The following is a 45,681-nucleotide window of genomic DNA, read 5'->3' as shown; positions in this document are numbered from 1 at the left end:
GTGACGAATTGCTTCGCAATTCGTTGACGGTGTTTCACACCGTAATTCCCGTGCTTCGCACGGGAATTGGAATTACGCTTCGCTTAAATTCCTGACAGGCAGGCGTGTCCGCTTCGCTCCCCCGCCCTGGTTCCGGCAAGCCGGAACAGCTGGCTACCGGGTGAGGGTGCATCAGCGCTGGTCTGTGTAGCATCCCGAAGAACACAGCACCCCCGGACCGGTGACGTGACGTCACTTCTGATGGGAGGCCAGCCCGCCGGATGGAACACACCGGACTCCACTTCGCCTCATCCGATGCATGACGGTCCTTCACGTTATGAAGAACGCTCAGCATGTGCATGAGTCTTCCCGAAAGCCCCTCCCCCTGGACCCTGTTTTAAAGTGATGCCCGCACATCATCACGATGATGCATCAGGTGATGCGTGTGTAGCATCCCGAAGGAACCGCTACCCCCTCCGTCAGGACTTGCCGCCCCTCTCGTGAATTCTGGAGTACGGATATGACGAGCACGGAAAAGATTGCGCTTCGGCCTCATCAGATTGAAGCCGTTGACGCTGTGGTGCGCGGTCTTGATATCCCTCCAGGAAAGCGGGTTCCGCGTAATGGTCTGCGGGCCACGGTGGTGGCGGCATGCCAGGGCCGCCACGCACGCAGGCGGCCACCAGGGCAGCGAAAGCAATCCCCAAAGTGCGAACGGGCACACAAACTGCCTCCTTAGACAATCAGGTCCCCAATGCACCAGGCGCGCGTACCGTCACGATCTCGGGCCGGAGCGATGACCGGCCCGTGTGGCCCCGCCCTGTCATCCTCGTCGGGGGCTGGGCCACCAGGCCCCTGCCCCCGTGGGGGGTGGCAGGGAAAGGCGGCCGACGCTCTCCCCGGCGGCCGCCCGCCTGAACCAGTTCGCCCCCTGCGCCAAGAGGGCGAACTACAAGTGGCCTCGCGTGCCCCGTCGAGGCCACAGGCCGTGGTGTGCGGCCCGAGGTGGCCCTGCCTCTGAAGGATGATTTCAGAGGCAGGGCCGCCCACTCCACAGACTCCTGCCCACCACGGCAGGGGGCAGGAAAAAGGGCGGTCGACCATTCGGCCACCCCCTGAACCAGTTCGCCCCCAACCTCACCCGGGGGCGAACTGGAGACGGCCTCCAGGGGCAGGTCCGCCCAGGCCCGCAGAAGACAGCGCGGCCAGTCACACTGAAGCCATGACCGCCCCGCTCCTCGTCGACGTGTACACCGCCCAGGCCTTCACCAAGGCCGGAATCCTCCGCGTCCGGCTCCACCGCGGCAAACTCACACACCACGGCCACGACCGACACTCCCCCGTCGCCTAGCCAGCCGGAACCGGGCGACGGGCGACGGGGCGGGCTTGCCCAGACTTGGGCAAGCCCGGCTTGCCCACCCGGGGCGGGCTTGCCCGGTCATCGGATGGCGATGGGGATGATGCAGGCCGCGAGGACGGCCGCGCCGCCCATGGCGACCATCAGCGGTGTGGCCAGCACCGGGTGGCGGTGCGCCAGGTAGCCCAGAGCGCCCACCACCAGGACGACGACCAGGACCAGGAGCAGCAGGACGAGCAGGGCGAGCGTGGACATCAGGTGTTCTCTCTTTCGGGGTCAGGGGTGCCGGGCCGGCACACGAGCGGGGCGGATCTTCAGCGGTGCCCGTCCCTTACGTCTCGGGGAGCGCCGCAGACAGCAGCGCTCCGCGCCCCGGGCGGGACCGGGAGGGCGGAGCGGGATGCTGGGCAGCACGATGGACGAGGTGGGGGTTAGCGGCGCAACCCCGGGACCGGCAACGCCGACACTGGGCAGCCGCGGAGACGCATTCAAGGGTTTGACCTGGGGTTACAGCTTCCGGGAACTCTTGAATGAGCCCCGTAGCACTGATAGGGGCAAGGCCCGCAACCAGGCGTGAACCGATCCCCTCTCGCCTGAGTTATGTGGGGGTCGCGAGCAAATGTGACGCCGACCGACGCCGTTCCTGGTTTTTCTGGAGCGCAAGGACTTCCCCGGCAAAGCCGGCACCGCGCGAACCGACTGCGGAGCAGACATAAGGGGAGGGCCGCTACCAGTAGGTAGCGGCCCTCCCCGTACAGGTGCGGTTGTTCAGTCGGTGGTGGAGTCCTTGCCGACGAGACCGGCCAGCAGCTCGACGAGCGTCGCGTTCATGCTGCGCTGCTCGGTGCTGCGGACCCGAGCCACAGCAGGGGACCTCAGATATGGGAGAGCCTGAATCTCGACGTTGATGGGGCTCGCTGAAAACGGCCACGGACCGCCCCGAGCGAGTTACTCCGCCCAGGTGTTCCAGAGCCGAGAACTGCTTGCCTGCTTCGCCTTATGGCGATTAACAACCATGTTGGTAGGAGTGGAGGGAGTCGAACCCTCACGTCCGGGGACACCGGGACTTGAATCCGGCGCGTCTGCCTGTTCCGCCACACTCCCAGGGCCTCACCACTGTCCACCGCGCGGAGCGGGCCATGCACCGCAATCAGGGCGGCGCACGGCCCGCCGTGCTGTGAAGCGGACTGCAGCATACCTCCGGCAAAACCCGGCGCGGACACGGGCGTTGCCAACCCCATGCAAGCGCGGCGGGTGGCGGCCGACGCGTCGCTCAAGGGCCCAGCGCAGCGCCGCCCGTTTCCCGCGTCGTAGCCGGCGCATGGTCAGACAGGCGGTTTTCCGAACGGAGCACTCCCCGGTCGCGGAGCTGCTGGAGGCTCTCCAGACCGCCCGGCCGGCACAGCCGGCCGGCGGCGATGTCCGCCTCTGCCGCCAGGACCCGCCGAGCACCACCCGTGCCTGCCCGGGGAAGGGCGGGCGCCTTGTGCTGCGGGCCATGACCCAACGGTCTACGCGGTGTGCTCATAGCCGCTGATCGTACGGACCCCTGTCTCACCCAAGGCGACCGACGTGGATGACGACGACGGTGATGGTGGCATCGGCGACCTCGGACGCGGAAGCAGCCGACCTGGTCGGCGCTGCGCACCTCGGCCGTGAGGCAGTCGGGCCGGTCGGCAAGCTCCGGCCAACATCTATTGAACGAGCGAAAGGGAAGGGCGGGCGGGCGCTGTCTTTTGTTCTCCGCCCCTGAAGCTGATGGGTGCGAGACCGAAGACGTAGTGGTTGAGCTCTTCGGGGAAGATGTGCACTGCCTTTGCCAGGTCGGCCACAGGGACTCTATCGGCTCGTAGCGCTTCGAATACCTTCGAGATCAGTTTGCTGTTTTCTCGGACAAGGGACGAACCGGGTTCGCCTTTCCGGTATCCGAGTTGTGCAAGTTGCTTCATGGTCTGCTGAAAACGCCACTCGGAAAGGAGTTGCAGAGTTCGCAGGCGGTAGGAGAAGGCCATCGCGGATACTCCCCAGCGTCTTTTGGCGCTCAGGATGCGTTCCACGGAGGCGTTGTTGACCTGCTGGGCGAGGATGCCGGCCTTGGGCATGAGGAAGGCGGAGGCGAAGGCGTCGGCGGCAGCTTCGGCGGCGGGACCGCGGGGAGGCTGGTAGCCGCTGTGGAGGACGAGGTGACCCAGCTCGTGGGCGACGTCGAAGCGTCCTCGTTCGCCGGTCTTGCGGGTGTTGAGCAGGATGTACGGGGTGCCGTGACGGGTCGTGGAGAAGGCGTCGGCGTCCAGGCAGTCCGGGGCAAGGGAGAAGACACGTGCCCCGTGTGCTTCGAGAAGATGGACCATATTGGGCGCCGGTGCTTCGCCAAGGCCCCAGTCGGCACGGACCTGCTCGGCGGCGGTCTCGGGAGTCAGGTCGCCGTAGGAGGGGATGTCGGGCTTGGGGAGAGTGAAGTGGTCCTCAAGCCAGTCATTCAGGGTGGCGGCGATGGAGCCGCAGCCCAGGGCACTGTCGCGCTCGGCTGCGCTCATCTTCGACGGCGCACGGAAGCTGACGGCCCCCGGAACCATGTCCGGCGCCGGCGGCGCGTAAAAGAACGACAAGGGGAAGCGAAGAGCTGCGGCGAGTGAGGAAAGTGTTTCCTCGGACGGGATCTTGCGCGCGTTCTCGAACGCCGTGATGCTCTGGGCCGAGAAGCCCGATTCGCGGGACAGTGCCGCGAGCGTCATGCGCCGTCGCCTGCGTGCGAGTACCAGTCTTTCGGGGGTGAACACTTTCCCCAGCTCCCGCCGTGCTTAGTTGGTTTAGTTGGTTTTCCTGACCTCGAAGTCCGGGTCGTTGCCGTCGTCGGGCGCGTCCAGGAGGGCGATGTCGAGGCCCGGGTCATTACGGGTGAAGAGCGGCAGCCGCTCACTCCACTCATTCACATACTTTCCCTCCATTTTTACCGGAAGGGAGAGTTCTGCGGAGAGCTTGCCTTCATCGTTTCGTTCATAGAGCAGGAACCACAGAGGCATGGAGTCGAGCTCTCCGCCGAACTCGACTTCGTCCCGGGAGCTGAAGACCCCCTGGCCTCCGCGTTCGTACTTCACGTTGTTCTCGACCAGCTGGGCCATGACCCGGCCCTTGGGGTTCTTCGACCGGACCGAGCAGTCCAGGTCGCCCACACCGCCCGAACCGCTGACAGCCGTGATGGCGTGGCCCCCCGAATGATGGACGACGCGCAGGATGCTGTCCCGCGCGGTGTACTTCCAGACCGGATCCTGCTCCGCGGGATCGGTCAGCTGCTCCGCGAGGTAGCGGTTGGTCCTGCTCCAGAACGTGATGCCCGCCATCGCCGGCGCGTCGAACTCCGTGCACATCCTGGCCTCAGCAGCAGCCCAGTCCAATGCCTTCTCGAATAACTCCTTGCCCACGCCGAGCTGCTTGAGCCGAGCATCGACCTTATGTGCCTCACTGCCGGTCACTACATCCCCTCCCAGGGTCGGTTTCAAAGACCGTACCTGAAATGAGGGCTGTTTTTTGAAACCTTGACGATCATTGCACAGGTGTTCGAATGTGTCCATGTGAAGGCTCCAGGTCAGCGCCTGGCCGCGGTCACCGGCGGCGCGGAGCGGCGAACCGGCCGCCGGTCTCCTGGCCGGCCAAGAACCAGGAGGGAAAGCGAGGGCTTGCCCAGACACCCACAGGCTTGCCCGGTCCTCTGGAGGAGGCTTGCCCACCACGGTCAAACTCGCAGGACCTCTCCACTGGCGGTGTCCCTTTCCGTGGACACGCGGGCGAAGGGACTATGCCTGGTCGACGCAAGGGTGTCCTTCACGGGGCGAGACGCGATCACTGTCGCCCGGCACTGGTGCGGCCACGTGGGTCCGGGGCCGGGGACGGGGTTCGGTTCAAGTGGGGAAGCGATGGGGCCAGCCAGCCAAGGCGCCGCGCTGTGGGGCATGTCGTGTGGCCTGGTCCACCGAGTCGTGGAACGCGTAAGCCTTGCGCAGGTCACAGGTCCTGAAGACCTTGAGGATGTGGTCGTCAGTGCAGGTGAGATACAGGGAGCCCTCGTGGTCACGGATTCGTTTGGTGATCGCCACAATCATGCCCAGTCCCATGGAGTCCAGGAACGGTGCGGGGCGCAGGTCCAGGACGAAGTGGCGGTGGCCCTCGTCGAGGAGTGCGATGACTGCTTCGCGGATCCTGGGTGCGTTGTAGAACTCGACCTCGCCGTTGACCTCTACGACGGTCCAGCCATTCGCCGGGTAGTAGATGAGGTCCATGCGTTCGTCCTGGAGAATGCTGGTCCGCATTGCCCGCTCCTCTCCACCAGGCAGCGATGGCCGGCCCGGCCCGCGCGCGTCTGAAGCCGATCACCCCCGGCGCAGGCCCGGCCAGGCATCTCGGTGGGCGAGGGGTTCCGTTGCTGGCAGGGCTGGCAGGCGCCGGGGGTGGTCGGGCCCTGAGGGGTCATATCCACTGCATGCCGGATGCGACGATCATGCAAGCGGACGGCGATCGGATCGCCGCTGAAATTTACGGACACCCGCGGGGGGGACCAGCAGAAGATGGACCGGCCGCGCAGCCGCGCCGCAGGACGACCCAGCGAAGACGAAGGATGCCAACGGTCGCGAGCGGCCGACACGCAGAAAAGAAAAGGAAAAGGAAAGGGTCTAGGGAGCCCGCTTCCGCAAGGTGGGCGGCTGGTCGATGGGTCAGCGAGCATCCGCGTTCGGTTGACGAGGCTCGCCCACAGCCCGGCGCCTTACGAGTAGTCGAGTTCCACGTAGTCGATGTCGGTGAATTCCACCAGGAGCCCGTCGGCGCGTCGGCCGCCGTCCTTGAAGTACTGCTCCTGGAGGCCTTCGGCGACGACGGCCTGGAGCTGAGTGTCACTCGCCCCGGCCGCCTGGGCGTCGAAGAGACGGGCCGCGTAGGCAGGGGGCAGGTGCTGGGTGATGCGCCGGATCCGCCCGTCGTCGGACGTGCCGGGCGCCGCGGTGAAACCGAACCTCGCCCGGGTCTCGATGACGATCCCGGTCGACGTCGCCGCCTGCTTCTTCGCTCGCTCGCGCACCCGCGGCTGCCAGTCCCTGCGGACCTCGGCCGCGAGCTTCGCGGCGAGCTCCGAGCGCGGGTGCTTGATCTGGCCGGTGAGGTAGCGCTCCACGGTGCGCTGCGAGATGCCCAGGCGCAGGGCGACGGCGCGGGTGGAGCCCTTCTCGTGCTTGACGAGGAACCGTATCTGGGCGCCGGCCGACTTCGGGATCGGGCGGGTCGCGGTTGCTGTGGCGGCCTTGTCGAGGCTGTCGCCGATGATGCCCACGGGGATTCTCCTGTCGATGATCGTCTGTACGGGCCGCTGAGTGCCGATCTCCACCCCGGACGACCGGATGGACTCCGGGGTGGCTGATCGTCAGCGCGCGGCGCCCTCAGGGGCTTTGTGGGGCTGCTGGTCGTGTGGGGTGGGATCAGGTCTGCGCCATGTCGACGAACCGGCTGTAGTGGCCCTGGAACGCTGTCGTGATGATCGCGGTGGGTCCGTTGCGGTGCTTGCCGACGATCAGATCGGCCTCGCCTGCGCGCGCGGACTCCTTGTCGTACTGGTCCTCGCGGTGCAGCAGGATCACCACGTCGGCGTCCTGCTCCAGCGATCCCGATTCGCGAAGGTCGGATACCTGCGGCCGTTTGTCGGTGCGCTGCTCGGGCCCGCGGTTGAGCTGGGACAGCGCGATCACGGGCACCTTCAACTCCTTCGCCATCAGCTTGAGCTGGCGGGAGATATCGGAGACCTCCTGCTGCCGGCTCTCGGGACGGCGGCCGCCGCCGTACTGGAGCAGCTGCAGGTAGTCGATGACGACCAGGTCGAGCTTGCCGCGCTGCTTGAGCCGGCGGGCCTTGGTCCGGATCGTCATCGCGGTCAGCTCCGGTGAGTCGTCCAGGAGCAGGTTCCCGGCGTCGACCCTGGCCTTGGCCTTGGCCATGCGGATCCATGCCGCCTCGTCGAGCTGGCCGGAGCGGATGTGGTGCAGGCCGATCGAGCCCTCGGCGGACAACAGCCGCATGTGGAGCTCCGTGCGGCTCATCTCCAGGGAGAAGAACGCGCTGGACAGCTGGTGCTTGATGCTCGCGGCCCGGGCGATGTCCAGGCCCAGGGTGCTCTTGCCCATGGCCGGGCGCCCGGCGATCAGGATCAGCTGCCCGGACTGCAGGCCCAGGGTGAGGCTGTCGAGATCGGTGAAGCCCGTGGGCACGCCGGTCAGCTCGCCGGGTTTGCGCTTGCCCGCAGCCTCGATCGCGTCGAACGTCTCGTCCATGCCGTCCGAGGCGGGCAGCAGCGACTCGTCACCACGCTGGCGCACGATGCCGTAGAGCCGCGACTGGGCACGCTCGACAAGTTCCTCCGCGTCGCCGTCGCGGGCGTACCCGCTGGCGGCGATGGCGGTGCCGGCCTCCACCAGGCCCCGGGCGACGGATGCCTCGTAGACAATCTCGGCGTAGTACGCGGCGTTCGCCGCCGTCGGCACCGACTGCACCAGCGTGTGCAGGTACGAGGCGCCGCCAACCTTGGTGAGCTGGGCGGACTTGGTCAGCGCGGCCGCGACGGTGATCGGGTCGACCGGCTCATGGTGTCCGGTGAGCTCCAGGATCGCGCTGAAGATCGTGGCATGCGCCGGGCGGTAGAAGTCCGAGTCCTTCAGGACCTCGAGGACGTCGCCGATCGCGTCCTTGGACAGCATCATGCCGCCGAGGACGGACTGCTCGGCGTCCAGTTCCTGCGGAGGGATGCGCTCGAAGCTGCCCGGATCGAAGTCGTCGCTGCTGCGGGTGGGGGTGGGTACGCTCATGGTGGATCTCCGTTCAGGGATTCGAGCAGCGGCCGGGCCCGGCAAGGTTTCCGGCCGTTGCTGCCGTGCGGGGAAGGTCAGAACGCCCCAGCCAGCACGGGCGCCATTCGGCACTCGCACGGGCCGATCGGCATGAAGGTCTCCGGATCCTCAGCGAGACCGGACCCGTTGCACTTGTCGCACTCCGGCGCAGCAGCCGCAGGGTGCGCGCCCGTCCTGGTCGAAGCCACGGGAAGCCGCTTGAGGTGCTTGCGGTAGATCGCGGCCGCGTCATAGACGCGCTCGGGATCGCACTTGCGCGACAGATGACCGCGTAGCTGGGACAGAGTCCAGCCGACCGTGAGTGCCTCGCCAACGAGAGAAACCAGGTCGAGGGCATCGTCGCGGTGCACATTGCCGGGCAGTCCCGTGAGCATCGCTACGACCTGAGCGGTCTGCTCGGAGTCGTTCGCACCCTCGCGCGGCGCGGGCACTCCAGCAGCAGCCGAAGCGGGCTTGTCGTCCGGCGCAGCCGTCTCTCTCGTCTGTCCCGTCCCGGCATCCGCCCCAGCGACCGGTGCCGGTGGAGCGGATGAGGAAGGAGAGAGAGAAAGACTTCTTTGGGGGGCTTCTTTGGGGACCGTGTTTTTGCTGGTCAGCGGCTTGCGCGCGTTTTTTTTCCGACCAGTCTGGTCGGATTTCCGACCGGGCTCGTCGGAAATCCGACCATCGAAACCACCTGGGGTTTTAGTGGTCCGGTCCTGGTCACTTCGATGGTCGGATTTCCGACCGACGCTCTGCTGGACCCCATCGCCGGTACGCGTGTGCACCGGCGGCTGCGCCGGGTTCTGCCGCCAGTCAGGGGTGTAGGCGTCGAGCTTGTCCCACACGTTTCGCCAGCCCTCGTACGTGTCCGGCGGCAGGTCATTGACCTGGTACTTGCGGAACGTGTTCTGGATGCCGCCCTTGCCGGTCGAGGTAACGAGCCGGCCCCCGTCGGGATTCACGACCAGGCCGTGCTCGTCGAGCAGGCGCAGGGCGTCCTTGACCATGGTCGGACTGGCGGGCTTGTCGTTGATGCCCGGCAACAGGTAGCAGAGCTGATCCACGGACATCCGACGCAGGCCGCCACCGGTCCGGCGGGCGGACTCGGAGACCATCGCCCGCAGCAGGAGGTAGAGGTGCAGGGCGGTCCGCGACATGCCGGGTTTGAGCAACACCCAGTCGCGAACCTGCGTGTACGACCAGTAGTCAGTGATGTCGCCGACGAACTCCAGCTCGTCGGTCTCATCCATGCCGGGAGATGTCATTGGGCCGCCCCCTGAGGGCGGAGGCGGTCGCCTCGCAAGGCGTTCGGCGCCGCGGCGGGGGGCCGGCGGCGGCGGGGGTGGATCTGGCGGTGCATGTGGTGGGTCTCCCCTGATAGGGGAGCCGTGACCAGCGGATGTGACCTGACCGGGGCCCCAGGTGGTGGCGTTCCGCGAGACGGGACGCTTATTCTGGGTACAGGTGACCACGCGGACCGGAAGGTCCACGGGCATCACCCCCGGCGAGGTCACCTCACCGGACACGACTCAGAGCTTGGAAGGCCTGCGAGTCGACTTGAGGAGCCGCCTTGTCCTTGCCGGGACGGGGCGGCTTCGCCCTTTCTACGGGGCGCGAGCCAAGTTCTTCATGGGTTCATCCTGTCACTGAGGCCGAGATGCCATACGACTGAAGGTCAGGTGCGCCACGTTGTGCTACTACCTTCGCGCTGCGGTCGTGCTGCCGAGCCACTGAGAAACCAGGCGTATGCCATCGGCGTCCAACGGCCGTGCCACCGTGGCGATCTCAACGGGCGTCACGCTTAGGTTCGCGCGCCCCAGGGCTGCGGACAGGGTCTGAATCCGGCGGTCGAACTCTCGCTCCTCGCGCGCGCTCAGAGTGGGCGCTATCCCGTCGTCGGCGGCCGGTGCGGCGGCTGCCTCGCTGCTGTACTCCTTGCGTCCGTAGTGCTGCCAGGAGGCCGGGAAACCTTCTGCGGGCCCCCACAGCTCGGTGATCAGGTCACCGCCCCGTGCGGTGACTGTCTGCGCCATCGCACCGATGGCGAGATCGACAGCCGATCGCGCAGGTGATTCGGCGGCCACGGTCCAATTGCCGTCGGCACGGCGACTCATCGCGACGAATCGTGGAGCTCCGGTAGGCGGCTATTGCATCTCAAGGGTGCTACTCATGTGCACTCCTTCTACTGCGGCGGACATGCGTACGACCGAGCCTGAGCGAGACCTGACGGTCCGTCAACTGTGAGGATCGAGAAGGGCAGCGAGAGCCAGGGCACGGGCCTCGATGATGTCCATGCGTGCGGCCCACTCCTCTCCCTCACGGTGGTCAGGATGGGCGGCTGGCGGTTCGGTTCACGCGCGAGACTGCCAGGGAACGGCAGGCGTTCGTGGATGTGGCCGCGCACGCGGACACCGGCCGAGTCAGTCTCTGGATCTACCCGGACAAGGAAGACACGGCGCGGGCTGCAGTTGCGCTGCAGAAGCGCGACTTGTCGCTCTTTGGCGCCTTGGGCATCGGCGTCGAAAGCGACCTCCACTGCCGGACCTTGCACCGGCTCAGCCGGGCCCCCCGCCGAACCACCTGATCTTCCGGGTGGCCGCTCGCCTGCTCAGTGGCTGTCGGCTGCCTGCTTGGCCTGGTTTGAGGCGCAGGCACCGGGCGGAGCCCAGGCCATCGCCCCTCGGATTCCTGAGTTCTGGCAACTTTCCTAAAAAGCGGAAACTTTGAGGAGATCTCTCTAATCTGTGAGATGAGTCGAAGGGAGGCGTCCATGACGGACGGCGAGGAGACGGGCACACCAAGGGCCCTGCGCATCAGCTTCGAGTTCGAGGTGCCACGCAATTTGAAGCGGAACATCCACGGAACGAAGATCGAGAAGGCCCTGGACACAATCACCGAGCGGGTCCTGGGCCTGGCCGAGGGAGTTTTCCCCTGGGCCAGCAAGGCCGTGGTCCGTCGGCAGTGGGTCTACAACTGGACTGACGAGCCGCTGGAGTACGACTTGCCCGCGAACGAATACAACAGCCCGAAGTAGCAGCCCAGCGCACGCCAGGGGCCCCGCCGGGGCGGTGGCCCTTCGCGCTGTTCAGAGGGGATTTGGTGAGCGAGAGTCACACTGTTCCGGCGGTGCTGCACGACGACGAGAACCGCGCGGTGCTGGAGCGGATGCTGCCTGTCTGGACCGCAGGTGCCGTCCCGCAGAACCGGCCCGTCGTCGTTATCGTTGGTGGCCAGCCCGGCGCAGGAAAGACCCAGGTTGCGGATCTGGTCCAGGCGGTGCTGAACCGCCGTGGTGGCGCCGTCCGGGTCGGCCGTGACCTGTACAAGCCCGCGCACCGCCAGTACGCCGCGCTTCTGGACTCTGACGTCCGCACCGCCGGCGCGAGGGTCCGTCCGGACACGAGCCGTTGGCAGGCCGCGGTCGAGGAGCACGTCCGGGCGCATGGGTTCGACGCGGTGGTCGAGTCAGCCCTCGCCGACGAGGACGAGTTCCGTGCGGTGTCGGCCGCGTACCGGCGGTGCGGTCACCGGATCGAGGTGGTGGCGGTCGCGACGGCCGAGGCGTTGGCCCAGCTGGGGGTCCTGGACCGTTATCTCGCCGGCGGCTTCCGGTATGTGTCGTGGGAGAACCAGGACTCGTGCGTGAAGGGGATGCTGCGGACGCTCGCGGTGATCGAGGCGGAGCAGTTGGCGGACCGGGTGTCCGTGGTCCGGCGGGGCCTGGAACCGCTGTACGACAACGAGCTGACGAGCGGCGCCTGGGCACGGCCGGCGGCCGCGGCCGCGGTAGCGAGGGCGGATCAGGTGCGTCCGTGGAGCGCACCGCAGACCCGCGTCTTCCGCCGGGAGTTGACGCGTGCGGAGGTGGTGGTTCACGACGAGCGGCTGCCGGCGGACCGGCGGCTCGCGGTCAGCCGGGATGCGGAACGGGCCTCGGCGGCCGCCGAGGCGGTGCGCCGGATCGCGCAGCCGCTGCCCGGACCGCCCGGGACGGATTACCACCGGCTCAACGCGGAGGAGCACCGGTGGGTCTTCGACGAGCTGATCGCGCCCTCCTATCTGCGTCGGGCCGCCTTCCGCCCGGACCCGATCGTCGTCTATCTGATCGGCGAGCCGGGTGCGAGGAAGTTGGAAGCGTCCCGGATGCTGCGGCGCGCCATGCGTCCGGGAACGGTCCACCTGGAGCCGCGCAGCCTGCGCGGTTCGCACCCGGACTACTTCCAGCTCGTCACCGACAGCCCCCGCTGCGCGGACGAGGCGGTCCGTGCCGACGCAGAAATCTGGCAAGCCGAGGCCGAGGCGTACGTGCGCGAGCGGCGCGGCGACCTCATCATCGAGGCCGACTTCACCAGCGCGGCCGACTTCGCCCTTAGCGCGGGCCGGTTCGCCCGGGCCGAGTACCGCGTCGAGGTCGTGGCCCTCGCCGGACGGGCCGCGGACAGTCGGCAGCGGACCCTGGTCAACCACGCCCGTGCCCTTCAGCTCGACGTGATCACCGCGCTGCCGACTCCGGCCGCCCATGCGCGGGCCCGCCGAGCGGCCGCCGACATCGTGGCGGCCGCGGCCGCCAACCCGGACATCAGCGCGGTCACGGTGATCGATGGCGACCACCAGGCGCTGGGGCAGGATGCGTGGGCGGCTTGGGCCATGGCCGCCGAGCAGCGCCGCCCCTATACCGATCAGGAAGCCGCCCGCTTCCACGCCGTACAGCGGGCCCTGTACCAGGCGCTGCCGCGACTGCGGGAGGAGGTCGCCGGCCTGACGGCCCAGGCGCGGCCGCTGATGCCGGCCCCCTGGCAGCCACGTCCGGTGGAGCACCACCCCGGGCCGTGCCGGCTGCCGCTGCCGACAGGGTGGCTCAGGTCGCTTTCAGTTCCTTGAGCCGGGCGGCGTAGGCGAGGGCGATCTGCACGGTCTGGTCCTCGTCGGCGGTGTGCAGCCGGTCCAGGTCGTCCACGGCCTGGGCCCGGGCCGTGCGCCACCCGGCCACCACGTCCGGGGCATAGCGGCCGGGGTCCCTGCGGGCGGCAAGCAGGCGGGCGTTGTACTCGTCGATCACCCGCTCCACCATTTCCCTGGCCTGCTCGGCGTCCCCGCCAGGCTGGTGGAGCGGCGGCTGGTCGGTGGGGCCTTCGGGGGTGAGGGGGTTTGACATGACGGGTGCCACCTTCGGATCGTGCTGACGTGCTTGACCGGTCATTGTCCGTGACGCGGCTTCACCGGCTCGTGGCCGGGCATAGGTTGGGCGAAAGGCGATCACCAGGGGGTTTTCAATGGCGGGGCGGGATCTGCGGGCGCTGTTCAGCACCAACGACCGGCAGTTGGAGGCCGGCGCAGCGTTCACCAACCGGCAGGGCCAGTGGCAGATCGTCCAGGCCGCGATCGGCGAACACCTGGCCCGGATCACCGGCCCCGGCTTCACCGTCGAGGACCTTGAGGCACCCCGCACCAATGTGCTGGTGGTTCACGGCGTCGGCGGGATCGGCAAGACCACTCTGTCGCGCACCCTGGAGGCCGCGCTCGCCGAAGCCGGGGGCCGACCCGCACGGTGGGGCGAGCCGTCCTGGCCCGCCCGCCCCGCGCTGCTGCCCGTACGGATCGACCTCGCCCGCTCCGCCGGCACCGACTTCGAGCGAGTCCTCCTCACCATCCGCCTCGCCCTGGCCGCGCACGTGGGCCGGCCGCTGCCCGCCTTCGATATCGCCCTGCGCCGCTACTGGGAGCACCAGCACCCCGGCGAGAGTCTGGAGGAGTACCTGAGCCGCGGCGGGCTCGCCGGCCGCTTCGGCAAGGCCCTGCCGCAGCAGGTCCAGTCCGCGCTCGGCGACGTCGCCCAGGCGCTCATGCTGCCCGGCTCCATCGGCGGCGCCGTCGGCCAGCTCACCGGCGCCCTGGCCACCGCGCTGCGCGAACGCCGCCAGACCGTACGTGCCCTGGCTGACTGCTCCCTGCTCGCGGATCTTCTGGACGCCGAGCCGGACGTCGATGCCCTGTCGTACTACCCGTACCTGCTCGCCTGGGAGCTCACCCGGATCCCGGCCGAGAAGGCCGTGGTGCCCGTGGTGCTGCTGGACACCTTCGAGGACACCGGCGACCGGACCCACCGCGACCTGGAACGGCTGCTGCAGCGAATCGTGTGGCTGATGCCCAACGCGTTCTTCATCGTCACCGGCCGCAGCCGCCTCCAGTGGGCCGACCCCGCCCTGCAGGGCCAGCTCGACTACACCGGCCCCACCGCCTGGCCCGGCCTGGTCCAGCAGGCGGTTCCCGGCCCGCGCCTCGCCGGCGCCCCCGGGAACGGACGGCAGGTCCTCATCGGCGACTTCAGCCCGCAGGACTGCGACGACTACCTCGTCCGCCGCCTGGTCCGCGACGGGCAGCCCCTCATCAGCGCCGAGCTCCGCGCCGTCATCACCGCCCGCTCCCACGGCCTGCCCCTCTACCTCGACCTCGCCGTGCTCCGCTTTCTGGAACTGCGGCGGGCCGGACACACCCCGGCGCCGGCGGACTTCGACGCCGACTTCCCCGCGCTGATCACCCGCACCCTGGCCGACCTCACCCCCGACGAGCGCCACATTCTGCGGTCGGTGTCACTGCTGGACGCCTTCGATCTCCAGCTGGCCACCGCAGCAGCCGGTCTCCCCCACCAGGCGGCGGCCGCCCGTCTCGCCGAGCGGCCCTTCGTCCGCGAGAACCCGTACGCGCTGTGGCCGTACCACCTGCACGCCCTGATCCGCTCCACCCTGCGTACCGCGGACGACGCCACCGACGACCGCTGGACCGACGCCGACTGGACGGCCGCCGCCACCCGCGCCCTGGCCGCACTCGGCGAGCAGTGGCGCGCAGCCCCCGGGCCGGGCCGGCGCCTCCTCGTCGGATGCCTGCGCCAGGGACTCGCCCTGGCCCGCGACCACCGGCTCGACCTCGGCTGGCTCACTGACGCCGCGTACGCATACACCGACGACTACGTCTGGGAACCCCTTCCCCTCCCTGCCCGCGCCGAGACCGACGACGAGCTCGCCACCCCCGCGGACGCCTTGGTCGAACTCCTCAGCACCCTGGCCCGGCGCCAGCACGAACACCGTGCCCGGACCGCCGACCGGCTCACCGCCATCCTCGACACCGGCCTGCTGCCCGCCGAACTGACGGAGATGGCCCTGTACTACCGGGCCAAGGCCCACCGCGACCTCGGCCAGGCCGCCGCCTCCCGCGACGGCATGCGCCAGGTCGCCGGCGGCGGCGGCCGCCTCGCCCCCGACGCCGCCCGCGGGCTCGCACACCTTGCCCGTGCCGCCGGAGACTTCCCCACCGCCCTCGCCGCCGCCCAAGCCCTCGGCTGGCCGGGCCGCGGCCAGCGGGTCCTCGGCGACATCCACTTCGCCCACGGCAACATGGACCAGGCCGCCACCGCCTACGCCGCCGCCCGCACCGAAGCCGAGCAATACGGCAACACCGGCGAACAGGCCATCGCCCAGGCCCACCTCGCCCTCACGTACGCCTTCACCGACCCCACCTGCGCGGACCGGGAGATCACCCTCGCCGGGCAGCTCCTGGCTGGACTCGACCAGCGCGCCACTACCCTGACCGCCCAGATCGCCGCCCTCGCCCACGATGCCGGCACCCCGGGGCCGGACGTCGACGACCGCGCAGCCCTGCTGCGGACAGAGATCACCACCGCCGGAATCACCGCGGCCGCGCTGCTGCTGGAACTCGCCCTCACCCTGCACCACACCCTGCGCGGGGACGACGCCGCAGCCCGAAACGACACCGCCCGGCTTGACGAACTCACCCGCAGCGGCGACTACGCCTACTACACCGACATCGCCCACTTCATGACCGGGTTCCCCCTCAACAACCCCTCGCCCGCGCGGTGGATCGACGGACAACAAGCCACATGCAACCGGTGGCGAAACCTGGTCATCGCTCGCCGTGGGCATACCCGGCGCACCGCCTAGCCCGGCGCCGCCGGACACCACCACCCTCGACGGCCACATGCGGCGCCAGTTCCAAGGGGGTAACCGATGTCTTTCAATCCACTACCTCGGTTGTGCCTTGACGGGATGTGAGGCCTACATTGCTCCTGGTGATCAAGCGCGGGGGCGAACATGACGGACAGCACTGACTCAAACGTCGGCGGTACGGATCCGCGCGTAGTCAGCCAGCCACTGCCGCCGGAGGTGCCTGCCCCGCGCTCCGAACCGTCGCTGCCCCCCGAATCCACCGGCCTTGATGCGCCCGGTATCCCGCCGCCGGCTGCCGAGCCGGATCCCGAGTGGTGGCGTGCGCCAGCAACCGGCGTGCCGGAATGGGCCGTCGACGCCGACTCGGCACCCCCTCCCGGGGCCGGGGTGCCCGGCGTGCCGGAACAGGGCCACTGGCCCGGAGCGGATAGCGATGCCGGGGCCGTGCACGGCATGGAGGGCATCGTGGCCGCGCACGAGATCGGGGCTCAGATCGGGGAGGCGATCTCCTCCCACCTGCCGGGAGCACAGGAGCAGTCCCGGAAATTGGATCTGCGGTGGCTGCTGCTGAAGTACAACGTCCCGGGCGTCCTGCTGTCGTTGCTGGTGACGTGGGGCGGGCGCAGCAGCGTGGACCGCATGGCGGCCTCGGTCTCCGAGGACGGGATTTTCGCCCCGGTCGGGGTCGTCCTGTGTTTCGTGCTGGTCGGGCTGGTGCTGATGGTCCTGCCGGTCGGCAGCTGGCTCGGTGCCGCGCTCGGTCACATGGTCTCGGCCGTGGCCGTCGGACTGGTCCGGCTGTCCAAGCGGGCGTGGGCGACCCCGTACATCGGGTACCTGATGCGTCTGGCCGTGGCCGTCGTGGTCTGGAGTTTCGTCATCGCCGTTGTCCGCGTCATCTGGCGCGCGGCGGTCCACTTCCTGACAGGAGCGTGAGCATGAACGACACGGGAGCCGCTGCCGGCGGGATAGGGGCGGTCGCCCTGGGGCTGGTGATCCTGATGTATCAGATCGGGCGGTGGCGGGGCGGTGACCCGACTCCGAAGGTCCACTTTTTCGCTGGCGTCGCCCTGGCCGCGCTGTTGTTCCTCGGTGGCGGGCTTTTCGGGGTGATGGGTGGTGCCGCTGCGGCTTTCGGTGACGGGGTCGGTACCTACGCTCTGGAGGGCGCTACCGGGGCCATCGCGAAGGCTGGGGCGGCCGGGCCGACCGGCGGGGAAAGGGTCGCCGTGGGCGGGGCGATCGCTGGGCTGTGCCTGCTCGCCCTGTACGCGGGCCTGATCAAGTCCGGGCGCGCCGACCTCAGGGAGCCGCTTATACGTGGGGCGGCGGTCGGGGTGTTCCTGGGTGCATCGGCCGGGCTGATCGGGATGGCGCTCGGTCTGATCCGGACGTCGGGCAACACGATCGGCAACATTTTGATCCACACCATCTGAGGGCGGCGCGATGTCTGGGGGTTTCGGGGTCGGGGTGCGGCATCTGCGTGCCGAGTGGGGCCGCTGGTGGCGGGTGGAGGATCTCACCGAGACGCACCTCGCCCACCGTGCCCTCAACGAGCAATGGCGCATGTGGGAGGGGATACGCCGAAGGTACGCCGGCGAGATCAAGGCGAACATGACGCTGCTCAAGCAGCAGCAGCGGCAGGCCACCAACATGCAGATGCAGCGGCTTCAGGCACAGCGCCGCGGCGGATACCAACAAGGCCGGTACGGCGGCGGGTTCGGCATGTTCGGGGGCGGTGGCGCCAGCCCGATGATCTCTTACCAGATGATGCGCTGGGCCCAGTTGCAGATCAAAGCGGGCCAGGAGCACTTCATGCCGCAGCCGGTCACCCCGCCGATCCTGGCCGCCGCGCGCGACCAGGTCCGCACGGTCCGGCACCGCACCACGTTCATCCTCGCGGTGCTGCTGCCCGCAGCCTGGGTCGGTCTGTGGGCGCTGTCCGCGCTCGCGGCCCTGACGGTCACCGCCCTGGCCGCCGTGTGGCTTATGGCTCTCGCCCATGTCCGGGGCCGCAATCCGCGTAAGCGTCGTCCGCCGATCCCCAGGCTTCTGTTCGTTCCGCCGCAGGAGATCAAGGGCGTGGAGCTGGCCGAGGAGGCCGAGGAGCCGTTCCCGCTCGCGGAGGCCGGCCGCGACCCGGCACGGGTCCGGGAGGCTGTTCGCCTCGCGGTGCTCAGGCACAAGCGCAGGGTGGAGATCGAGGAGATCCGAACCCCGGTCGAGACGCAGTACGGATGGGAGCTCCCTATCGTCCTGAAGGTCGGGAGCCTCGCCGACTTCCCCGCCATCCTCAAGGACCTGGCCACACCGCTACGGGTCGGCGCGGGCCGCATCATGGCCGCTGCGGCATCTCCCGACGACGCAGCCGAGATCAAGCTCCGGATCCTCACCAAGGACCCGTTCGAACACCCGCTGCCGATCCCCATGCGGCCGCCGGGCTCCTGCTCGATCCGCAACCCCTTTGACCTCGGGCTGTCCATCGAGGGCCAGACAACACCGGTCCTGCTCGCGGGGCAGCACGCCATCGTGGTCGCGGACACAGGCGGCGGGAAGACGGCGCTGATCCAGCGCATCGCCGACTTCGTGACCGCCTGCTTCGACGCGGTGATCGTCGACATCGACCCCGTCAAAAGGGGGTTGAAGGTCTTCTCGCCGCTGGCCGCAATGACCGCGCGCAGTCCCGAGGAGGCCGAGCTCGTCCTGGAGCGGCTGGTCGCGGAGGCCAAGCGGCGTATCGCGTCGATGCCGCCGACCCAGAACATGTGGGAGCCCACGCCCGAAGACCCCGCCATCGTCGCGGTCCTGGATGAGTTCATCAAGCTGTCCCCCAGGGGCAAGGAGCTGGCGATCGAGCTCCTGCGGAACCTCGGCCGCGAAGCCCTGGTCTCCGTCGTCATCGTCACGCAGGACGCCACCAAGGACGTCATGGGCGACGCCATCGCGGACGTGCCCGGCCTGAGAATCATGCTGCCCTGCCGCGCCGGCGACGTGCCCCTCGTCGTCGGCCGCCAGGACGCGGTCTCCCTGGGCTGGTGGCCGCACCTGCTCGTCCCCTCACCCGACCCGGAAGAACCGGCCGACGCCGGACGCTTCTACGTGATCGCCCCGCGCCACCGCGAGCCGATCCTGCGCTACGCCTCCCTGCTGCCCCCCGATGAAGCCGCCCGCCGGGTCGAGGAGCGCCTCAAGGCCCCACGGCCGCAGCTCACCCTCGGCGGCCACCGCACGGCCGTCAAAGAAGTGCCGGTGGCGGTGCGGCTGTTGCTGAACGCGTTCGCCGCGCACCGTGACCCCGAGGCGCTCACCATCACCGAGCTCGGCGACTATCTCGCGGTCGCCGCGCCGGACGTCTACGGACGTTGGGAGGGCAAGGCGAACCGGAACCTGATGGTCGGGCGGACCATCAAGTCCGAACTGAGGGACGTCGGCATCGACATCGCCACGATCCGGCTGGCGGGGCGGACGGGTAAGCCCGCCGCCTACCGGCTGACCGACATCAAGGCGACCCTGTCGTGATGCGTCCCGGTCGCGTCCGCGATGCGTACCGGCGTCCCTGTGGTGCGTCCTGGCGCGTCCACGATGCCCTCCGAGGGCCCCTGAGCGTCCAGGTGATGCGTCCATGCGTCCGCCCCAGACACATCACATCCACATGCTGACCTGCATGGACGCATCGAACACATCAGAAAGACACCCCCCGGTGGAGGCCCTATGACCCCGCAGAATCCCGCTCAGCACGCCCGCGTCGCCGCCGATGCCCTGGAGCGGCTCGTCCGCGACGTCCAGACGGGCCACGCCGCCTGGGCCCACCCGCACACCGTCCGCCAGGCCGTCGACGACCTGACCCGGATCACCACCGCGGCCTCCACCGCCCTGCTACAGCTCGCCGCCGCCCACAGCCAGCACACGCAGCCGGGCCCGCGGACCACCCAGTCCGTGACCGCGCTTCACCAGGCCGGCCATTACACGACCACAGCGGCAACTCAACTCCGCACGGCCCGCCACACTATGAACTGAACGTCACCGACAGCGAGGGGGAACTCCCGTGCCGCGCGACCGGCTTCACGACCAGGAGCGAGGGATCGATGCTGCCCGCTGACGACCCGTGCGACGCCATCACCGGCGCCGCCGGAAACTACTGCCGAGGAGGCGGGGGAAGCAGCGGCAAAAGCGGCGGCGGGGCGCTCGACAGTCTCGACCCGCTGCACCAGCTGGCACAGGAAGTGGCAACCGCAGCGGACTGGACGGCCGGCCAACTGGGCAAGATCGTGGCCGACCGCAATTCCGTCGATTTCACGAACGGCAACTTCCTCAAGCAATACGCGGTCGTCTTCGCCGCATCCTCGGTCCTGGTCCTGGTCCTGTGGCTGCTCGCCGTCGCCAAACGCGCGATCCGCGGCGTGCCGATGGGCACCGCGATGGGGGAAGCGATCGGGCTGCTGTGGCTCGCGGTCGGCGCCGTCGCGTTCACCCCGCTGATCCTCTACACCGTCGTCGGCGCGGTCAGCGCGGTCACCGATGCCCTGGTGGCCGGCCTCGGGAACGGCAGCAGCGACCTATTCGCCACGCTGGGCGACAACCTGAAACAGGGCAAGACCGGCGGAGGCCCGATCATCCAGATCATCACCTCCCTGGCGACGATCCTGCTGTGCGGAGCCCTGTGGCTGCTCCTGGTCCTGCGGACGCTCAGCCTGTACGTCGGCGCGGTCCTCGGCGTCGTCATCTACTCCGGCCTGGTCGACAAGGACCTGTGGGGCCACATCCGCCGCTGGGCCGCGGTCATGATCGGACTGATCCTGATCGAACCGATAGTCGTGATCGTGCTCGGACTCGCATCCGCACTGGAGAGCACCGGCGAGCACGGACCGGTCGTCACCGGCCTTGCCGTGTCCGTCTGCGCACTCGGCGCCGCCCTCTACCTGGTCATGAAGTTCCCCGCGTTCGGCGACTCGATCAAGGTCGCCCGTGGGGTGGGCCGGGCCGCCGGGGGCGCGGCCCGGATGGTCACCGGAGGCGCGGGGGCCGCGGGGGCCGCGGTGGGTGTCCAGCGGGGCATCTCCACCCATGGCACGCGCAGCGACGACCGCCAGGCCAACAGCACGTCCCGCAGCACCCCGAAGCCCGCGAATCCCATCTCCGGCGGGATGGGCGCGCACGGGTCACGCACCCCGAAACCGGCCCCGAAGCCGAAGAACGACGAGTAGCCAGGCACAGCAGAACGGGCCGCAGCCGAACACCGGCTGCGGCCCGTTTCCACGTCCGGGCCTCTCAGACAGGAGGACCCTGGGTATGTGGCAAGGAAGAGCTTTCGGACCTGTAGCCAGTGCGGCAGCCCGTTGCCCGAGGACAGTCGACGGTCTCGCCGGTACTGCTCAGCGGCCTGCCGCACGAAAGCGTGGCGGTGGAAGCAGGAGCGCGAGGAGTGGTGGCGGAGCAACGTAGAGTTCGCCGCCGCCCTGCGTGAAGGCCGTCCCTACCGCCGGCCGAAGAAGCGGTGCCCGGTCTGCACGGGCTGGTGGTACGTCGGCGAGGCCACGGGCGGCAACCGCAAACGGGTGGATGCCCTGTACTGCTCACCGAGGTGTCGCACGCGGGCCTATCGCCAGAGGCGTTTGCGTTCAGAAGGCGTCACCCCGTGACGCCTTCACGTGACGCTATGGGGTTCCAGAAGCAGGCGCTCAGGTACGCAGGTCCACCAGGAGCGGGGACGTGCGCTCCCCCTCCACGTTCGACAGTGAGACCACCGCATGCCCCGGCGGCACCGCGTGCGCGAGCTCGGAGGCCGACCAGCGCTCCCGCTCGACCTGCCGCACCGTCACCGCACGGGCAGTGACGGCTTTTCCGGTGATCGCCTTCCGCAGCGTGTGCCACGCCCGGCCGCCGGTCGTCTCCGCGTAGATCTGCCGGTCGGTGATGTCCCGCGTCTCGATCCACTCGGTGCCCCATGCCTGGGCGAACTGCTGCCCGTCCCACTGGGTGATCCCGGCCAGTGCCATCCGGCACCCGACCGCGCCCAGCAGCGGGCCTCGCAGCGGGTCTGCCACGTCATCCAGGGTCCGCAGGGCGAGCACGATCCCCGCGTGTGCGGACCGCAGCCGCTGCATCCCCCGCACCGCTTCCGCGGTGACCGTGTCGGCCGCGTCGTCGAGGATCAGGCAGGCGAACAGCGACCGGTCGTGGCGCTGGGCCGCGCTCGCGGTGAACTGGGCGAGCACGAGCCGCGCCAGGACGCGGGCGGCGTCGGGGTGTCCCCGGTCGGGCAGGTCGATACGCACGCGCACGGGATGGTCCAGGGCCCGCAGCGAGAACGCCCGCCCCTTGCCTGTGGGGTCGAAGAACGCGGCGAACGCGGGCCGGTCCAGCAGGGCGACACGGTCAGCGAGCACCGCACCGGGGCCACCCGGCACCCCCAACTGACGCCCGCACGCGTCGAGATCGCGCAGCAGCCCCTGCTGCCCCGACGTCTCGAGGTCCAGCCGCAGCGCCTCCAGCATCCCCGGTGCGCCGTCCAGGAGCTGACGGAGCTCTGGCACGGACGGGAACCGGCCGTGGACCGCCCGGAACGGGCCCAGCAGCCGCCCCAGCACGACCGCCGCGCGGCGGCTGTCCCCGCCGTGTTCCCCGGCAAGATCACCGGTCAGGGCCTCGGCCAGCACGGCGGCTGCTTCATCGGGGTCGGTGGTCCCGCCGTACAGGTCGAAATCGTGCGTCGAGTCCGGGTGACCGATACGAACGACGACGTCGTACTGCCCGGCCGGTCCCAGGTCCGTGCCGGCCGCGCCCACGACGACCACCGCGGCCCGCCCGGCGAGCGCCTGGAGACACAGCGCCTCGGCCAGCGGCCGGACCACACGTGTGGTCTTGCCGGTCCCGGACGGGCCGACGGCCAGCAGCGACGTGCCCAGCAGTTCCAGGCCGATACCGAGGCCGGCGCCCCGGTACGCATAAGGGTTCTTCGGGGTGTCGGCCGCCGTGCCCAGCCGCACCTGGTGGGTGAGCAGATCGTGCTGTGCCACCCGTTCCGGCACGTCCCGCGCCCCGGACGGGTGCGCACAGGCGGCGGCCCCGCGCTCGCGAACGGCATCGGCGAACGCCTCGACGCGGCGCCCGGACCGGGCGGCGTGCCAGGCCCGCGTGATCCGGGCGTGGTCGGTATCGCGCATCAGCCCGGTGCCGGCGTCCGAGGCCAGCCGGTCAGCCGCAGCGCCCGCACCCGCAGCCCGCAGGTGCGGCCACTGGGCCGGATCGTCCTCGGGGGCCGGCGCCGGGCCCGGCGCCTCGGGCCGCAGGCTCGAGGCGCGGGAGGCACCGTAGCGGCGCCATACCTCCGCCCACCGCCCCATCCGCCCGGCGGCAAACAGCAGTCCACCGCCGATCAGGGCGTAGTAGCCGTAGTACACCAGGACCGTGGTCGTCTCCCCCGCCTGCCCGTACCGCCAGGAATCCGGCGTCACCAGCTCCAGCGGGAGCAGCCACCACAGGCCGACGTAGCCGTTGTAGAGCAGCGACCACGCGAACCACGCTGCCAGCAGGGCGACCAGAGCCCCCGCCACCAGCTGGCGGCCCGGCACCAGTTCCGGTTCCTGCTCCGGGCGCGTGCGGTGCCCCAGCCGCCATATCCCCACGGCCACCTCCGGCCGCGGAGCGCGCAACCACGCCAGGAACGCCGTCCCGTCAGGGCGTGGCGGGGCCGGTGCGTGCCCGGGTACCGGCGGCACGGGCCCCGGCACGGATCCGAACGCATCACGCGTGCCATCGGCACCCATATATCTCCCCCGACCAGCCAATTGCCCGTACCGGCCCAATCTAGCCCCGCCAGAACGGAGTTCAGCCGCCCGCAACCCGCCCAGCCCCACAATGGCCTGCGAGAGCACCGCCGTCCCCCGGCCCCCGATGCCAGGAGGGCTTGCCCGGCGTCAGTGCGGTCGCCCGGGGGGAATCTCTCTCCCCCCGGGCGACAGAGGGGTCCGTGCGCGGGGGCAGGAACGGCCCACACGACAACCCGCACGACAAGCGCACCGGCGTTCAGGTCCCGGAGCCGCGGGCCTGTCACAGGGGTGGCGTCACCCCTCCGCTGTCACTAAAGCCGCTGACGGACCGTGAGCCGCTGTACGGCGATCTGCGGGCCGCCCTTCAGCCCTTTTGGGCTGGGGGGGCAGGACGGCTGGCAGGCGCTCAGGCGCCCACTGAGACGCGTTCAGGGTGGCAGTCAGGGCACAGCTCTCCGGTGCCTCCGTTGCCGAGGGTCCGCCACCTCACCACAATCCGTGCCGCCTGGTTCAGCCCACCGTCCCCGCACTTCCCGCACCACGGCGGCAGGCCCTTGCGCTGCTCCGGCGTTGACTTGGCTTCCGCTTGCTGCTGGCCGGGGATCGGCACCGTGGACCGCTCGACGTGCCGTGCCAGGTCCACCCAGCCGCGGGCGGGCATCTCCGCCGCCCGGTCGGCCAGCCAGCCCGCAGGCAGTCCGGCCGCCAGCAGCTCCACCGCCGCCTGCCACAGCCGGGCACGCGTGCCGTTGATCACCGGACGGCCCGCAGCCGCCGCGTACGCCTCCACCACACGCTCCGCCTCTTGATGCTGCTCATCCACCGCGACGGCGGCAGGCGCAGCCGGTGCTTGCGTCTTGTCGTCCGTCGGCGCAGCCTCGCGCTCTCTCTCTCCACCACCCTCCGACCCGTTACCCGAGGGACCGCCGGAACCAGAGAGAGAGAGATCTTCTCCTGCGGAGCAGGAGGAATTGGTCTTCTTATGCTGCGGCTGAGCCTGCGCAGGCTCAGCCTGCGCAGGGAAATCCGACTTAGGTTCTGACCTGCGCTTTTGTGTCTCGTCTACCTGACGCGGATTTTCCGACTTAGGTTCTGACCTGGGCTTTTGTTCAGAGGGGGGCTCGCTCTCCCATGGCGCTTCAGCGCCGATCAGCAGCCCTTCGGGCATGTCCGTGATCCTGAAAATTGTGTCCCCGAGCTGCCCCAGCTCGTTACGCTCGCGTTCCCGGTGCAGGTAGCCGTACTGCTCCAGTTCCTTCAAAGCACTGGTCAGCGCGTCTCTGCCCTCCGGACCGGACGCAAGCAGCGACGCCATCGAAATCCCGAATCCGTCCCGGTGACTCAAGATCTCTACCAGCAGCCCACGCGCCCGGCGCGAGAGCCGTGCGTCCCGTACCGCCGCGTTGTGGACCATGGCGAAGTTCCGGCCGATCACGTCGGCCGCCATCGGACCGCGCTTGATCTGACCGCTGAACCCCCGGCGGGTTGGCGCGCTCACCGGATCACCTCCGCCAGGTAGCCAGCAGCCGCCAACTCGTCCAGCGCAGCCCGGATCGTGGCCGCGCTGTCCGGCGTGCCCTCCGCCAGCGACTCCGGGCTGAACACCTGGCCCTCGGGCAGGAGCACCAGCTCTCCGAACAGACCACGGGCCTCATACGAGAGCTCGGTATGCCGGAACGCTGGGTGGTCGAGCAGCTGACGTTCCGGCAACCGGCACCCGCCCCCCCGCGTCCACTCGCGCCGTTTCTGCAGCGCGCCTGGCAGGCCCACTGGCCTGCTGTCCTGCTGTCCACGTACGCTCATAGGTGAGCGCACCTCCGTCCTGGTAGATCGAGAGTGCTTCTCCATCCGGGTCGTGACCCCGGGTGGACCTGCGGGCCCCGCCATTGGCGGGGCCTGTTGCGTTGTGCGGGCCATGCTTGCGTACGGCCGCTGGTGTTGGTGCTGAACAGGGGCGACAGGCCCTAGTCCGTTGGTTCAGAGGCCCGGTAGTAATCGCTGCTCGCGGGTGCGACCGGCCATTTAGCTGACGAGCCCCGGGAGAGTGGATAACCAACCGCGAACAGTGCCGCGGACATCCTGATGTCCTGTACTTCTACGATGCGTTCGGATTTATGTCCGCGCCCAGCAAAATACGTAATTCGAATTGCGCGCAGCAATGGGACGCCGATCTGTGGCATTAGGAGAGATTCCGCCTCATCCGGAGACGGCATTCGAGCGGATACCTCCTCGCGCCATTGGAGGGGTTTCTTCTCCCACTCTTCCAGCCGGTCGTACATGCCTCCGTTCCCGGTACTTCCGGTGAGCGTTGGCAACTCCTCAGTGACCCACTCCGCAATCCATGAGTCGGCGAGCTGCCGATGCTCCGGAACCTCCGGGTCTCCCACGATCCGCCGGCGCACGGTCAGTTCGGTTCCGGGCTCTACGCCCAGCGCGTCGGCCACATCGGCCGGGACGGGAGCGCAGGTCACGCGCGTTTCCTCCCCGTCGGGGTGCGGTAGTGCCCGCCAGTGCTGTGACTCCGGGCCGCTGTAATACCCCAGCTCATCCCGTTCCATCTGACGGTTCCGGACGGTGAGCCGGACGCGGTCCGGGTGCTCCCGGACGAACATGCCCGCCCGTCGTCGGCTCTCGATCAGTCCCTCGCGTGTCAGCATCTGCCACGCCCGCCGCACGGTGATGTCGCTGACCTCGTACTGAGCCGCGACGTCCCGCATGAGTGGCAGCGCCGTGCCCGGTGGGTACTCCCCCGATGCGATGCGTTCGCGCAGGTCGCGGGCGATTTCCTCGTACCTAGAGCTCATCGTCCAGTCCCTCCGTTGATCAACACCCAGGAGACTAGCGTATACGTCAACCTTGCCTGAGTCGCTTCTGACGTATACGTTATCTCACGGCAGTCAGAGCGGCCCCCGGTTGGAGCCAGGGACCGCTCTGTGCCCGGACGTTGGAGCGCCCGGGCGGTGCCTGGCCTGGGCTCATGCCCAGGCCAGGGCCTCGGCATTGGAGTGCCGAGGCGGCTGTCGGACCGATCCATTGAGAGATGGGGAACCGACGTGTCGATTGTGGCTGAGCGGTTGCTGAAAACGCAGGTGGCCCGCGTGTTACGAGCGGGGCTGGCGGAGGAGGTGGAGCGGCAGACGTGGGAGGACGACGCGCGGGGGCCGGAGCCTGAGCAGTCCGTGGTGGTGACGCGGACGGTGTTGCCGGTGGGCCCGGGGTGGGAGGCGCCGGAACTGGTGGTGCTCCCGTCGCTGCCGCCGCTGCCGGTGGGGTTCGTCGCGGCGGCCGGCTCGGCGGCGGTCAGCTCGGTGCCGGCCGGGTTGGGGAGTGACGAACTTCGTGTGCGGGGTCTGATGATCGCGGCGATCACCCGGTGGGGGTGGACGCGGTGAAGCTCTCGTTGAATGCGCGCCAGCTTGCCCGGGAGGCCGGCCCCGTGGGGGACATGGCGTGCCGGGGTGTGGACCCGGACCTGTTTTACCCGGAGGCATCGGACGCAAGCGCGGCACGCCCATCGGCGGAGGAGCGCCAGGCGCTCGCGGTCTGTGCCGGGTGTCCGGTCCGTGACTGGTGCCTGGCCCGGGAGATGGCGGAGTGCACCGTCACGTCCCGCGTCGTTGGTGTGCGGGGCGGGTTGCGTCAGGCGGACCGCCGGGCGCTGCTTCTGGCCCTGAAGAAGCGGGGGCGGAAGTGAACGCCTCCTTCAAGTTCAGGAAGAAGTCGGCTCCGGAGCCGGTGGTTGTTCAGCTCGATCTGCCGGAGGAGCCCGAGGAGTTCACCGGGCCCGACGTGGCTGACGGGGAGTCCGGGGAGGCGTCTGCCGAAGAGGCGGGCGTTCCGGTCGGGGGGACGGCCAGGCTGCGGAGCAGGGCGCGGAGGCGTACGGCGCGGAAGGCGGCCACCACCGCCGCTGTTCCGGTGGTGCGTGAGCCCAATCCGCGTCTGCAGTGGGCGTTCTACAACGCCACGGCGGCCGGGGCGGGTCACCTCGCGGTGTGGTCGGTGACCGCTGACCCGATGGCCGGGGTGGACCTGATGGCCCGGATGACGGTGTCCGTTCCGCAGCTCGCCGCCGCCGGGCTCACCCTCGTTGCCGCGTACGGCGGGTGGCGCGCGGGCGCTCTCCTGAAGGGCCTGCCCGGTCTGTTCGGGATGGCGATGCGCCCGCTGGGGGCGCTGGGTGCCGCGCTGTGGGGCCAGGGCACCACCCCGCTCGTCCGTGACGCCCTGGACGCCGTCGAGCCGTGGGGGACTCTGCTGTCCCCGCTGCTGGCTGCTGGTCCGGTCGCCGCCGCGTGCTGGTACGGCCTGGACCGCCGCGCCGCCGCCGCTCAACTGATCTGGCCCGTGCGGTGGGTCCTGCGTATCCCCCTGGCGACCGTCGTCGTCTCCTCCCTCCTCTACACGCCTGGAGCTGTCCTGTGAACGTGATCCTCGCTGCCGACGTCGTGATGGCGGCCGGCCCCGTGCTCGGCGGAGCCGGTACGTCCGGCCTCGCTCTCACCAACGGCATCGTGCTGCTGGCCGGTCTGCGCGGCTCGGACCGTGTGAAGTTGAACCGCGACAAGGCCGGGGTGCTGGGTATCGGGCTGGGCATTCTGTCCTCCACCGCCGACACCGTGCTCTCCCAGCTCAGCGACGGTGCCGCGCAGGTCCCGACCTCACTGGTCCAGGGCGGCGCCTTCGGCAACATCGGCATGGGGGGAGTCGCCCTCTCCCTCACCGCGACGATCTTCCTGTTCAAGTGGACAAAGCTGATCATCCCCGCGTTCCTCGGGACCGGCGCCGGAGTCGTTTACTCGCAGGCCGGAGGGATCTGGGGGATCGGCCAGAACCTCATCCTCATGACGGCCGGGGCGGTCGGTGCCCTGTGACCGGTCTCGGTACAGCGCTGACCGCGCTGGTCAACGGCTCGATGGTCCTGACGGGCAAGCTCTGCGGATGCGTCGCGCACGCCGGACGCCTCGCGTGGGACGCCGCGTCGACCGACCCGGAAGCCACCGCGACGCGGCAGGCCAAGGCCGACTGCGCCGCGCAGCAGAAGGAGCTCAAGGCCCGCCAGGAGAAGCGCGACGACCAGGACGACGGCGCGGAGGGAGACCTGTCCGAGGTCACCGCGCCGCCGGTCGCCCCGGTCCGGCGTCCGGCCCTGGAAGCCCTGGGCGTGCTCGCGCTCGGCGGCGTCCTGGCGGTCGGAGCGCTCAGCGCCGCATGGCGCCTGGTGTCCCCGGCGGCCGGTCAGTGGTGGGCCGGTATGGAGCCCTACCACTACCTGATCATCACGGGCGCGGGACTGGCCTGGATGGCAGCAGCCTGGATGGTCGCCGCTCCCCTGACCGCCAAGGATGACCAGGACGTCAAGGACGAGTGGGACGACCACGACCAGGACGACGTCCAGGAGGACGCGGTCGACGCGGCGGAGCCGGAGGACCGTGGCACGGCGCTGCTGTGGCACGTACTGCGGGCCCTGGCCGACGCGGAGTCAGCAGGGCGCGCCGGACTGCACCTCGACGTTGTCCTCGACTCCGCGACGGCCGCCGGACTGGTCCCTGAGGACACCGAACAGCCGGTGTTCCGTGGGTGGGTGGAGTCCTGCGGGCTCCCCACCGCCGACAAGGTCGGCATGCGCATCGGCGGGAAGCCCGTCACCCGCGTCGGACTGCGTATCGACGCGGCCACGGAGGCACTGGGGATGACCCCCCTGGCACTCCTTCGGGCCCGTGCCGCCACCCCCGCCGGGGGAGCCGCCGGCACCCCCGCCCAGCCGGTCGGGGAGACCCCCGCCGGCGCCCCCACCGGGGCCCCTGTCGGGGTGCCCGTACCGGCCGCTCTGCGGCTCATCCCCGGGGGCCGGCTGGACCCCGACCAGACCCCTTCCCCGCCCCTCTCCCAGGAGAAGGCTGGGGAAGCCCGATAGACCGCCCTATCACCGCTGTGACCTGCGGCTCTATCACCCGCCTAACGCCCCCTGACGGCCCCTCTATCGGCCGCTCTGACACCCAAAATCGCCGGAACCGAGAAGGGGCCGGGACATCCACGGAGGAGAGATCCCGTGACCAGCAGACACCAGCAGCAGAGCTTCGATTACCGGGCTGAGGTCGCCCACGTCGAGGCCTCTGGCATGACGGAGATCGTCACGGGAATCGTGATCGCCGCCACCCGGCGGGAGGCACTTCAGCGGGTCGGTAGCGCGCTGCGCGCCCGTGGCCTGGAACCACTCGACGTGACCCTGTCCGACGCGCCCTGACCGTTGCCCGATCCGCCCGGCACGACCGGGCGGTGAGGGGAGCCGGTCAGACACACGGCCCCACAAAATGCGGAGCGACCGCCCAACTGCCAAGAAAGCCGGTCGCTCCGCTCCATCCCGAACACGAGACGGAGCCACATCATGGCATTCCTCCGCAAGACGATCTCCCAGGACGAGCTGCGCGAGAAGCTGCCCAAGAGCGAGCAGGACAGCGGGCCGACGTACCAGTCGAGCCGCGGCGGCTGGTTCGCCAAGCCCGAGAAGCCCGTTCCCGGTACGCCGAAGGACGGCAAGTGATGACGCGCCTCGCCCGTCTTGCCGCCGCCTTACGCCACCTCTGGCAGTGCCCGGGATGCGGCGCGTACACCACCCGTCCGCTCAACCCGGGTGAGACCTGCGGGGAGTGCTGAGCATGGCCGCGCAGCCGCTACCGATCCGGCGGACGCCTCACGAGCGTGACGGACGCTCCGGAAGCTCTGGCCAGTCCGAGACCGCCCGGCCGCATCCCTCCACTCCCCACTAGTCAGCCCTGTCCCTGACATCGCGTCACCGCGCCCCGGGCGGACTCTCCGCCCGGGGCGCTTCTCAGTCCTACGCAATTGGAGGTACTGGTGACTTACTCGCCCGCGCTCGACGTCGATCCGCTGATGACTGCTCCGGCTCGACCGGTTCCCGCTCCGGATGGGCGGGCCGGTGCTCCGGTCGTACCGGGGAGGGGGGAGACTGCCGGGATGACTGACACGCTGACGGGTGACCAGCACGCGGCCTACCGGGGGGCCATGGCCGGGGCCGCTCCGGAGACGGCCGGGGCGGCTCCGGCCGCACGGGCGGCCATTCCGGCCGCCACGGTCCCCGCTCCGCCCGCTCCCCGCAATGGCGGCCGGGGTCGGCCGGGGGAGGGTGACGCCCCCCTGTCCACGGCCCCGGCCGCCGACGGCGCGGCCCCGGCCACCGTGGCCACCCCGGGGGCCGGCCGCGGTGCTGTCTGGGTCGGCCGGCTCCTCATGGCGGTAGCCGTCGTGGGCATGCCGCTGGTCGGCATCATCGGGTTCGCGTCGTCGTACTCGACGCTGCGCGGGTTCGCGGCCGATCACGGGTTCAGCGACAACGGGGTTTGGAGCCTGGCTCCGTGGTTCCCGATCGGGATCGACGCGAGCATCGTGGCGCTGCTGGCCATGGACCTGGTGATGGTTCGCCGGGGTACTCCCTGGCCGGTGCTCAGGTTCGCCGCGCACGGGATGACGCTGGCCACGGTCGTGTTCAACGCCTCCACCGGCATCGGCCCCGACACGGGCGTAAGTGTCTGGGACGGCCTGGGGGCGGACCCGCTGCGCGCCCTGTCGCACGCGGTCATGCCTGTGTTGTTCGTCCTGGGCATCGAGGGGTCTCGCAAGATCCTGATGCACGCGGCGCGGATCGCGGAGGGCACCGCCAGCGACCGCATCCCGCTGCACCGCTGGGTGCTCGCCCCGATCGCGACCGGCCGCCTGTACCGGCGTATGCGCCTCGCGGCGGTGCGGTCCTACCCGGAGATGGTCGAACGCGAGCAGGAGCTGCGCGGGTATGAGGTGTGGCTGAAGCAGAAGCACGGCGGCGACCTCTCCGCAGCGTCCGAGATCGAGCGGCTGCCCATGACGATGGCCCCCCGCGGCTACACCGTGGCCCAGGCGCTGCGCCTCCCGGCGAAGTGGGAAGCGGATGCGGCGGAGCGCCAGAAGGAGGAGGCGGAGCGCCAGCGGCTGGAAGCGGAGCGCCAGCGCGAGCAAGCGAAGGCGGACCGGATCGCAGCCATTGAGGACCAGGGTGACATCGCGGAGGCGGAGCACCAGGTGGCCGCCCGGACCGGCACGGCGGCGGCACAGGCAACAGCGGCCACGGCGACGGCTCAGGCGGAGGCGGAGGCTGCCCGGGTCCGGGCGGAGCTCCAGCGGACAGCGGCGGAGCGCCAGGCCCGTGCGGAGGCGGAGGCGCTGGAGTCGGCGGACGCCGCCGCCGCCCGCCGCCGCGCGGCGGAAGACGATCAGAAGGCCGCCGAGGCGGAGCTGAAGGCCGCCGAAGCACGGCGGACAGCCGCCCACGCCGCCCTGAACGCGGAGCGCCAGGAAGCGGAGAAGGACCGCGTTGCGGAACTGCGGGCAGCCCAGCGGAAGCGGACGGCGGAGGACGAGAAGGCGGCTGCTGAGGCGGAGCTGACGGCCGCCCGGATCCGCGAAGAGGCGGCCCGCCTCGAGGCCGCCGCGCAGGAAGCCGAGGACCTGGCCCGGCTCTCCCCCCGCGAGCGGAACGAACGCCGCGTCGCGCGGATGCTCCTGGCCGTCAGCGGCGACCCGGAGGCGGTTCCCCTCGCCACCATCCAGGAGGAACTGTCTGTCGGCCGGACTACCGCGAGCGAGCTCCGTGCAGCCGCGGTGACCCTGATCCAGGACGGCTACCGCCCCTGACCCACCGGCACACCACACAACGGAGGGCGGCACCCACACAGGGGGCCGCCCTCCGCCATGCCCGCCCACAAGGTCAGGCTCGCCGCCACCACCGCCGCTGCTCCCCGCGCGCCGGCTCTTTCTCCTTGGGCACGGAGCCGGCCGGGGGCTCGGTCTGCGTCTGGCCGGGCACGGACGGCCGGTCGAGTACCGGCTGTTCCGGCGCGGGCATCAGCGCCTTGAGCGTCCGTTGGAGATCCGCGATGTGTTCGCCCCGGATCGCGAGCTGAGCGCGCAGGTGGTCCGCCTCGGTCTGGGCGAGCTGTCGTCCGTGCTCGGCCTGGGCGAGCGCCAGGGCGTGTTCCTGGCGTACGCGTTCCAGCTCGGCGCGTACCGCGGCCACGTCCTGGCCGCCGCCGACATCGCTGTTCTGCCCGGTCGGAGACGACGGGGCCGGCTCGTCCGGTGCGTCCGGCGGTGCCGGGGCGTTCAGCCGGAATCCGGCCGCCAGCAGGTCATCCACCGGGATCAGCCACCCGCGTGCCGGGTCCTGGACTGCGCCGGGCAGGTCTCCGGCCTCGCGGCGGCGTCGGATGGTCGTGCGGCTGACGCCGCACGCGTCGGCGGCCTCTCGCTGGTTCAGCATCGGGCGCGTGCTCATGTGCTCATCCTCCCCGTACCCGCGCCCGGCACCAGACCACCGGCCCGTCCGTGTGAGTGTCGCCTGCTGTCGCGTGTGGGTCGGCAGTCGGCGCGACAGCGGGGGCGTTGTCCCTCTTCAGTACGGGCCTACGGGCCTACGGGCCTACGGGCCCAATCCCCGCCTGAGGTTCGAGACGCGACAGGGCAACCGCACTTGATGCGGCACTTGTGATGGGGATCCCGCGACTGAGGGCCGTTCCAAAATTTTGGAATGACGGCCCCGGGCCGGGATGTACGGCGTGTTCTACGCCTGCCGGGCGTGATCCGCCCACGGGCGGAGCGGCGCCGTATCGCCCGTGAGCGCGTCCAGCAGCAGGTCCGCGGCCTTGCCGGGGTCCAGCCCGGACCGGGCGGCCTCGGAGACGATCCACGCGCTCAGGCGGCTGACCTGTTCGTCGGTCATCACCCAGCCATTCCAAATTTTTGGAATGACCGCCGTCGGTTCCACCACCTCGCCTGTTTCGGCGGCCTTCCTGGAACGGCCGGACTTGCTCCGCCTCGGCGCCGGGAGCTGCCGGGGTGTGAACAGCCCGTCCAGCTCTGGTTGTTCCTTTGCCGGCTCTTCCAGTGCGCGGCCCGTGGACAGGTACTCGGCCAGGTTCTCCACCACCGCTGCGGTCACCCGCCGCCCGGCGTCGGCGCCGTACCGGCGCAGCTGCGCGTAGTACTCGGCGACCGTCTCGGACCCGTGCGCTTCGGCAACGTCGATCAGGGCGCGCACGTGGGAGTCGGCTGCCGGCCGCCCGTACACCTCGGCGATTCGCTCGGCCAGACGCCATTCCCGGATCTCCAGGTAGGCGGCGGACTCGCTGATGCCGTCCCATTCCTCGTCCAGGTACTCCTGCCGGGTGCGCTCCCCGTCGTCGCCCCGGTACAGCCGCCGCCGGAAGGCGGCTTCCAGCGCCTTGCCTCGCATCCACTTGGCGTGGCCGTAGTTGTCCCGGGCCGCGTGGACGCGCTCCAGGTCTCGTTCCTCGCGTGCGTCGAGCGGCCCGGTGCGGTCCAGGTCGACCGGATCGGGGATCAGCTCGGGCACGAACGCCTTGGCCCGGTCACGGCGGCCCACCGCGTCGGCGCTCACCGGGAGCCCCTGGGCGCGGGCAGGTGCCCTAGACGCGTCAGCTCGGTCACCAACGCGTCGTAGGGGGCCTTCCGTTCCGGCTTGTTGCACGGGAAGCCCACGGCCGACGCGATGGCCTCCCGTCGGGGGATCCGGGTCGCCAGGACGTTCCACCGTGGCAGCGTCCCGTCCTGGCCACCGCCTGCTAGCAGGTCCGTGAACCGTTTCGGGCTGTTCGAGCCCGCCTGGCAGCGGTTCAGCAGCACGACCGTTGCTGGAGGCTCCCCGCTGTCGCGGAGCGCCGCCGACCGGCGGATCACCTTTGCCAGCGGCGTGCCTCGCTCGGGTCGGGTCAGCCGGTCGTAGTCGGGATTGGTTGGCGACACCGTCACGATCACGAGGTCTGCCACCTCCAGGACCGAGTCCACGATGTCCGGGTGGTTCTCCGCGTGGCCGGCATCCACCAGGTTGATGCGGCTGTGGTCCATGGCTGGGTAGACCGTCTCGGCGAAGGACGGGGTGTCCGCCTCGCGGACTTCGCCCGGGAAGTCGTCGACGTCCCGGGCCCACGCGGCCAGTTGCAGCGACTCGTCCGCATCGTGGCAGGTGACCTGATGCCCGGCCCGGGACAGGGCATAGGCCAGAAGCCCAGTGTTCGTCGTGCCGCCCATCGTCCTGGGCTTGAGGCTGGCGATAAGCATGCGTGCCACCCTAGTGCGGGCGCGAAAAGACTCCCAGGCGAGTGTGAGTGGGTGTGGTGGTGGCCCCGCCCACGAGTTCAGTGCCGCTTGACCGTCCGGGCCGGCGGCAGCGGCCGGGCAGGGTGGGCCCTACCCGGCCGCGGTGGCTACTCCCAGGGCCGTGGTAGCACGTGCCACAGGGCTCTGAGCCAGTCGGGCGGGTTGGTGAGGACCTTGTCCACTAGCCGGGCCGTGATGGATCGAGCCGCCCCCTGGGCTATCGCGGCGGTCAGGCCGGCACCGACAGCGGGCTGCTGCGGGACGGGCGCCGGGGTGGGCGACTGGACGGGCGCGGGAACGTTGTCCCGGGTCATGATGCTGCTCCCTTGAGCAGAGGGATCAAGGACGGCGGACACCTGTGGTGGTGTCGTCCGCGTGGGGGTGGTGAGCACCTCGCGGTCGGCGGTCCTGCGGCTCTCTGCTTGAGAGCGTCCCTGTGGGGCTTCGGCCCTTGCCCAGGGTGGTGTGTCCACCGTAGCGGCGATCGGCGCGGATGTTGCCCCGGGTGTCTGGCGGGTGGTCATCGGTACTGCCTCCGGCGTGAGTTTGGCTGGGCGAGCGGGACAGTGACAGGACTCAGGTGCTTGCGTCTCGTCCTGGCGGGCACGGCTTCTTCACCCCCTACGGCCGGAAGCCGGGGCACAGACAGCAGCGACGGGGAGGAAAGATTCCGGGCCACTCGTCGGCAGTGTCGCGCTTCTGCTGGGGGTGGGCCCGGCCGACGCCGCGTCGTTCGGGACGAACACCACCACCACGCTCCTGAGCGTGTGGGCGCTTCCCCCGGGCCGCCGGAAGAACGTCATGAAGCCCCCAGCAGCCGAGCAGATCGTGCCCTTCATCCCTCGTCAGGCCAGTTCGCTGCGCACGAGCGATCAGCGCCGCTTGGCCCGTGGTGCTCACCGCTTCCAGGAGCGTTGCCACGCAGAGAGCCGACTTGCGGCCGCTGCCGACCGGGCGGGGGTGTAACTCGTGGCCCGGCCCGAAAGCCCGATCTATCCGGGTGCGACCGCAGAGCTGACCATGCTCGTCACACGCATGCGACAGCGTCGAGCCGCTCAGGGAGTCCCGTACAGCGAGCTTGCCGAGCGCGGACACTTTTCGACGGCGACCCTGTCGACCGCGGCTTCAGGACGCAGGGTGCCCGCCTGGGATGTCGTTGAGGCGTACGTCTCGGCGTGCGATCCGGAGTCCCCCCTATCCGACGCCGAACTGGGGGAGTGGAAGGCACTCTGGGAAGCGGCCGTGCGCTCCCAGGCAAGGCCGAAGGCCGAGATACTCGACGCCGCCGTCCCCCGCAGGGGCGGCCGGATCACGGTGCGGAACGCCGCGGCCGCAGAGATGCCCTCCGAGACGCTGGCCGACCTGGTCGAGCAGGCCACCAAGAACCTGTCCGACCCGGCACAGCAGGCGTTTCTGAGCGATCCCATGCGTACCGCACTCGCGTTGTGCACGACCCCGGCCGACTTCTCCGCGCTGCTTGACCAGCTTCGTGAGCGCGCTGATCTGTCCCTCCGTGAGGTCGCGGAGCGGTCGCTGAAGTACGGAGGGATCTCCAAGTCGGCAGCGCACGAGATGGTTTCGGGTGCGAAGCTCCCCAGCACCGAGGCGCTTCACGTGTACCTGCTGTCGTGCGGAGTCAGCCGGGAGAACACCACGTCGTGGCATCACACCGCGACCCGGCTGAAGATCTCGCAGATCCGTGAGGTCGAGCGGGCCGAGCACAAGCGCCCCTTCGTTGTCACGTTCACGCATTGGGATTTCCGTTACGTCATGGTTCTCATCACCTTGATCCTGTCGCTCATGCAGGTACGGGATCTGCTCCGCTAGAAGGTGAGGTCCCGCTCGCTTGGGCTCTCATACGCCGCTTGTGGCCCCGACCCAGGTCGGGGCGTCCGTTTCGGTGCCCGGGTGAAGGCGCGTTGGGGTGCCGGCGACAAGTGGCTCAGTCTGTGGTCTGGTTCCGCGGCGTCGGCTGCGCGGCCGGTCCGACCGCCGATGGGGTGGCCGTCACGAATGGGTTTCCTCGTCGGTGTCCCGCGCCTTCTCGGCATTCGGCCTGGAACGGACGAGCGATGAGAACAGGCCAATGGCACATGCCAAACGCACTAAACACTTCCCTTGCGTAGTCCATCAGATGTGGTGAAACCTGCAGGTCAAAAGAGTGATACGCCCGGATTGCCCTCCATGATGACGTCGTCTCACCCGCCCCTTTCGCAAGGAGTACGACCATGTCCGAGACGACCGAGCCGAATGTTGGTTCGTTCACTCTCGGCGGTCCGCTGACCGCCGAACCCGCCGGAACGATCCAGGTACCGGAGCACGAGGAGTGGACCCTGCCCAACGGCTTCGCCTGGGTGTTCCCCGGCGAGGGCAACCACAGCGGTCTCGTCCGGCCCGTGATCATGGCCGACGGCTTCAACCTCGGCCGGAGCAAACTCGACGTGCTCTACCACGGGCTGGAGAGCGGCTACGCGTTCATCAGCGAGCTGCGCCGGCGCGGCAGGGACGTGATCCTGCTCGGCTTCAATGAGCGCAGCGCCTCGATCCTGGACAACGCGCAGACGGCCCAGGCCGCCATCATGCGGGCCATCTCCGAGCAGCTGGGCGACGCCCGCCTGGTCGTGGGCGGCTTCAGCATGGGCGGCATCGTCACCCGCTACGCACTCGCCAAACTGGAGACGCAGCGGATGGACCACCGGACCGGGCTGTACTTCTCCTACGACAGCCCGCACCGCGGCGCTTCCATCCCGGTCGGTGTGCAGGCGTTCTCCCACTTCATCCCGTTCCCGAACGACTTCGCGAAGCAGATGAACAGCCCGGCCGCACGCCAGATGCTGTGGCAGCACTACGACAAGGACACCGGCAAGATCGGCACTGCCCCGGAGCGCACGGAGTTCCTGGCCGCCCTGGACCGGGTCGGCGGGTGGCCACAGATCCCGATGAAGATCGCCGTGGCGAACGGCCGCGCCGACGGGGTCGGCCTGCCGGACGTGAAGCCCGGCGAGGTCGCGCTGCGGATCGACCGGATCTACCCGGGCACCACCTTCTACACCCAGGCCCAGGGCAACGACGTGACGGCCGCATACCTGAACCGGAGGTTCCCCAAGGCTGAGAAGACCATCACGACCAGCGGCTTCCCGGAAGTGGACGGCGCGCCGGGCGGAACGCTGCACACCTACAAGATCCTCGCCGACACGATGGAGAAGCTTGGCGGCAAGGCGGACCTGCGGCACGAGGACGTGTGCTTCGTCCCCTCGGTCAGTGCGGTCGCGGTCCGCGACATCGAGAAGCAGGACGATTTGTACGTGAACATCGATGAAGTCAGCCCGGAAGAGAGCGAGCTGGACGACTTCCGCTGTTCGTCCACGACTACCGCGCACACAGCCATCACCGAAGAGCTGTGCACCTGGCTCATCGAGCGGCTCGTCGACTAATCCGCGTCACGCGCCGACCGGGGCTGCCGTCCTCGCACCAGCGGACTGCAGCCCCTTCATCGATCCGCGCTCTGATCAGCCCGCCCGGCAAGAACCCCGTCGACCGGTTCCGGCTGACGAGGCGACGGGAGCCGGCCGTGTCTTGACGTGCACCAAAAATCGAACATGTGCTCTAATTTGGATATGGAGCCCATCACCTTCCCCCAGGACCTGGTGCAGGCCCAGCACGACTGGATCCGCACCTACGAAGCACTCGCCCAACCTCACCCCCGCCGCCTCACTGGACTGCGCCGGCGACTGCTCCACCTGTCGGACTACATCTGGCGGCATCCCTTCTTCGTGACATTTGAGGGCAGCGCCGCGGCCGCTCGGGTCGAGCTGCGGCGGCAGGCGCGCGAGCATGAGCACGGGGTGCGAGCGGCGTGAGCGCGGAGCGGCTCACTGTTCGGCAGGAGTCCGTCCTCCGGGCCATCAGGGACGCCATAGCGGACACCGGCGACGCGCCTACGATTCGCGAGATCGGCCACCGCGTTGGGCTGTCCAGCACTGGCTCGGTGGCCTACCAGCTCGGCCGCCTGGAGAAGCTCGGCCTGATCAGCCGCAATGGACGGCACTGGCGCTCCTGCCGACTCACCGGATAGCGACGTGTGAGCTTGATGCAGCCGTTGGACTTGTAGTCGAAGCCGCCGTTCCCAGCGCCAGAAGTCGTCTTCCTGGAGGGGGCTACGCGTCTTGCTGTGAGCCCGAAACAAGCCGGGTGCCAGCACTGTGTGGGAGAGGATGGCCGCACCGGGCACAGGCACGGTACGGACCTTGAAAGGGGCGAGGGCATGTCTGACTACCAGGTGACCTTCGAGGAGACGCGCCAGATCGTAGAGGCGTTCCTGGAGATGAACCCGTCCCTGAAGCCCCGGTGGGGCAACAGGATTGGCGACTGGCATTACGTCGCTTTCGACGACGACCCGGAGTTTGAGAAGTTCCGTGACGCGGACACCTCGATGTGGGTCGTGCAGTTCGAGGACCCGATGGGCGGCACGCATGACGTGGACCACACGGTGGTCCTCAAGGGTTTGAGCGCATCCGTGTACGAGGACGACGCGATGGAGTCGACCTTCATCTCCACGTGGGTGATGCGGCAGACGGTCGAGGAACGAAAGCTGAGGCCGCTCCCCACGTGGGGGCCTTCTCGGATCGTGCAGCTCGGACTGTTCTCAGGGGCCGTTGTCCGATTTCCGTACCGGGGGCATTCGCTGCTCGACGGGGGGCCGGAAGAGCGTCTGAAGTTCCTGGAGCCGTCCGAGGACACCGGTACCGAGACGGCCGTCTGAGAGTCCGGCGTCAGGAGCGACGCCACCACCGGCGCCGCTCCCCACCCGCCGGCCCAGCTCGCGCAGGTGGTCCGCCTCGGCCTGGGCGAGCTGACGGCCGCAAAACCGATGGCGCCCATCAGCTGATGGGCGCCATCGGTTTTGCGGCCGTCCTCGCGGCCTGCATCGTCCCCATCGGCATCCGATGGGCAAGCCCGTTCTCGCTTGGGCAAGCCGGGCTTGCCCGGCGAAGCACCGCCGTTGAGCTGCTCGCCAAGGGCTACCGGCCGGCCGCCACCTCGTACATGTAGAAGCCCCCGGAGCGGTCGGCTCCGGGGGCTTCTTGTGTGGTGGGGCGTGCGTCAACACGGCTCCCGCCGGCATGCCCTTAGTTCTTGGTTGCACCCAGTGGACCAGGGCTTTCACCTCGCCTCACGTGAGGCGAGTGCTTTGCCAGTGTTGCTTGTACCTGTAGTACAGCGTGATGATCTGTAAGTTTTTGTCAGTAGTCGTTCGGCATCGTGATGTCAGTGTGGTTGGTATCGGGTTTGTGCTGTTCAGCAGGTTGTGGGCCGGATTTCTGGTGGTGACACGGATGCCGATTCGGCGCTGACGTTTTTGGTGATGGTGCACGTCAATTGGTTGGCGGTCGGTATGGCGTGGAGTGCGTTGTCGCTGGTCAGGAGTGTGCGGACCGCTGGCATCTGAAGGTGTCCGGCCTGGGCGGCTGTGGTGAGCCGTTCGGTGGCGACGGTGGTCAGTTCATCGAGGCGGCCGTGGACGTCACGCAGGGCCCGCTGCGGCAGCCTCATGTTCACCAGCCCGGCTGTGAGTGCCCGGCAAGCCCGCCCCTGGCGCCTCATGCCCGGTCGTCGTATCCGAGTTCGGCGAGGGCCGCGAGCTGCTGCTCAGTGAGCCGGTCGGGGTGGTTCTTCTGGTTGCCCGGAAAGGCGCCCAGATGTCCAGGCGTACGGATGCGCCGTCGGGGATGGCTTTGACGTGTTGCCTTGCCTGGGGTCGACCTGCGGGTGCCGGGGTGTGTCCGTCGGCTTGCAGCGTCTCGCGCTGGTTTCGCGTTGGTCGGGTTGTGCGACCGGTGGCTTCTCTTGGGCGGGTGATGCTTCGTGGTTGCTGGTCAGCGCGGGTGGGGCGGTGTGGACGTGCCGCGATATCTCTTCCTCCTCCGGGAGGATAGAGAGTCTTTTCTAAAAATGTGGCGCTGTGGGGCGTTACCGGCCGAACGGGGGCCACCCGAAGGTGGCGGCCGTTGCGGGTAAGGGCAGCAGGCATGTCAGGAGGGCCGTTGCCCGGTGGCGCCACAGCGTCTGGAGTAATCGGCGCCAGGACCGGCTTGATGTAGCGCTTCCGTGTTGCCCGTTGATCGCCATGTCACCCCTCAGTACGCACAGAAAAGACTCTCTGTAAACGGATACGTACGGTGTGTGGGTTGGGCTCGATTGTTTTCGGTGCGATTGCGGTGAAGGTCCAGGAAACGACGAGGGCGGGGATGTGTTCCCGGCAGGGTGGGTGGTGGCCGGCCGGGTCGACGAGCTTTGGTGCGGCGCGTGGTCTGCGGGGCCATTGCCACCGAAGATGAACCCGCGGAAGGAGGCGCCCGCGGGCGCCTCCCCGACGAGGCCGCTGCCATGAGATGCGTCTGTATGGCGCTGTTGAGCCTCGACCTGGCCGGTAAGGGCGGCAAGAGGTGGACCATGTGCTGGAAGGCGCCGCTGCACGCGTTTCGGATCGTCTTCGAGGGCCGGCATCTCGGCCAACAACTGAATCTCAACAACCAAGATCAGCCGTTGAGTTGAAACACTCGAACGTCCCCAGCCTCGTCTTCGTAGCAGGTGAGGGGGCGTGTTGCTGTGCCGTGGTGGTGGGAAAATCTTCCGCGTTGCTGGGCGGCGGGTGCGCCCTCTTCACTGTGACCGCGGCGGCCTTCTGCCTCTGTGGGTGAGGCCGTCTGAGGAGGGGTGCCATGAGGGATGAACTGAAGTCGCGCCGGGCTGAGGCGATAAGGGAGATGAGCGACCGGATCCGGGCTGCGCGTTCCATGCTCCGGCAATGCCGGACGGCCGCTCATGAGATCGAGGCGGCCGTCTTGTTCACGGTGCATCCTGAACTGCTGGTGCTGGACCACGAGCTGGATGTCCTGTATGGCGATCGGTTGTAGCTGCCCCGGCCGCGTTCGTCGCGTGGTCCCCGGCCCCTGCCGGCGGGGGCCGGCCTGGTGGGCCGCGGTGCAGCCCTCGGCGCACCGCTGGTGCGAGGAGTCGGGGATGCTCGTGTGCCCGTTCGCTGGCCGATGAAGCAGTTCCTCCGTGGTGGCCGCACGGCGGGGACGGCGGACGGTGGCGAGCGGCTATATCTGGATGCTGGCGAACACGTCCGCCACGTTATTGAGGGCGTGGTCGATGGCAGGGGCGCTGCTTGTTTTGGCGAGGTAGAAGCCGGCGAGAAGGCAGAGGATCGCGTAATGGGTCTTGATGTTGTTCCGGCGGATCAGGAACACGACGATCAGGAGGAGTATGAGCGCGGCGGAGCCGGACAAGATCACTTACGGGGTCCTCTCGACGGGCGGAGTATTCAGTTCCGCACGCTAGCGAGATGTGCGCTGGCCTGGCTCGGGTTTGTCTTGAATTGAGCCGTAGGGTCATGGGATTGGCTGTTTTCTGCATCGGGGCATGTCCAGGGGCAAGCGGCCCCTGCCGCCGACTGCGCGAAGTCCCGGAGCCGTGACGGCATCCGGGACTTCTCTGCACTTCGTTTCTGCTGGTGCAGAGGCCAATGAGTGCCTCGCTAGCCCGCCCCTGGCCCTCATGCCCAGTCGTATCCGAGCTCGGCGAGGGCTGTGAGCTGGTCCTCGGTGAGCCGGTCACGCCGACTTTTTTGGTTGCTCAGAAATACACCCAGGCGTACGGAGGTGCCGTCCGGGAGTTCTTCGACGTGCTGTCTTCCGACCACGGTCTGGCCTTCACGCTGGATGTATTGCTTGAGGGCTGCTACGCCCCGTGTGAAGGCGTCGGAGCCCTTAGCCGCCCCAGCCTTCCCGTTGCCTCGCGCTGGGGCCTTGTGGGGCCATACGGCCGGTTTCACGCCCACCTCGCCCAGCCGGTGTTGCTGCTCGGTGTTCAGGCGTGTCCAGTCGCGGACCTGCCGCGCGAGCCAGCGTCCGATGTCGTCGCCGCGATGCGTCACCCCCGGCACGATCTCCTCGAGGCCGGCACCGCCCGCGAGGACCAGCTCGCGCAGGCCGGTGTAGTGGCGTTGCCAGTCGACGGTCCACCCCAACTGCCCCGGGTTCCAGTCCGGGTCGATCGCGGCTAGCTGCTCGGCGCGCCGGGCAGCGCGTTCGGGGTCCTTGCCGAGTCCGCCGGGCCGTCGGAGGTTGGTGAGCCATTGCCCCACCGGCTTGTCGAGGGCGGTGGCGTGCCGGGGCGCGGCCAGCGTGCCGGCTTCCGCGTAGTACGCGCGGGCCGCGGCGAGGTTTTCGGCGAACGCCGTGTCTGCGGTGTCCCAGATCATGCCGAGCTCTTCCAGCTCATCCGCCCGGGTGCTGGACATGGTCCCGGCCCGGTACGCGCGCCGTTGGTCGGACAGCCATCGGCCCAATGGGTAGGCGCCTTCGGTGTGTTCATAGGGCACGTCCAGCGAGCCCTCGCGCTCGAAGTACCGCCGGGCGGTGTCGTAGCCGCGGGTCCAGTCCTGGCGTTCGGTGTCGAGGATCTGGAACTTGATCCATTTCGCGATCATCACGGGATCCCTGGGGGCCGCGAAGCGGAGCAGCAGCCGTGACTCCTCCTGACCGTCTTCTGGCTCCGGACCGATGTTTTGCGACGGATCAACGACCTGTTTCTGGTTCTCTTGCGGAATAGCGAGCATCTCAATGGCATGTTCATCGTGCGCCCGGAGCCCTTCAAGGACCTTCACCAAAGGGCGATACGAAGAGGAGGTGAACATGTCTTCCGGCTGCTCATTCCGCGCCAGAAATACGGGCACGATCAGCGTTGCAATCTTGCCCTGTCCGGGTTTCTGACGCAGCGCCCGGCCAATGGCCTGCACGATATCAACTGCGGACCCCTTCGGGTCCAAAAGGGCCACGGAATCCACCGCCCGGATATCAACGCCCTCACCCAGGACACGGCAGTTCGAAAGCACCGCACGCCCGGCCCTGCGCCCGAAGTCCCCCAGCACCTGGCGCCGGTGATCCGCCTCATGCTCCCCGCACAACCAGTTCGCCCACACACGCTCCGGGTACCGCTCCGGATCGGATGCATGCAGCCGGGCCGCGACCCGGTGCAGTCCCGTCGCGAACGCGGATGCCTCTATCGTCCGGTGGTGGAACGTGATGGTGGTCTGGAGCTGGTGCACTGCCATCGTCTCGAGGAGCGCGGCCTGTAGCGCTCCCATCCGCTCACCGCGCAGCTGCTCCTCGCGTTTTTCGTCGCTGGCCAGGCGGGCGGGGGTGACGACGGGGTCGGTCAGTTCGACGACCACAATTTGATAGCGCGCCAGCAGGCCCCGGGACACGGCTGATGCGAGCGAGAGCTCGTACACGACAGGCCCGTAGATTTTGGGGTCATCCATGGAACAGGCCAGCTCCTGCGGTAGAGGGTCCCGCGCGTTCTCGAAGCCCTCCTGGCGCTCCGCCCACCGCGGCCGGGGCGGGCGTTCCTTCCAGATCCGGGGGGTGGCGGTCATGTAGAGCCGGCGCATGGCCGGGATGACGTCCTGGTCGTGAATGGCGGCCCATGCCTTCCCCATCGATCCACTTGTACGGTGCGCCTCGTCCACGACCACGAGGTCGAAGACGTCCATGGGAAGTCCGTACGCGCCCTCGTGCGCCTCGGCCAGCACGGGCAGCGAAGCGTAGGTGGCGTAGACCGTCACGGGCCCGCGGCCGTGCCACAGCGCCAACTGCGGAGGACTGGTCGTGGACCGCACGTCGAGGTCCCACAGGTGCGGGTCGTCATCCAGCGAACACACCGCCACAGCTGGCCCCGTGTGCCCGGCCAAGCGCCATTCCCGCACGGTCTGCGTCAGCAGATCCAGGGTTGGCAGCAGCACGAGAACGCGCCCATTACGCGCGAGCCGCAGCGCAGAATGCGCGGCGATGAAGGTCTTTCCCGTACCGCACGCCGCCACCACCGTAGCCCGCAGCCCATTACGTGGAATCAGCTTCCCCGGTGGGATATCGAGGCCGCGCACAACAGCGTCAACGGCTTCAACCTGATGAGGTCGAAGCGCAATCTTTTCTGTGCTCGTCATATCCGTACTCCAGAATTCACGAGAGGGGCGGCAGGTCCTGACGGAAGGGGTAGCGGTTCCTTCGGGATGCTACACACTGCATCCCTGATGCATCATCGTGATGCATGTGCGGGCATCACTCTAGCGCAACAGGGTCCGGTGGGAGGGGGTTTCGGGTAGACTCATGCGCATGCTGAGTATTCTTCAGGAAGTGAGAGGTCATCACACACTGGATGGAGCGAAGCGGAGGCCGGTGTGCCCCATCCGGCGGGGCCGGCCTCCCTTCGGGAGTGACGTCACGTCACCGGTTGGGGGGTGGCTGTTTCTTCGGGATGCTACACAGGCCTGCACTGATGCACCCTCACCCAGTAGCCAGCCGTTCCGGCTTGCCGGAACCAGGGCGGGGGAGCGAAGCGGACACGCCCGCTTGTCAGGAATTTAAGCGAAGCGTAATTCCAATTCCCGTTGCGAAGCACGGGAATTACGGTGTGAAACACCGTCAACTAATTGCGAAGCAATTAGTTACGCGGTGCGAAGCACCGCGTTTCGCTTGCACAGCGCGCAGCGCTGTGGTACCCGCTCCGCGGGG

At 69.0% G+C, this 45,681-nt stretch carries 45 protein-coding genes and 1 tRNA gene; 25 read left to right on the top strand and 21 right to left on the bottom strand.

Annotated elements, in window-relative coordinates; all coding sequences use genetic code 11:
* The first annotated feature begins 1,201 nt into the window (after positions 1-1,201).
* Entirely contained in the window at positions 1,202-1,330 is a 129-nt protein-coding gene (locus ACIA8E_RS38260) for a hypothetical protein (RefSeq protein ID WP_399305806.1), read from the top strand.
* An 87-nt stretch (positions 1,331-1,417) separates the two neighbouring features.
* On the opposite strand, the gene ACIA8E_RS38255 is transcribed toward ACIA8E_RS38260, so the two are convergent.
* The 9 genes from ACIA8E_RS38255 to ACIA8E_RS38215 all read right to left on the bottom strand — a co-directional run bounded on the left by ACIA8E_RS38255 (position 1,418) and on the right by ACIA8E_RS38215 (position 10,316).
* Entirely contained in the window at positions 1,418-1,591 is a 174-nt protein-coding gene (locus ACIA8E_RS38255) for a hypothetical protein (RefSeq protein ID WP_399305803.1), read from the bottom strand.
* A 764-nt stretch (positions 1,592-2,355) separates the two neighbouring features.
* Positions 2,356-2,440: transfer RNA gene (locus ACIA8E_RS38250), tRNA-Leu, on the bottom strand.
* A gap of 590 nt (positions 2,441-3,030) precedes the next feature.
* The gene (locus ACIA8E_RS38245; RefSeq protein ID WP_399305800.1) at positions 3,031-4,116 is read right to left on the bottom strand and encodes a helix-turn-helix domain-containing protein; all 1,086 of its coding nucleotides are present in this window, start codon (positions 4,114-4,116) and stop codon (positions 3,031-3,033) included.
* Positions 4,117-4,146: 30 nt separating this feature from the next.
* The gene (locus ACIA8E_RS38240; RefSeq protein WP_399305798.1) at positions 4,147-4,908 is read right to left on the bottom strand and encodes a hypothetical protein; all 762 of its coding nucleotides are present in this window, start codon (positions 4,906-4,908) and stop codon (positions 4,147-4,149) included.
* Positions 4,909-5,235: 327 nt separating this feature from the next.
* Positions 5,236-5,643, bottom strand: coding sequence for an STAS domain-containing protein (locus ACIA8E_RS38235; RefSeq protein WP_399305795.1), 408 nt, complete (start codon positions 5,641-5,643; stop codon positions 5,236-5,238).
* Positions 5,644-6,095: 452 nt separating this feature from the next.
* On the bottom strand, positions 6,096-6,656 hold the full coding sequence (gene tpg / locus ACIA8E_RS38230; protein ID WP_399305792.1) for a telomere-protecting terminal protein Tpg: 561 nt from the start codon (positions 6,654-6,656) through the stop codon (positions 6,096-6,098).
* Positions 6,657-6,801: 145 nt separating this feature from the next.
* A complete protein-coding gene (gene dnaB / locus ACIA8E_RS38225; protein ID WP_399305790.1) occupies positions 6,802-8,178 on the bottom strand; it encodes a replicative DNA helicase in 1,377 nt (458 codons plus the stop codon).
* 77 nt (positions 8,179-8,255) lie between these two features.
* Positions 8,256-9,452: a hypothetical protein gene (locus ACIA8E_RS38220; RefSeq protein WP_399305787.1), complete on the bottom strand. Its 1,197-nt coding sequence runs from the start codon at positions 9,450-9,452 to the stop codon at positions 8,256-8,258.
* Positions 9,453-9,899: 447 nt separating this feature from the next.
* Complete coding sequence (locus ACIA8E_RS38215; RefSeq protein WP_399305784.1) at positions 9,900-10,316, bottom strand: hypothetical protein; 417 nt, start codon at positions 10,314-10,316, stop codon at positions 9,900-9,902.
* Positions 10,317-10,972: 656 nt separating this feature from the next.
* On the opposite strand from ACIA8E_RS38215, the gene ACIA8E_RS38210 reads away from it, so the two are divergent.
* The gene (locus ACIA8E_RS38210) at positions 10,973-11,236 is read left to right on the top strand and encodes a hypothetical protein (protein ID WP_383932820.1); all 264 of its coding nucleotides are present in this window, start codon (positions 10,973-10,975) and stop codon (positions 11,234-11,236) included.
* Positions 11,237-11,301: 65 nt separating this feature from the next.
* Positions 11,302-13,083 carry a zeta toxin family protein gene (locus ACIA8E_RS38205; RefSeq protein WP_399305781.1) on the top strand — a complete coding sequence of 594 codons (1,782 nt, stop codon included), beginning with the start codon at positions 11,302-11,304 and terminating at the stop codon, positions 13,081-13,083.
* Here ACIA8E_RS38205 and ACIA8E_RS38200 read toward each other — a convergent pair.
* Positions 13,061-13,357, bottom strand: coding sequence for a hypothetical protein (locus ACIA8E_RS38200; RefSeq protein ID WP_399305778.1), 297 nt, complete (start codon positions 13,355-13,357; stop codon positions 13,061-13,063). The genes ACIA8E_RS38205 and ACIA8E_RS38200 overlap by 23 nt on opposite strands.
* Positions 13,358-13,475: 118 nt before the next feature.
* On the opposite strand from ACIA8E_RS38200, the gene ACIA8E_RS38195 reads away from it, so the two are divergent.
* The 6 genes from ACIA8E_RS38195 to ACIA8E_RS38170 all read left to right on the top strand — a co-directional run bounded on the left by ACIA8E_RS38195 (position 13,476) and on the right by ACIA8E_RS38170 (position 21,367).
* Positions 13,476-16,157: an ATP/GTP-binding protein gene (locus tag ACIA8E_RS38195; RefSeq protein WP_399305775.1), complete on the top strand. Its 2,682-nt coding sequence runs from the start codon at positions 13,476-13,478 to the stop codon at positions 16,155-16,157.
* Positions 16,158-16,307: 150 nt separating this feature from the next.
* Positions 16,308-17,099: a hypothetical protein gene (locus ACIA8E_RS38190; RefSeq protein ID WP_399305773.1), complete on the top strand. Its 792-nt coding sequence runs from the start codon at positions 16,308-16,310 to the stop codon at positions 17,097-17,099.
* 2 nt (positions 17,100-17,101) lie between these two features.
* Positions 17,102-17,599 (top strand): hypothetical protein, encoded by a 498-nt coding sequence (locus tag ACIA8E_RS38185; protein ID WP_399305770.1) that lies wholly within the window; start codon positions 17,102-17,104, stop codon positions 17,597-17,599.
* A gap of 10 nt (positions 17,600-17,609) precedes the next feature.
* Positions 17,610-19,682: a hypothetical protein gene (locus ACIA8E_RS38180; protein ID WP_399305767.1), complete on the top strand. Its 2,073-nt coding sequence runs from the start codon at positions 17,610-17,612 to the stop codon at positions 19,680-19,682.
* Between the two features lie 192 nt (positions 19,683-19,874).
* Positions 19,875-20,180 carry a hypothetical protein gene (locus tag ACIA8E_RS38175; RefSeq protein ID WP_399305764.1) on the top strand — a complete coding sequence of 102 codons (306 nt, stop codon included), beginning with the start codon at positions 19,875-19,877 and terminating at the stop codon, positions 20,178-20,180.
* A gap of 68 nt (positions 20,181-20,248) precedes the next feature.
* A complete protein-coding gene (locus tag ACIA8E_RS38170) occupies positions 20,249-21,367 on the top strand; it encodes a hypothetical protein (protein ID WP_399305762.1) in 1,119 nt (372 codons plus the stop codon).
* 474 nt (positions 21,368-21,841) lie between these two features.
* Here ACIA8E_RS38170 and ACIA8E_RS38165 read toward each other — a convergent pair whose 3' ends face one another.
* From ACIA8E_RS38165 to ACIA8E_RS38150, 4 genes are all read right to left on the bottom strand, one after another.
* Positions 21,842-23,929 (bottom strand): ATP-binding protein, encoded by a 2,088-nt coding sequence (locus ACIA8E_RS38165; protein WP_399305759.1) that lies wholly within the window; start codon positions 23,927-23,929, stop codon positions 21,842-21,844.
* Positions 23,930-24,338: 409 nt separating this feature from the next.
* Complete coding sequence (locus ACIA8E_RS38160; RefSeq protein WP_399305756.1) at positions 24,339-25,430, bottom strand: hypothetical protein; 1,092 nt, start codon at positions 25,428-25,430, stop codon at positions 24,339-24,341.
* Positions 25,427-25,735, bottom strand: coding sequence for a hypothetical protein (locus ACIA8E_RS38155; RefSeq protein WP_399305754.1), 309 nt, complete (start codon positions 25,733-25,735; stop codon positions 25,427-25,429). The genes ACIA8E_RS38160 and ACIA8E_RS38155 overlap by 4 nt, the downstream gene beginning before the upstream one ends.
* Before the next feature lie 161 nt (positions 25,736-25,896).
* Positions 25,897-26,736, bottom strand: a complete 840-nt coding sequence (locus ACIA8E_RS38150) for a GntR family transcriptional regulator (protein ID WP_399305751.1) — start codon at positions 26,734-26,736, stop codon at positions 25,897-25,899.
* Positions 26,737-26,985: 249 nt separating this feature from the next.
* Between ACIA8E_RS38150 and ACIA8E_RS38145 the strand changes: the two genes are divergently transcribed.
* The 8 genes from ACIA8E_RS38145 (at position 26,986) to ACIA8E_RS38110 (ending at position 32,620) form a co-directional block, all read left to right on the top strand.
* Positions 26,986-27,324 carry a hypothetical protein gene (locus tag ACIA8E_RS38145; protein ID WP_399305748.1) on the top strand — a complete coding sequence of 113 codons (339 nt, stop codon included), beginning with the start codon at positions 26,986-26,988 and terminating at the stop codon, positions 27,322-27,324.
* The gene (locus tag ACIA8E_RS38140; RefSeq protein ID WP_399305745.1) at positions 27,321-27,626 is read left to right on the top strand and encodes a WhiB family transcriptional regulator; all 306 of its coding nucleotides are present in this window, start codon (positions 27,321-27,323) and stop codon (positions 27,624-27,626) included. Before ACIA8E_RS38145 ends, ACIA8E_RS38140 begins: the two co-directional genes overlap by 4 nt.
* Complete coding sequence (locus ACIA8E_RS38135) at positions 27,623-28,357, top strand: hypothetical protein (protein ID WP_399305742.1); 735 nt, start codon at positions 27,623-27,625, stop codon at positions 28,355-28,357. Before ACIA8E_RS38140 ends, ACIA8E_RS38135 begins: the two co-directional genes overlap by 4 nt.
* Positions 28,354-28,806, top strand: coding sequence for a hypothetical protein (locus tag ACIA8E_RS38130; RefSeq protein ID WP_399305740.1), 453 nt, complete (start codon positions 28,354-28,356; stop codon positions 28,804-28,806). The genes ACIA8E_RS38135 and ACIA8E_RS38130 overlap by 4 nt, the downstream gene beginning before the upstream one ends.
* On the top strand, positions 28,803-29,849 hold the full coding sequence (locus tag ACIA8E_RS38125; RefSeq protein WP_399305737.1) for a hypothetical protein: 1,047 nt from the start codon (positions 28,803-28,805) through the stop codon (positions 29,847-29,849). Before ACIA8E_RS38130 ends, ACIA8E_RS38125 begins: the two co-directional genes overlap by 4 nt.
* A gap of 135 nt (positions 29,850-29,984) precedes the next feature.
* Positions 29,985-30,179: a hypothetical protein gene (locus ACIA8E_RS38120; protein WP_399305734.1), complete on the top strand. Its 195-nt coding sequence runs from the start codon at positions 29,985-29,987 to the stop codon at positions 30,177-30,179.
* A 141-nt stretch (positions 30,180-30,320) separates the two neighbouring features.
* Positions 30,321-30,476 (top strand): hypothetical protein, encoded by a 156-nt coding sequence (locus tag ACIA8E_RS38115; RefSeq protein ID WP_399305731.1) that lies wholly within the window; start codon positions 30,321-30,323, stop codon positions 30,474-30,476.
* A 434-nt stretch (positions 30,477-30,910) separates the two neighbouring features.
* Positions 30,911-32,620, top strand: a complete 1,710-nt coding sequence (locus ACIA8E_RS38110) for a DUF2637 domain-containing protein (protein WP_399305728.1) — start codon at positions 30,911-30,913, stop codon at positions 32,618-32,620.
* 73 nt (positions 32,621-32,693) lie between these two features.
* Here ACIA8E_RS38110 and ACIA8E_RS38105 read toward each other — a convergent pair whose 3' ends face one another.
* The 4 genes from ACIA8E_RS38105 to ACIA8E_RS38090 all read right to left on the bottom strand — a co-directional run bounded on the left by ACIA8E_RS38105 (position 32,694) and on the right by ACIA8E_RS38090 (position 35,415).
* Positions 32,694-33,260: a helix-turn-helix transcriptional regulator gene (locus ACIA8E_RS38105; protein WP_399305725.1), complete on the bottom strand. Its 567-nt coding sequence runs from the start codon at positions 33,258-33,260 to the stop codon at positions 32,694-32,696.
* Between the two features lie 285 nt (positions 33,261-33,545).
* The gene (locus ACIA8E_RS38100; RefSeq protein ID WP_399305722.1) at positions 33,546-34,382 is read right to left on the bottom strand and encodes a hypothetical protein; all 837 of its coding nucleotides are present in this window, start codon (positions 34,380-34,382) and stop codon (positions 33,546-33,548) included.
* Complete coding sequence (locus ACIA8E_RS38095; RefSeq protein ID WP_399305718.1) at positions 34,379-35,062, bottom strand: plasmid partition protein; 684 nt, start codon at positions 35,060-35,062, stop codon at positions 34,379-34,381. The genes ACIA8E_RS38100 and ACIA8E_RS38095 overlap by 4 nt, the downstream gene beginning before the upstream one ends.
* 146 nt (positions 35,063-35,208) lie before the next feature.
* Positions 35,209-35,415: a hypothetical protein gene (locus tag ACIA8E_RS38090; RefSeq protein WP_399305715.1), complete on the bottom strand. Its 207-nt coding sequence runs from the start codon at positions 35,413-35,415 to the stop codon at positions 35,209-35,211.
* Positions 35,416-36,121: 706 nt separating this feature from the next.
* Here ACIA8E_RS38090 and ACIA8E_RS38085 point away from each other — a divergent pair.
* From ACIA8E_RS38085 to ACIA8E_RS38060, 6 genes are all read left to right on the top strand, one after another.
* Positions 36,122-36,928, top strand: a complete 807-nt coding sequence (locus tag ACIA8E_RS38085; protein ID WP_399305809.1) for a helix-turn-helix transcriptional regulator — start codon at positions 36,122-36,124, stop codon at positions 36,926-36,928.
* Positions 36,929-37,329: 401 nt separating this feature from the next.
* Positions 37,330-38,535 (top strand): esterase/lipase family protein, encoded by a 1,206-nt coding sequence (locus ACIA8E_RS38080; protein ID WP_399305712.1) that lies wholly within the window; start codon positions 37,330-37,332, stop codon positions 38,533-38,535.
* Positions 38,536-38,718: 183 nt separating this feature from the next.
* Positions 38,719-38,961, top strand: coding sequence for a hypothetical protein (locus ACIA8E_RS38075; protein ID WP_399305709.1), 243 nt, complete (start codon positions 38,719-38,721; stop codon positions 38,959-38,961).
* Entirely contained in the window at positions 38,958-39,176 is a 219-nt protein-coding gene (locus ACIA8E_RS38070) for a LexA family protein (protein ID WP_399305707.1), read from the top strand. Before ACIA8E_RS38075 ends, ACIA8E_RS38070 begins: the two co-directional genes overlap by 4 nt.
* Positions 39,177-39,380: 204 nt before the next feature.
* On the top strand, positions 39,381-39,863 hold the full coding sequence (locus ACIA8E_RS38065) for a hypothetical protein (RefSeq protein WP_399305704.1): 483 nt from the start codon (positions 39,381-39,383) through the stop codon (positions 39,861-39,863).
* A 125-nt stretch (positions 39,864-39,988) separates the two neighbouring features.
* On the top strand, positions 39,989-40,153 hold the full coding sequence (locus ACIA8E_RS38060) for a hypothetical protein (protein WP_399305701.1): 165 nt from the start codon (positions 39,989-39,991) through the stop codon (positions 40,151-40,153).
* Positions 40,154-40,399: 246 nt separating this feature from the next.
* On the opposite strand, the gene ACIA8E_RS38055 is transcribed toward ACIA8E_RS38060, so the two are convergent.
* Positions 40,400-40,660, bottom strand: a complete 261-nt coding sequence (locus tag ACIA8E_RS38055; RefSeq protein WP_399305698.1) for a hypothetical protein — start codon at positions 40,658-40,660, stop codon at positions 40,400-40,402.
* Positions 40,661-41,503: 843 nt separating this feature from the next.
* On the opposite strand from ACIA8E_RS38055, the gene ACIA8E_RS38050 reads away from it, so the two are divergent.
* Positions 41,504-41,656 (top strand): hypothetical protein, encoded by a 153-nt coding sequence (locus tag ACIA8E_RS38050; protein WP_399305695.1) that lies wholly within the window; start codon positions 41,504-41,506, stop codon positions 41,654-41,656.
* Between the two features lie 167 nt (positions 41,657-41,823).
* A complete protein-coding gene (locus tag ACIA8E_RS38045; protein ID WP_399305692.1) occupies positions 41,824-42,018 on the top strand; it encodes a hypothetical protein in 195 nt (64 codons plus the stop codon).
* Between the two features lie 189 nt (positions 42,019-42,207).
* On the opposite strand, the gene ACIA8E_RS38040 is transcribed toward ACIA8E_RS38045, so the two are convergent.
* Both ACIA8E_RS38040 and ACIA8E_RS38035 read right to left on the bottom strand, forming a co-directional pair.
* Complete coding sequence (locus ACIA8E_RS38040) at positions 42,208-42,402, bottom strand: hypothetical protein (RefSeq protein ID WP_399305689.1); 195 nt, start codon at positions 42,400-42,402, stop codon at positions 42,208-42,210.
* Positions 42,403-42,662: 260 nt separating this feature from the next.
* Positions 42,663-45,113 carry a Helicase associated domain protein gene (locus ACIA8E_RS38035; protein ID WP_399305687.1) on the bottom strand — a complete coding sequence of 817 codons (2,451 nt, stop codon included), beginning with the start codon at positions 45,111-45,113 and terminating at the stop codon, positions 42,663-42,665.
* Between the last annotated feature and the right edge of the window lie 568 nt (positions 45,114-45,681).

The sequence above is a fragment of the Streptomyces sp. NPDC051664 genome, from assembly GCF_044453545.1.
Lineage (GTDB): Bacteria > Actinomycetota > Actinomycetes > Streptomycetales > Streptomycetaceae > Streptomyces.
This window is presented reverse-complemented; position numbering and strand designations above follow the sequence as displayed.

Bases quoted from the DNA above. Each gene is read 5' to 3' on its own strand.
- ACIA8E_RS38260 (WP_399305806.1), top strand. From the start codon at position 1,202: ATGACCGCCCCGCTCCTCGTCGACGTGTACACCGCCCAGGCCTTCACC.
- ACIA8E_RS38255 (WP_399305803.1), bottom strand. From the start codon at position 1,591: ATGTCCACGCTCGCCCTGCTCGTCCTGCTGCTCCTGGTCCTGGTCGTC.
- ACIA8E_RS38240 (WP_399305798.1), bottom strand. From the start codon at position 4,908: ATGGACACATTCGAACACCTGTGCAATGATCGTCAAGGTTTCAAAAAA.
- ACIA8E_RS38235 (WP_399305795.1), bottom strand. From the start codon at position 5,643: ATGCGGACCAGCATTCTCCAGGACGAACGCATGGACCTCATCTACTAC.
- dnaB (WP_399305790.1), bottom strand. From the start codon at position 8,178: ATGAGCGTACCCACCCCCACCCGCAGCAGCGACGACTTCGATCCGGGC.
- ACIA8E_RS38220 (WP_399305787.1), bottom strand. From the start codon at position 9,452: ATGGATGAGACCGACGAGCTGGAGTTCGTCGGCGACATCACTGACTAC.
- ACIA8E_RS38215 (WP_399305784.1), bottom strand. From the start codon at position 10,316: ATGAGTCGCCGTGCCGACGGCAATTGGACCGTGGCCGCCGAATCACCT.
- ACIA8E_RS38210 (WP_383932820.1), top strand. From the start codon at position 10,973: ATGACGGACGGCGAGGAGACGGGCACACCAAGGGCCCTGCGCATCAGC.
- ACIA8E_RS38200 (WP_399305778.1), bottom strand. From the start codon at position 13,357: ATGTCAAACCCCCTCACCCCCGAAGGCCCCACCGACCAGCCGCCGCTC.
- ACIA8E_RS38195 (WP_399305775.1), top strand. From the start codon at position 13,476: ATGGCGGGGCGGGATCTGCGGGCGCTGTTCAGCACCAACGACCGGCAG.
- ACIA8E_RS38190 (WP_399305773.1), top strand. From the start codon at position 16,308: ATGACGGACAGCACTGACTCAAACGTCGGCGGTACGGATCCGCGCGTA.
- ACIA8E_RS38185 (WP_399305770.1), top strand. From the start codon at position 17,102: ATGAACGACACGGGAGCCGCTGCCGGCGGGATAGGGGCGGTCGCCCTG.
- ACIA8E_RS38180 (WP_399305767.1), top strand. From the start codon at position 17,610: ATGTCTGGGGGTTTCGGGGTCGGGGTGCGGCATCTGCGTGCCGAGTGG.
- ACIA8E_RS38175 (WP_399305764.1), top strand. From the start codon at position 19,875: ATGACCCCGCAGAATCCCGCTCAGCACGCCCGCGTCGCCGCCGATGCC.
- ACIA8E_RS38170 (WP_399305762.1), top strand. From the start codon at position 20,249: ATGCTGCCCGCTGACGACCCGTGCGACGCCATCACCGGCGCCGCCGGA.
- ACIA8E_RS38165 (WP_399305759.1), bottom strand. From the start codon at position 23,929: ATGGGTGCCGATGGCACGCGTGATGCGTTCGGATCCGTGCCGGGGCCC.
- ACIA8E_RS38155 (WP_399305754.1), bottom strand. From the start codon at position 25,735: ATGAGCGTACGTGGACAGCAGGACAGCAGGCCAGTGGGCCTGCCAGGC.
- ACIA8E_RS38150 (WP_399305751.1), bottom strand. From the start codon at position 26,736: ATGAGCTCTAGGTACGAGGAAATCGCCCGCGACCTGCGCGAACGCATC.
- ACIA8E_RS38115 (WP_399305731.1), top strand. From the start codon at position 30,321: ATGGCATTCCTCCGCAAGACGATCTCCCAGGACGAGCTGCGCGAGAAG.
- ACIA8E_RS38110 (WP_399305728.1), top strand. From the start codon at position 30,911: ATGACTGACACGCTGACGGGTGACCAGCACGCGGCCTACCGGGGGGCC.
- ACIA8E_RS38105 (WP_399305725.1), bottom strand. From the start codon at position 33,260: ATGAGCACGCGCCCGATGCTGAACCAGCGAGAGGCCGCCGACGCGTGC.
- ACIA8E_RS38095 (WP_399305718.1), bottom strand. From the start codon at position 35,062: ATGCTTATCGCCAGCCTCAAGCCCAGGACGATGGGCGGCACGACGAAC.
- ACIA8E_RS38090 (WP_399305715.1), bottom strand. From the start codon at position 35,415: ATGACCCGGGACAACGTTCCCGCGCCCGTCCAGTCGCCCACCCCGGCG.
- ACIA8E_RS38085 (WP_399305809.1), top strand. From the start codon at position 36,122: ATGCTCGTCACACGCATGCGACAGCGTCGAGCCGCTCAGGGAGTCCCG.
- ACIA8E_RS38080 (WP_399305712.1), top strand. From the start codon at position 37,330: ATGTCCGAGACGACCGAGCCGAATGTTGGTTCGTTCACTCTCGGCGGT.
- ACIA8E_RS38075 (WP_399305709.1), top strand. From the start codon at position 38,719: ATGGAGCCCATCACCTTCCCCCAGGACCTGGTGCAGGCCCAGCACGAC.
- ACIA8E_RS38060 (WP_399305701.1), top strand. From the start codon at position 39,989: ATGGGCGCCATCGGTTTTGCGGCCGTCCTCGCGGCCTGCATCGTCCCC.
- ACIA8E_RS38050 (WP_399305695.1), top strand. From the start codon at position 41,504: ATGGCGCTGTTGAGCCTCGACCTGGCCGGTAAGGGCGGCAAGAGGTGG.
- ACIA8E_RS38045 (WP_399305692.1), top strand. From the start codon at position 41,824: ATGAGGGATGAACTGAAGTCGCGCCGGGCTGAGGCGATAAGGGAGATG.
- ACIA8E_RS38035 (WP_399305687.1), bottom strand. From the start codon at position 45,113: ATGACGAGCACAGAAAAGATTGCGCTTCGACCTCATCAGGTTGAAGCC.